We start from the raw sequence: 57,671 nt of genomic DNA on the forward strand, positions 1-57,671 counted from the left end.
GAGAAAAGATTCATTGCTCTGTATTTCCCATCTCCATGTCAACATACTTAGACAAAAGAAAAATAAAACCAAACAACCAACCATAAAAAATTGTCTCAAAATACTCATCCTTTCAAAATTTACATTTATAAAAATGCTAAATTATGGTACATTTGTTATAGATAAGGGGGAGAAAAACCGGAATTTCAACTTTGGTTTACAGACGCTAAGCATCCTGATAAGTTTCGCTTATGGTATGACAGGATTAAAAAACCGCCCTGATCACGACTCTTTTTATACCATTACTTATTCTTGAAGAGGTGCTCTGGCTCGCACAGTGGTCGGAAAAATAACGGAAGGTTTCAAAAAAAGTCCAAGGAATTGCGTTTCAATTTTTTATTATCTGAAGAACTTCATTCCTGTCTTAACATTATGTATTTAACAACATAATCACCACCAGTACTCATGTTGAATTTCCAGGTGCAGGGGTTATGAATGAAAGCGGCCCTCATCTAATCGCAGCTATTATTTTTATACAGTGTTTTAACATATCAATTACCATAATGGGCATTCGCTTTGCCTGATTTATTTTGAAAAGCTAGAGAGGGGATAAATTATGACATTTTCTTCAAAAATGAATGGATTAGGAACTGCATTAATATGTATATTAATAGCTTTGAACACGATTCGTGCTTCGGTCCATAATGGCACCATTATTTTTGTAGTATACTTCATTATTGTGATAATTCTGGGCATTTATCTAAATTATCGAGTTACGATTGATGAGCAGTTCATCCATTATACAGTTCTATTCGGCAACTTCACGATATATGCAAGAAAAATTTCTGCAGAACAAATAAAAGAAATAAAAGGTAAGCGTATTAATTGGTATCGAATGGGTGCTACTGTCAAAATGAAGCAAGGTGTGAATTACCGATTGAATGGATTTTCTCCAGAGAGTATTTTTTATTATCTGGAAGATTTCGCTGAGAAGAACAATGTAACATTGAATGGCTCTAAAGATTATCAGGTCTTAAGAAGAAGACAAGATAGACTAAATCGCCAAGAAATAAATAAAAGAAAATCAAATTAACAAAGTACATATTTGGGAAATGTAAGATTGAGAGATTCACTAAGAGGAAGTGATTAACTTGTTTAAAAGATTTTTAAAAAGTTATACAGCCTGGTCGTTTGTTGTTATTTTTATATGTGTATTATTAATAATATATGGCGCATATTCAGCAGATACGAATATCACAGAAACTGCCCCGCCCTATATCTTGTCACTGTTCAGTATGTTCGGTTTTATTCTAAGTATTCTTGCTTTAAATCGAGCGACAAAAAAATGGGAATTATTTCGGGCATGGTTAAGCCTCCTGTTATCAGTAACACTTGTCATTATATTAATCATATTCCTTCTCTTTTTATCAGTTGCAGAATCATTTGGATAATTGTGATTAATTCGCTATTTAACTGTAAAGATCGAGGTCATAATAAGAAATATTTTAACAAAATTTAATTGTTTTTGCAGGAAAAAGAAGACTTTTGGTGAATATAGTTTAAAAAGCTATTATTTTATTGGGCGTTCCTGCTGACTATTTATGGTGAACTCATATCATGATAATGTTTCTTTTCGTTAGCGATTTCATTTTCGTAATTGAAATAAGACCAGCAAAATAAGTAAGCGGGGGGCTCAAACGCTCACTGATCAAAGTACAGAATCTCGCACTGATAGCAAGAAAATATTTTATCAACAAACAAGGTAGTTTAGAGGTGATCATTTGGCAAAATGGCTGGGAATAACTGCAGGGTCTTTTAGTATCATTTTATGGATATATTTAAACAGCACCATATCTGAATTAGATAGTTTGATCCGGACACTCCTCACATTGCTTCTGCCGGCAAGTATGGCAATTTATGCATCTTTTACTGCAAAAAGAGTATTTCTCCTTATCTCATTTATATGGTCACTACCATTAAGCGGCTATCTTGTATTTACAGAAAGTATATTTTCCTTATTTGGTCTCACTTGCATATGCTATCTTGTTAGTTTTTTTCTCATGAAGAAAGGGGAGGAATAGATGGCTTTTCCTATCAGAGTTCGGGCAGGAGCATTGATTATTGAAAACAATTAAATTCTTCTGGTGGAGTTTCATGATCAAAATGGGCTGCATTACAACTTACCTGGTGGTGGTGTTGAGCAATTGGAAACCATTCATGATGCTGTAAAACGAGAAGCCAAGGAAGAAGCTGATGTAGAAGTAGAAGTAGGTGATCTTGCATTTGTCTATGAGTATGCGCCCCATCGTAATAACTATAAATATGGTGATATCCATTCTTTAAGTCTCTACTTTTCCTGTAAACGGCATCATGATACAAAAGCGCAATTACCTAAGAATCCTGATCCAAATCAGACAGGTATCAAATGGATCCCTCTAAAAGAGCTTGACACTATTGTGTTATACCCGAATATAAAGAAGGAGATTTTAAATTATTTACAAAAGCAGACGCATATAAAGCTGATCGAGGAAGAGCATTTGTTGTCTCAATAAGTAAAATGGATTTAAAATATTAGCAGAACTGACGATAAAAAAATCTTCCGTTCATTATACAGATAAACAACAGCAAATATGGTCCGAAAAATACACTGCAGAAATATTGTCTTCAACAAATGGCTTTTATTCCCGCATTTTAACCCAAAATCAATCCCCAATAGAAAAGCTGAAAAAAAGCATTTCCAAAATACAAATTCTTCTTCAGTCAGGCAGGCTTTAAGTCAGGGAAGCAGGTGATTTTATATGAAAAGAATAGTAAAAGTTTTAGCAGTCAGGAATGACGAAGTTTTACTAGTAAGACAGTGGCGACCCGCTCTTAACCAAACAACAGTTGAATTGCCTGGCGGGAAGACAGAACAAAATGAGCTCTCTTATGATACGGCAAAGCGGGAATTAAAAGAAGAGACGGGTGCAATCGCAGCTGAGTTTGTTGATTTAGGAATATACCAATATAAAAATCTGGAAGTTCAATTATTCTTCACCAATAAAATTACCGCAATGCAGCAGCAGTGTCTTGATGATGACGAGCAGATTACTGTGGAGTGGTATTCACTAGAAGAAGTGATGAAAAGGATATGGGAGTGGAATGACCTTAGAATAACCCTTGCTGTAAGTATTGCAGTGAATCGAAAATTACTGGGAGGTATTTTTAATGATTGTTGAATTAAAAAGGGAAGATTTTAAGCTGTGCAAAAACCTGCTAAACAGGCAGTCACATTTGGAACCGATTTCAGTTATCAATGGCACAAATCCTGGCAGAGTATTTGTTGATCATGAACAGAAACCTACCTCAGGAATTGTCTGGTTAGGTAATAATGATGGCTTTATCTTTATTGGTAATGCTCAAAATGATAAATTCAATCAAGCACTAAATCCATTTATCGATCAGTTTATTGTAGAAGAGGCGGGTAAAGTGAATTTACATTATATGGAGGCGATTGGTAATAAGCGAGCATGGAACGCAACATTAAAGCAGGTCTTTCATATGCGTGAGCACAGTAATTGGAACCAGAGGGTCTACACACTGAAAAACTATGAATATCTTGAGAAAAATGAACCAAATATTGATCCAGATTATAAAATAACGCAAATCAATAAAGATATTTTCAAAAGTCATATAGTGAATCTTGATTATCTCAAAGAGAAAATACTGGAATCATGGCAGTCTCTTGATGACTTTTGTGATAATGGGATTGGTTTTTGTATGATAGCAGATAAGGAAATTGCCAGTATGTGTTTTTCTAATTTTGTTGCGGGTAATGTGCACTGTATAGCAATTGAAACTTTAAAAAAATATGAAGGAAATAAGCTTGCACAAAAAGTTGCACATGCTTTTGTAAAAGAGTGTTTCAGGCAAAAGAAGCTTCCGTATTGGGACTGTATGGAAGAGAACGAGGCTTCCATTGCTGTTGCTGAGCGAGTGGGTTTTAAACCATATTTTCAGTACATCGGATTTGATATTTCTCTCTCTTCACAATAAGCACTTTCACTTCGTCTCTCTTTTAAGGTAAACAATCGGTTTGTTTATCATTGAAATTTACGGTCAGGAGGTGTTCCGGTGGACAGAATTATACAGCAATTTCATCAAGAAACAAAATTAGGTCGATATTTTCTCGTCCTTTTACTATCTTATCTAACATGTCGCAAGTTTGAAAAAATTGAACAAACACGTACCAAATTAAAAGAGGTATATCAAAGCAATGCAAATAAAATTTAGAAATGGTCATTAATTGATAATAAGAGGAGTGCGGGTTAAACAGTGGCAGTTCTTGGCCAACTCCCCACTTAATGTTCATCGGCCATTATCTTATTATGTCAACTTGTTTTCTCAATATGATTTTGTACTTGAAAATTTAGCTGAGCCAACTTTCCAGGAAAAAACCAACCCATACATATGATTGGATCGAAATTCCACCAGCATTGATTTTTAAATTTCGCAAACTAACCCGTTAAAGAGGATGTTCAAAATGTCACCAAATGATAAGCGGAACTCGGGACTCTCTTCGTTGGTTATCGAGTCCGCTTCTCGCGTATTCAAAGCCTCCGTTCTGCTTCTCCTCACTGCACCGCCTCGACTTTCTTGCTTCTAACATGCCGGCTTTATGAACACGTACATAAAGAACACTTCTTACCCCAAGGAAGTGTTTTTTTTCGATGAAGCGGCAGCGAACAGCCAGGTATATGCTGATTAAAACCATTATAAACTAAAAAAGATGCTAAAATGCCCATTTTTCGTTATTATTATAGTAGAGACATTTATCATAGCGCAAATCGTCTTTATAATCCTAAACGAAAAGATTCAAGGAACACGAAAAAAGTAAGTGAGGGATAAACAGACGCTAAGAATCATGATAAGTTTCACTATCCTGTGAGCGTAAAACCTCTACTGATAGAAGTCTCACGTTATAGGAGGAAACTGAATGTTTGAGGTTATACAAGAAGCGGACCAGTTTATACTGCTAGCTGCACTCATTCTGGTTATTAGTGTTGTTGTCACAAAATTCTCTAACCGATTAGGTGTACCATCACTTGTCCTTTTTATCTTACTTGGCATGCTTATTGGCAGTGATGGGCTTGGTTATATTTACTTTGATAGTGCCAAAATTGCTCAGCTAATTGGGATGGTGGCTTTAATAATCATTTTGTTTGAAGGTGGAATTCAAACAAAATGGGAGACTATTAAACCGGTAATGGCACCTGCTCTGACACTGGCAACCATTGGTGTGCTTATTACTTCAGGACTGGTTGGTCTAACTGCTAAGCTGCTTTTTGATATTTCATGGCTTGAAGCAATGCTGATTGGTTCTATTGTTGGATCAACGGATGCCGCAGCTGTTTTTGCAGTATTGAAGGGAAAGAATATTAAAGAAAACTTGCAATCTACACTGGAGGCCGAATCCGGAACGAACGATCCGATGGCTGTTTTCTTAACATTATCGATGATCCAGTTAATTACTTTAGATGATCTGTCAATAAGTGGACTTATCTTCAGCTTTTTCTGGCAAATGGGTGCTGGTTTAATTATCGGATTCCTCGTTGGGAAGTTAGCAACAATCTCCATTAATGGAATTAACCTCGATTCCAGTGGGCTTTATCCTTTATTTGCATTAGCCTTTGCATTTATCACGTACAGTACGGCAACACTTGTGAGCGCGAGCGGGTTTTTAGCTGTATATATTGCCGCAGTGGTTATTGGGAATTCGAATTTAACGTACAGGCATTCAATTCTTCGTTTTAACGAAGGATTTGGATGGATGGCACAGATTACGATGTTTATTCTGCTTGGATTGTTTGTTTTTCCGTCAACATTGTTCACCACTTCTGTTTTGTGGAATGGCCTGTTAATTTCCCTGGTGTTAATGTTTGTAGCAAGACCGATTGCTACATTTATTTCATTATATTTCTTCCGCTTTTCCATACGAGAGAATATCTTTTTATCATGGGCAGGGCTGAGAGGTGCAGTTCCGATCGTCTTAGCATTATTTCCCGTATTATTAGGGTTGGAAAACAGCCAATTATTTTTTAATGTCGTATTTTTTGTCGTATTACTTTCTGCTTTAGTACAGGGTTCCACTATAACGAAAGTAGCTGGCTATTTCAATTTACTAGGTCCTGAAAAAAGACAAGTCAATCATTCTCTTGAACTTGTGTCTTTGGGCAGATCGAACGTGGAAATGGTCGAATATGAAGTCACTCCATCGAGTAAGCTGATCGGCAAACAATTAAAAGACATTACCTTCCCTAACCGGGCTACAGTCAATGCGGTAATAATAAACGACCGCGTTGTAGCACCGTCAGGAGATACGGCGATAAACGTAGATGATGTATTATATATTCTTGTTCATAAAGGATCTGAACATCAACTAAAGCAAATGCTGAAATAGTACAATGGATTTATTTTACGAAAAAGGAGGGATTTCACCTTGTCAAAAGAAACGTCAAAAGATACAATTGCGGATATTGAAAGAGAATTGCGATACATTGCTAGAATAGTCAAACAAAAGGGACGGGAAATATTGCACAATTATCCGATTACCGCACCACAGTTTGTTGCAGTGCAATTTCTTTTAGAATATGGTGACTTAACATTAGGAGAGTTGTCACATAAAATTAACCTCGCATTTAGTACGACAACCGATTTAGTTGATCGAATGGAAAGAAATGATATAGTTGTACGAGTGAAAGATTCGAAAGATAGACGAGTTGTACGCATACATTTATTAGATAAGGGAAAAGAGATTATTAAAGAGGTTGTAGAAAAGCGGAGAGAGTATTTGGGGGAAGTATTAATGCATGTCAGTGATGACGACATCAGGGACTTATCTCGACTCTTGCATATTCTGCATTACGAAATGAGAGAGAACAAGAATTAAAGAGGCGATGAGATGAATCAACCGATTGGCGTAATTGATTCAGGGGTTGGCGGTTTGACAGTTGCAAGTGAACTGATGCGCCAACTGCCGAGAGAATCAATTATTTATTTAGGAGATACAGAAAGATGCCCCTATGGTCCAAGACCGAAGGATGAAGTAATTCAATACACTTTGGAAATGGTGCATTTTTTATTAGAGAAAAATATTAAAATGCTTGTTATCGCATGTAACACGGCGACTGCTTATACCTTGGATTTGTTAAAAGAAAAACTGGATATACCGGTAGTTGGCGTTATCCAGCCAGGTGCAAGAGCGGCTATCACCAATACGAGAACAGATAATATTGGTGTAATTGGAACAGAAGGAACGATCGCGAGTGAAGCCTATCCGGAATCCCTGAAACATATCAATGCAACTATTACTGTCCACGGTTTGGCCTGTCCAAGATTTGTTCCATTAGTGGAAAAAGGTGTGGTAACAGGGGAAGAAGCATATAGAGTTGTAGAGGAATCATTACAGCCATTAAAACAGTATGATAAAATGGACACCTTGATATTAGGCTGTACTCACTATCCAATGATCAAAAATCTCGTTCAGGAAGTAATGGGTTCCATGGTTTCCATTATTTCTTCTGGTGAAGAGACAGCAAGGGAAGTCAGTACCATTTTAGGTTTCAAAAAAAGGTTAGTTACTGCTGACAAAGCACCAGAGCATCAGTTTTACACAACAGGTGATCCAATAATCTTCGAACAAATAGCATCACGCTGGCTCGAGCAAAAAGTTGAAGCAGTGAACAAAATTCAATTAACCAAGGTCAAAAGCATGGAGAAATAATCTTCATGCTTATTTAATTTATTATTATTATCTCCAAGATGTCTATTCAAAATAAAAAGTTTTCCGTTTGTTCTATTTCTTCTGATAGCTCGTATACATAGTAGTACAAACCATCGTAGGAGGTATCGGTTATGAAAATCGATTTCACAAAAAAGATGACAGGAATACTTTTTGGAAGCATGTTATTACTGACAGGTTGTGGCGTTTTTCAAGGGGAACAGACCCTGGAGCAGTTAGATGCACCCCCAGAAGATAGTGCATTAACAGAAAATGCAGGTATTGATGAGGAAGAATTACCAACAACAGAAGGTGAAGATGAAAGTGAAGAAGGTGTAGAAGAAGGTGCAGAAGAAGATGGTACGAAGGATGGTTCCGAAGATGAGGGCACAAGCAGTACCTCAGAAACGGTATCGCGAGTTCTGTATCTCTTAGATGAAAATGGACTGGTAGTGCCACATGAAGTAGAATTACCAACACCAGCTTCTAAGGAAGTGGCAAAACAAGTTTTAGAATACTTAGTAAAAGATGGTCCAGTAACAGGTATGCTGCCAACAGGTTTCCAGGCAGTATTACCAGCAGGAACTGAGATTGTTGATTTGAACTTAGAACCAAGCGGTACATTAGTTGTAGATGTATCGGCAGAGTTTAAAACATATCAACCTGAACAAGAACAGCAAATTTTAGAGGCGATGACCTATACATTGACACAGTTTGAGAATGTTGATCGCATCAAGCTATGGATTGATGGTGTAGAACAAAATGAGATGCCTGTAAACGGTACACCTGTTTCTCAAGGTTACTCCAGAGAAAATGGGATTAATGTTCATCAATCAGATGCTGTTGATCTAATGGAAAGTGAAGCGACTACGCTTTACTTTCCAATGCAAAGTGAAGATGAGTCGATCTATTATGTTCCGATCACACAGCATATAGAGAAAGGTGCTAGTGAATATGAATCCATTGTCCAGGCATTATTAAATGGTCCAAGCTTAGAATTACCATTAGAAAATTACATCAATACTGGATCACAACTTGCACAGGCACCAGTAATCCAAGATGGTATTCTTTCCCTGACTTTTAATGAAAATATATTAACCAATAGTGAAAAAAGCATGATAGCAGATGAAGTAATGAGATCGCTTGTCATGACACTAACAGAACAAGAAGGAATTGAAGCAGTTAATGTGTCTGTTGAAAATCATGATCAAGTTGTCAATTAAAGTGGACAACCATATACTGAGCCTGTATCGAAGGAAATGTATGTACCAACTGACAGTATTTAAGTAACAAAAGCAAGTTTAAGCTAACACCCCAACCTGTTTGCGGTATGGGGTGATTTTTTTCTATGTATGAAACTTAAACAGTTATGCAAAATATGTTAAGATTAGATGGAATGTTAGGAGGAAGATTAATGCGAGAATCTGGGAGAGAAGTAAGTCAATTAAGAAACATTGAAATGGTAACAAACTTTACGAAACATGCAGAAGGATCTGTTTTAATTACAGTTGGTGATACAAAGGTAATTTGTAATGCAAGTGTTGAGGATAGAGTACCGCCATTTATGCGTGGTTCCGGGAAAGGGTGGATTACTGCAGAATATGCTATGCTGCCCCGAGCAACGGAAACGCGTAATATTCGAGAATCATCGAAAGGCAAGGTCTCCGGCCGCACAATGGAAATTCAGCGTCTGATCGGCCGTGCATTGCGAGCTGTCGTTGATTTAGATGCGATTGGTGAACGTACTGTCTGGATCGATTGTGATGTGATTCAGGCAGATGGAGGAACACGGACAGCATCTATTACTGGTGCTTTTGTAGCAATGGTATATGCCTTTGGGAAGCTTGTTGACAAGGGTGTGTTAAAGAAACTGCCGATTACGGATTATTTAGCCGCCATTTCTGTTGGTGTATTGCCAGACGGTACAGAAGTGCTTGATCTGGAATATGCAGAAGATGCCATTGCAGCTGTTGATATGAATGTTGTAATGACAGGAAAAGGCGAATTTGTAGAATTGCAGGGAACAGGTGAGGAAGCAACTTTCTCAAGACAGCAGTTGTTAAAGATGCTGGAACTTGCAGAAACTGGTTTAACGGAAATTGTAGAGAAACAAAAAGAAGCAATTGCCCCATATGCTGATAAATTAGAGATAAAATAGGGGGGAGTTTTAATGAAAGAGATCATTATTGCTACAAAGAATCGTGGCAAAGTAAAAGATTTTGACACACTATTCGCACCACTAAATATAAAAGTCACCTCCCTTCTGGACTTACCTGAAGAAATCGAAGACATTGAAGAAACAGGTACAACATTTGAAGAAAATGCGGCTATCAAAGCAGAAGCCATTTGTGAGAAATTCAGAGTTCCTGTGATTGCAGATGATTCCGGCTTGGTAGTAGATGCATTAAATGGAGCTCCCGGCGTATATTCGGCAAGGTATGCAGGTGAACAAAAGGATGATCAAGCGAATTTGCAAAAAGTGCTTAAAGGATTGGAAGATGTCGCTCAGGAAAAGCGAATCGCTCGATTTGTTTGTGTTTTAGCTGTTGCCAAGCCAGGAGAGGTGACAGTATTTAAACGCGGGGAATGCGAAGGAACGATTGGCAAGGAGCCAGCCGGAGAGTTTGGCTTTGGTTATGATCCGATTTTTTACCCGACAGGAAGTAAGCGTACGATGGCACAAATGACTCCAGAAGAAAAAAATCAAATCAGCCATCGCCGAAAAGCGTTAGATCAATTAATGAATTGGGTAAAAGAACAGTAGAAGGGAGCGTAGCCAAATGCCAAAAGTTTTGATTATGAGTGACAGCCACGGCTGGGAAAAAGAAGTAATTGAGATAAAAAATCGCCATCAAAACGAAGTGGATGCAATAATCCACTGTGGTGATTCAGAGTTACTACATACGAGTGAAGAATTAGCTGGCATGAGGGTTGTCAGGGGCAACATGGATATGGACGATAACTTACCGGAAGAAGCCGATTTTACTGTAGATCATTTGCATTTTTTTGTTGCCCATGGCCATATGCACCAAATCAAGTTCACTTTGCAGCCAATTTCCTACCGTGCTGATGAAGTGGGAGCGAATGTGATATGCTTTGGTCATTCCCATATTGCAGGTGCAGAAAAAGCAGAGAATAAGTTATTTATAAATCCCGGCAGTATTCGTTTGCCAAGATCCCAACATCCAGGATCTTATGCAATTTTAACAGCAAATCAGGATTTATCGGAAGTTGCTGTTGACTTCTACACAAAAGAAGGGCAGGAAATCAGTGCTCTTGCTTACAGGACCTCATTAAAAACACAGTAGGTAAATTACCTGCTGTGTTTTATAATTCTCACAGCGCTGATTATTTATATGTTATTGGTTTCCCTTCAAAAGAAACAATTTGTGCGATTCGGATATGGACAGCTCTATCTTCTGAAATATTTATTTGGATATGATCAACAGCAATCCCAGTTAATATACCTTCGACTTTGTCCATGATTGTAGTTACAGTAATTGGCTGGTTTTTATGGCGGCTCAGATGATCGACAAAAACGGGATCAATAAAAGTGACATATTGATTTGGCTGAGGCACTAAAGGGATGGGATATATCTCCGCAGCCTGCGGGGATACTTGGTTGATATAACCAGGCTGAACAATTGGATTCAGAGGCGCATACTGTTTTTCGGCTGGTGGAAATTTACCATTCATATTATGATGCTCCTTCCATTAAACTGCTTATATATACATTTTTATGATGGAAGTTTCTTTCTATGCTTACCTGTTTTTGTTTAGTTGGTAGTTGTTCAACAGCTGTTGGAATGAATAGAAGCCTATTCTATTCACTTCATCCTATTTAACAGCTGAAATGGTAAACTCCCATGGTATATTTTCGTTGTTCCAGCCTCTGTGTTCCTCGAACTTTTTTAAGAGAAATCCAGCTGATATTACAGCATTTATTATGTCACTGAGTGTATGTAATCTGATAGAAACAGGGGGAAAATCAGCACGCTCATTCTCGCGAAAATATTGTTTATAAGCAATGTCTGCATTTTGTAATTCTTCATTAAAGTAATTTGGTAAAACTTCATATTTTACTTCATCATAACGCTCGTTAACTAAGCACCTTCTTAAAGGATGGAAATCACTTAATATCATTTCCCCATCTTCCTTCAGAAGTGTATGGAGGATGGATATCAACTTCTGCAGATCCTCAAAGTAATGTAATATTCCTCCTTCCAGAAAAAGCATATCAAAGGAATTTCCGTATTTATATAAGTCTATATCATAAATATCTGTAACGATATAATCAATAGTGATATTAGCATTGTGAGCAAGTTCCACAGCATATCTTTTATTCTGTTCTGAAATATCGAATACAGTTACATTTGCACCTAGTAATGCTAGTGGAACTGCTTTTCTGCCATTGGAACCACACAGGTTGGCAATTCTCATTCCTGTAATGTTCTCAAAATACTTTTTGTGTTTTTTTAAATGGGCAGCAGGGTTTTCCAAGATTTGTTTAGCTTTGGTTTCCGGTGTCCCATCTCGTCTGTTCCAAAATTCATATGCCCTGTACTCCCATGCTTTCTTATTTTGTTTACTTTGCTTATTCATCTATTAATACCTCCATTAAAAGTAAGATTGTAATGCATGGAAGTTATTGAATTAACTGAAGCGTGTCTCTTAGGCAGCTTTTTATTCACCACCTCCACCGCCGCCATCTCCGTCACCTACACCACCGCCAACATTTCGTACGGGGCCCAGGAAAATACCAAGCAATACCACATAGAACCCTCCAACAACGATAATAGATACTAAATTTGCTGTTGTCTGGCTCTCCACTAAACCGCTATCTATAAGGAAATTGGAAAATTTATCAAACAACCAGAAAAATGCAATTAAAATGAATTCCATAATTTTGGAGGCAATAGCTTCTAAATATATCCATGATTCTTCCATTGCTTATTCTCTCCTTGTAAAAATAATAATGATACAAGTCCATCAAAAGTGTTAAAAGCGTAGCTACCCATTATTAGCCTTAATGAAATGTTATCATCCAATAATAAAACTCTTTCTAAATATTAACATAATTGCGGGTGGGAGGAAATGGACGGAAAACAAGATTGGCAGCAGTTAATGCAATAGGTGCTGCACCTGATCAAAATGCGGATTCAGACTATTTTAAGCCTAAGGATTGGAACAGCCGCAACAAGATTGTTCGACATGGCATTTAATAAAAGAGCAGGGTCAATAAACGATGCTGCGTGAAAGTGTAATAAGTAAAAAAAGGAGGATGGATCGTGGTAAGAATATATATTGATCCAGGACATGGAGGCACAGATCCAGGTGCAGTGGCTAACGGTTTGCAAGAAAAAGATGTAACGTTAGCTATATCGTTAAAAATCAGAGACTTACTTCAACAGTATCAAGCTGTACAAATACGTTTATCTCGCTCGATGGATAGAACGTTAACTTTAAATCAACGTACCCATGATGCCAATGTATGGGGAGCTGATTATTTAATATCTGTTCATCTTAATGCAGGTGGAGGAACAGGATATGAGGATTTTATATATGATCTATTATCTGATTCGTCTAGTACAGCCCAAAAACAGGACGTCATGCATGAAGAAATCATCAAGAAATCGAACATGAATGACCGTGGTAAGAAAAAAGCCAATTTTCATATGTTGCGAGAATCAAACATGTCAGCGATTTTAACAGAAAATGGTTTTATCGATGACCCTAATAATGCAGCTAGATTAAAAACAGATGTATTCCTGGAAGATATTGCTCAAGGCCATGTGAATGGTTTGGTAAGGATTTTTCACCTGCAGAAAGCAAATACAACACCAGAAGGAGGAATAGGTGTGAGTGAAGGCGGCGAGATTACAAAAACAAATTGATGACCTTAATAGATTGTGGGAACAGAAGCTGGATAAACCTAATAATCCAAATATACCAAGTGATTGGGCTGCAGATGTATGGAAAGAACAAGTGATGCAAGGTTATTTTGATAACACTAACCCGAAAATGCCACTAACGAGGGAACAAGCTGCTGAGATTTTAGACAGATTTGCTGATAAGATTAGGGAATATGAAGTGAATCCACTCAAAAAGCGTCTGGAAGAGGCAGAGAAGCAATTGGCAGAATTGTCTAACAAAATAAGTTAAGTATTCTGGGCAAGTTCTGATTAGTGAATAAAAAATCGCTCAAGGAAATACTAAGAATCAAAGGAGCGATTATGATGAAAAATATATTTGATATGTTTAACAGTATTTCCGAAAATCAATTTAAAGTGAATGAACACTGCGAAAAGTGTGATGGTACAGGTTTGGACAGTTCATTTGGCTTGTGTGAAGAATGCATGAATCATTACAATGAGAAAAATTCTTATTAGGGTGAAAATAAAAAGAACCTTGAAATGATGATCATTTCAAGGTTCTTAGGTACGTCCCAGGAGCGATTCGAACGCCCGACCTACAGATTAGAAGTCTGTTGCTCTATCCAGCTGAGCTACTGGGACATGGAGCGGGTGAAGAGAATCGAACTCTCGACATCAGCTTGGAAGGCTGAGGTTTTACCACTAAACTACACCCGCGTGTGTTTTATGTAATTTTTTAACGGACAAGTAATATTATATAAACTATTGTTAAGAAAGTCAACAGAAAATCATAAAAAATTTAAAATTTATTTTGAATTGCTTTTTTCGCTATTTTCTTTCCGTTTATAATAGCTGTCTCTAATTATGAAAAAGACCGCTAGCGCTATAATCAAGATCATAAGTACCAAGGTAAATCCATTAGTATTGTTCTGGTATATTCCTATTGAAAAACCAGCTAAAAGAACGAAAAGATAAGTTAGTTTGGAAAGCCTCATGAGAATCCCCCATTATTTGATCTGTTTATTATATCACAAGCAGATCATTTTACGTAATATAAAAAACCTTCGATCTATTAAAAGTTATGATATAATTCCATTTCGTTAGTCTATACAGAGAAAATAAAATACAGGGGGAAGATTTTTTTGAAAGGATCATTAAAAGCACGGTTATTTCTATTATTCCTTTTGTTAACTGTGGTTCCATCAATTGTTATTTGTTCGATAATCATGGCAAAAACAAATGAAAGCTTTAGCGATATTATGTCAGATAATCAGCAAAAGACAAAACAAATGATAGAGCAGCAACTGGAAACAAAAATGAATGAGTTATTGGAGTTAACAAATATTTATGCTGACAATGAGCAGCTAGTAGAAGCATTTGCTGAAAAAAACCGCAGTAATCTGGACCAGTTAGTCAGACCAATTTTTGAAAGGGTCCAAATCGAACATGACTTGGACGTATTTGAATTAGGTTCAGAAGATGGATCAGTTTTTTACAGAGGTCACAATCCTGAAAAATTTGGTGACGATAAAAGTGGTAAACAAGCGATCCAGGCTGCATTAAACCAGCAGGCAGTGGTTGGTTTTGAATCAGGAAATAGCGGAATAACGATACGAGCGTTCGTACCAGTTATCTCGAACAATCAAGTGATTGGAACATTACAGACAGGCTTGCAAACAGAAGCTGTAAATTCAATTGCTATATCATTAGAAGGGGTACATATAAAAAGATTAAATGAAAAAGGTGAAGTCATCACGGCGTCTGCCTCTGCAGAAAATGAAATTGTCAGCACCGAGGATCAGAAGAATATTTCTCGGGCATTTAACCAGGAAAATGTGATTAGTAAAAATGATGATAAATGGAAGTATTATTTACCACTTTTCGATCCTACGAATACAGATGTCGTTAGTGTGATTGAAATTTCAGAAGATGTCAGCTTTATTCAAGCTATTAATAACGATATATTGCAGAGCATTCTTTGGATTGGTCTCATAATGATCATGATTATTGGGATTGCCGCATGGCTTATCAGTGATAGTTTTACTAAGCCGATTAAGCAAGTGACTGCAATGATGCAAAGTATAACAGAAGGAAAATTAACAAATCAATGGACAGGCAGGAAGAGAACAGATGAAATTGGTGTGCTTATTAACGGGATGCTCCATACACAAGAAAGTTTACGAGTGATGATTGAGAAAGTTCAGCACTTGTCACATTTTGTCATAAATGAAACGGTCAAATTAAACGAGACATTTACGGAAATTGATCATAGCAGTGAGCAAATCGCCACAACGATGGACCAAATCGCAACCGGAACTCAAGTGCAGGCAGAAACCACAGCCGAAATTTCCGGCAAGATGGATCAGTTTACAAGTAAGGTAAAACAAGCCAATAAAAGTGGAGAATCTCTGTATCAATCTACAGAAAAACTTAAAAATATTACTGATAATGGAAATGATCTGATGCAGCAATCAATTACGCATATCAAACAAACGAATGAAAATATAAAGGAAAGTGTTTCAAAAGTAAAGGGATTAGAAAATCAAACAAAGGAAATTTCTATTATCATTCAAGTGATTCAAGGTATTGCGGAAAAAACAAATCTTTTGGCATTAAATGCTGCTATTGAGGCAGCAAGAGCAGGTGAAGAAGGAAGAGGTTTTGCGGTAGTAGCGGATGAAGTTAGAACATTATCCGAACAAGTTTCGCATTCGATTGTCGAAATTACGACCATTTTGGAAAATTTGCAATTCGAATCATCCAGTGTCGCGATGTCATTATCAGAAGGCTATGAAAAGCTGATGCAAGGTACTGATACAATAGGAGACACAGGAATAGCATTCGAACATATCCAGCATGCTGCAGTTTCAATGGTGGATCGGATTGAAACCATTTCTGATAGTCTGAGCCATATTGCGGACACAAGCAGTGAAATCTCCAGCTCCATTGGGAATGTTGCAGCAATCTCGGAACAATCAGCTGCAGGCATTGAAGAAACATCTGCCACTGCTTCCCAATCCAGTCACTCCATTCATGCTATTATGCCTATGCTCAACAGATTGGAAAATTTATCGAAAGAATTAGAAGCAATAGTGAAGAGATATCAGGTTTAAATTTAAAAGAGGAAGGGACGAATGAATTGCCCACCCTAATCCGAGCAATGATTGATCAGATTATTTGTTTTTCTGAAAATCGGACCTTTCATCCTCTATTTAATTTTAGCTTCCTACTTTGGAAGAGAGACTTTCAAGTGGAGTTGATGTTCATACCCAAAACTTAACTTAAATGATGATGTATTAACAGGATGACATTCGTTCCACTTATTAGTTTAGGAAACCCTTATAAGCTGGGGAAAATGCGAGACTCCTGTAGGAACAGCGCGAGCTGAAGATCCACTTGTTAAAGCGGGTTTCTTTAACAAGTTAGCTGAAGCCGTGCCTACGGAAAGCGAGTATTTTCCCCAGCGGTGTGCTATCAGTATCTAAATTAGTACATTAGTGAATGACACTTGAGTATTTTTTGTTCGGTTTTTAAATTAACTAGTTGTTATGTCCCTGTCCTCATTATTTTTTCAAAAAAGGATTATAAGAGTGAGATTAGGGTATAGAAATATAGTTTTGACTCAAGATAAAACTTCCACTGTTAATGGACTTGAGTCTTTTTACTATTAAATCTATAATAGTAATAATAAGATAAAATAAGGTAGGTGAAATAATGCAAGAAGAAAAAGAAAAGGTTATTATTTTTCCAAAATGGAAAAATAACTTAGAACATGAAGCCAAAAAAGCTATGGAGGGGCGTGACTTTCAAACAGCTTTTTCCTATTTTCAGAAACTGACGGAAAATGGTGTCGAGTCTCCAGAAGTATTAACAGGTAAATTAATTTGTATGATGGAGCTGAACATGGAGGAAGAAGCAGAAGAGTTATGTGAACAGCTCATCGCCAAGAAAGACAACCATTATTATTCTTACATACATATTTATGCGACATTACTTTTTCAAGCAAGTAAATACAATCAAGTCATGTACTTAATAGAAGATGTATTAGAAGAACAAGTCCCCTCACAAGTTAGTGGTCAATTACATCAAATGTATCAGCTCAGCAAGGAATTGCAGCAGCAAGTGGATATACAGACAAAACAGGAAGTGCTTCAGAAATTGACAGAAGCAATCAAAGAAAAGAATGACCGTCAGCAATGGTATATGGTGAAGCGGTTGCTGTATCTTGGAAGCCAAGAAGATATCTCTTTGTTAAAAGAAATGCTCGTCAATCGTGAAATTCATCCTGTTGTAAAGACGGCTATCCTGGAGTATTATATTGATAACAACTTAAATGGCAGGATACATATTGAAAAGTTTCATTTAGAGGAAGCGATCGATCTACATAATGCAGAAGTTATTCCTGAGAAATTTTTATCAGGTATTTATAAAAATCTGGAACACTTACAACAAAATGACCCGACAAGTTTTCAGATGATCCAGTTTATCTTACAAAGGTTCGCCTATGTCTACACACCCTTTTTACCCCAGGAAGATAATTATTCATTATTTGCCGAGACATTAGAATATTATGTTAGTCAAAGCTATCAATTCGAGGTTGATGAGGTTCATCATTTAACAAAAATAAAAGATCAATACATAAAGATGATCGGTGTGTCAGAAACATTGTATGGTTCCATTCTGGAAGTGTAAAAGTGGCTGTTGCTTGCCAATTGACTTGGGGCAAGCAGCACGCTTTATATAACTAAGCCTTTTTTCTTCGCATCTTGATCCAGTGAAGATCCGATCGCTATACCAACCCCAATTCCAATTGGTATTCCTAAGGCAATGTTATCAAATATAGATAAACCAAAGACAACACCAAGGCTTGTTCCAATTGCCATAAAGGTTCCCATATAATAACCGCTTGGTACACATTTATGTCTTTTCATTAAATGAGACTTCGCATTGGAAATGGTTTGCTGAAAATCTCTTACTTCCTCATCAGTTGGATCAATTTGCATAATTTTCAGTTGATTTTCAATATCTTCTAAGAATCTCTTGCATTCCTCACATTCTGTTTGAAACTGTTCTAATTTATCAATAATATTTTTTGTTTTATCAGAATTAATGCTGTCATTTAAAGCTTCCAATAAATGGTTAAGATGACTCATATCTATCCCCTCCGCTGTATTCTTACTTATTTATACGTATTAACAAACGTATTGGTTTCATCAATTACATTCCCGTAAATAACAAGAGGAGGTTTGAAATGGATCGAATCAGTGTGATACGTGAATCTGAAAAGCAATATCATGATTACTGTTACCAACAACATCAATTGTTTGAAGAAGGTTCATGGTTGCATAAGCCTGTGAAAACAGTGTTAGAATTACTCCCGCTTCTCGCACAGAAAAATAAGCCTGCTGTACTGGACTTGGGAGCAGGCGTTGGACGCAATAGTATTCCGCTTGCCAAGCAGTTAGGCAGTAGGGTTGTTTGTGTGGATTTATTAGACAGTGCTTTAGAAGGATTGAAAAACTATAGCAGAAAATACAAAGTTGAACACCTTATCGAACCGGTAAAAGCAGATTTAGATAATTACTTCATTACACCAAATCAATATGATCTGATTATAGCCATATCAAGTATAGAGCACACCAGCTCTGAAGCGAACTTTGATCAGCTGCTGAAAAGCATGATAAAAGGGACGAAATGTGGTGGCATGCATTGTCTTGTTGTCAATTCAGATATAGTTGAGTACGATATCGATTCTGAGGTAGAATTAGAACCAATGATGGAATTGAATTTCAGTGCAGAATATCTTCTGGATAAGTTCGATCATTTCTATCAAGGATGGCTTGTGCGAAAGAAAGACATAAAGCAGTTAGAATTCGAAATTGCCAGAGACAATAGAAAGATATTGTTAAGAACAAAGGCAATTACATATGTTGTCACAAACGCTAATTAAGTGAGGTCTTAATTTATTCAAAACTGTAAGAAGGAGTGAAGAAGATGACAACCGTTTGTTTTGTAAGACATGGAGAAACAGATTGGAATGCAGCAAAAAGAATCCAGGGTGTTACAGATATTCCCTTAAACGAAAAGGGAAAACGTCAGGCAAGAGAGTGCCGGGATTATTTACAAAGTGAAAATTGGGATGTTCTGATTTCAAGCCCGCTGCAAAGAGCCAAAAAAACGGCTGAAATTATTAATGAAGTATTACAATTACCATTATATGTGATGGATGATTTTATTGAACGTTCATTTGGTGATGCAGAAGGAATGACGGTGGCAGAAAGAGAAGAGAAATTTCCTGACGGGAATTATCCCAACCATGAAACGAAAGAAGCGTTGGAAGAGAGAGTTCATAAAGGAATGGCTAAACTGCTGGAAAATCACCCGGAGAAGCGAATACTGCTTGTGGCTCATGGTGCGGTTATTAATACTATTTTATCCATCTATTCTAACGGGGAGATCGGTTCTGGTAAGACATTATTAATGAATGCATGCCTTAACAATTTAGAATATGCCGAAGAACAATGGAAGATTCACAACTATAATGTAATTGACCATCTAACCGAAGGAAAAAAACGGGAACATGCAGAAAAATAATGAAGGAAGCGAAGGGTGCTTTTTTCCCTTCGCTCATTTGTTTTTATAAATTCTCGGCAGATAAAACCGTATGTTCTAATAATGTAGCAATTGTCACTGGGCCGACTCCTCCCGGGACTGGAGTAATAGCGCTGGCAATACCATAACATGATTTATAGTCAACATCACCAATATTCCCTTTATTATAACCAGCATCAAGAACGATTACACCTTTCTTCAGCCAATCCCCTTGAATGAATTCAGGTCTTCCAACAGCTCCGATAACAATATCGCCCATCTTCAATATCTCTGCTAAATTTTCTGTTTTTGAATGACATGTCGTTACAGTTGCATCTTCATTAAGTAATAGAGCAGATACAGGCTTCCCTAATATTGGGCTTCTTCCAACTACGACAGCGTGTTTTCCTTTGATTGGTATATTGTAATAATTTAAAATTTTTATAATGGCAGAAGGAGTGCATGAAGGGAAGTGTCCGATACCAAATGCTGTTTGTCCATAACCGCTGCTTGTCACACCATCTACATCTTTTTCTGTGTTTATTGCTTCAAATGCTTGTCGTTCGTTTATATGCTCTGGGACAGGGTGCTGAAGTAAAATACCGTGAATAGAAGGGTCAGCATTTAATCGCTCAATAGAGTTAATAAGCTCATTAGTGGTTAGTTCTATGGGCAAGTGGACACGGACAGACTTTATACCTATCTCTTCACATGCCTTTCCTTTCATTCTGACATAAGTTTCAGACGCTGGATTATCACCAACAAGAATTGTAGCAAGGCATGGGACGACATCTCTTTGCTTTAATAACTTCACACGACTCTTGAGATTTGCTTTCATTTCATTCGAAACAACAGTACCATCTAATATGATCGGCTTCATATAATCCCTCCTGAAAATATAAAAAAGAGATAAGAACGTAAATGTTCTTATCTCTGCCCAGACGACCCGACTTTAGAAAATATAGCTCCCTTGTGGTTGATTCCACAAATGTCGTCAGTTGCTATATCCTGGTTATTTAATCTCATATTAACACAACTAATTTACGTGTCAACCCAAATATTGGATGAAAAATATAGAATAAAATGTATATTATTTACACAACATCTGCTGAACTGTTATAATTACTTGCTTTTTCTTTCCCTATATAGTAAATTCCATGTAGTAATCAAATAAAATAAATCACAATCGCACCTGCATTATAATTATTGAATGCATCCACATTTATGTTATAATAAGATGGTTGCAATTTGCGTTCGGACTAGTACAAAGTGTTTATTGAATGAACGTCAAATATACAGATTTATTTATGTTGGAGGGAATTAAGAATGACAGCAAAATGGGAGAAACAAGAAGGTAATGTCGGCGTACTTACAGTTGAAGTAGACGCAGACAAATTTGATAAAGCACTAGATCAAGCTTTTAAGAAAGTGGTAAAACAAGTACAGGTACCTGGCTTCCGTAAAGGGAAAATGCCTCGTGGTATGTTTGAAAAACGCTTTGGTGTAGAATCACTTTATCAGGATGCAGTAGATATTATTCTGCCGTCAGAATATACAAATGCAATTGATGAAACTGGTATTGAACCAGTAGATCAGCCAGAAGTAGATATCGAACAAATCGAAAAAGGCAAAAACCTTATCTTCACTGCTAAAGTTACGGTTAAACCTGAAGTTAAACTAGGTGAATATAAAGGCCTGGAAGTGGAAGCTGAAAACACGGAAGTTACAGATGAAGATGTGGAAAATGAACTAAAACAACTGCAAGAACGCCAGGCGGAGCTAGTTGTCAAAGAAGAAGGCGAAGTAGAAAACGGTGATACTGCTGTTATCGATTTCGAAGGATTCGTTGATGATGTGGCATTCGAAGGTGGTAAAGGTGAAAACCACTCATTAGAAATTGGTTCAGGTTCTTTCATTCCAGGTTTTGAAGAACAATTAGTTGGTAAAAAAGCAGGAGAAGAATTAGACGTAAAAGTCACTTTCCCTGAAGAATACCATGCAGAGGATCTTTCTGGAAAAGAAGCAACATTTAAAGTGAAAATCCATGAAATTAAAGCAAAAGAATTACCGGAATTAGATGATGAATTTGCTAAAGATGTGGATGATGAAGTAGAATCTTTAGATGAGTTAAAAGAGAAAACGAAGAAACGTCTGCAGGAGCAAAAAGAAACAGAAGCAGATAACAATAAGCGTGAATCATTAATTCAGCAAGCTTCAGATAACGCTGAAGTTGACATTCCAGAAGCAATGGTACAATCTGAATTAGATCGTATGCTTCAGGAATTTGAACAAAGATTGCAAATGCAAGGTATGACGCTTGAAATGTACTTCCAATTCTCAGGTCAAGATGAAAATGCGTTAAAAGAGCAAATGAAAGAAGATGCTGGTAAACGTGTGAAAACAAACTTGACGTTAGAAGCAATTGCGAATGCAGAAAATGTAGAAGTTACAGATGAAGATGTCGAAAAAGAATTAGAATCAATGGCTTCTATGTATAAAATGGAACTAGATCAAATTAAGCAGGCACTTGGTGGAAATACTGCAGGCTTAAAAGATGATCTTAAGTTCAGAAAAGCAATTGATGTCCTTGTAGATAACAGCAAAACAAAATAAATCCACAATGAGAAAACAAGGTGCAATTATGTGCCTTGTTTTCTCTCACATTAACCTTTATTACATATACTAATCAAAATCATGACAGCGAAATTTTTGCGTTTTGAAATAGATTCGCCATATAATACATATACTACATATTATATTTACCTGTTTTATCTGAACTCAGGATCGAACCATTTGTGTTTTACATAAAAGGTTGGTAAGCTATAAAAACATAACAATCTGCTCTTAAAGGTTTTTGCTTTTGTATTTTGTTACAATTTGGTATGATTGGCTAAAGATAAGGAAATGCCACCATATCGAGAAATAATGATATTTTTGAACAAGGGGTGAATGGCATGTATAAGTTTAATGAGGAAAAAGGTCAATTAAAGTGTTCATTCTGTGGAAAAAGTCAAGACCAGGTCCGGAAATTAGTAGCAGGACCAGGCGTTTATATATGTGATGAATGTATCGAATTATGTACGGAAATTGTGGAAGAGGAACTTGGTACAGATGAAGAAGTAGAGTACAAAGATATTCCAAAGCCACAGGAAATCTGTGATATATTAGATGACTATGTAATCGGACAAGATAAGGCAAAGAAAAATCTGGCTGTTGCTGTATACAACCACTACAAACGAATTAACACACCGAAAGCGAAAGATGAAGTCGAATTATCCAAAAGTAATATTGCCATGATCGGGCCTACTGGTAGTGGGAAAACATTACTTGCACAAACATTGGCACGTATTTTGAATGTTCCATTTGCCATTGCTGATGCGACTTCTTTAACAGAAGCGGGTTATGTCGGTGAAGATGTAGAAAACATTTTATTAAAATTAATCCAGGCAGCTGACTATGATGTAGAAAAAGCAGAAAAGGGCATTATCTACATTGATGAGATTGACAAAGTTGCACGGAAGTCCGAGAATCCTTCCATTACACGTGATGTATCAGGTGAAGGGGTTCAGCAGGCGCTATTGAAAATTTTGGAAGGTACGGTAGCAAGTGTGCCTCCACAAGGTGGACGTAAGCATCCACATCAGGAATTCATTCAAATCGATACAACCAATATCCTGTTTATTTGTGGTGGAGCGTTTGATGGAATTGAACAAATTATTAAACGCCGACTTGGTAAGAAAGTGATTGGTTTCGGATCTGAATCTGATAATCAGGAATTAGATAAAGCAACACTATTATCGAAAGTGCTGCCAGAAGATTTATTACGCTTTGGCTTAATTCCAGAATTTATCGGTCGTCTTCCTGTAATCGGAAGCTTAGAGCCACTTGATGAGTCTGCATTGATTCAGATTTTAACAAAACCGAAAAATGCCTTAGTAAAACAATATAATAAATTGTTTGATATGGATAATGTGGAACTGGAATTTGAAGAAGAAGCATGGAGAGAAATTGCGAAAAAAGCAATCGAACGTAAGACAGGAGCGCGTGGTTTACGTTCAATCCTTGAAGGCCTTATGTTAGATGTAATGTTTGAACTTCCGTCTCGTGACGATATTCAAAAATGTATCGTGACGAAAGAAACAGTTATTAACGAAAATGGCCGGCCAAAATTAGTTCATCATGATGGTACAGTCCTTGAAGAAGGAAAGCAAACGCCAAGAGAAAGTGCATAATGATAAGAAATCAGGAATCCCTTGTGTACAACAAGGGATTCTTTTATACTATATTTCAAAAGCATGTGTTGAATATGGGAATTTGGTAAATATATAAATAAAGAAGCAATTTTTTAACCAAACATACTTAACGATTTACAAAAAACAGTATTTTCTTTAAACTTATTTAAAAAGCGATACAAATTTCCCACGAAATACGGAATTTTTGATTAGGATGAACTGTGCGCCTATTATTTTCTAATGGATGAAATATAGGATAAAATATGCATAGAATGGAACTGCTAGGAATATTGTTGGAGGTGCCAAATGACAGAAACAAACTTTATACATATACCTTTACTGCCACTGAGAGGTTTAATTGTCTTCCCTGGAATGGTGATTCATTTAGATGTTGGCCGGGAGAAGTCCATCCAGTCATTGGAGAAGGCGATGATGAATGATCAACAAATCTTCTTGGCAGCACAAAAAGAAAGTGCCATTGATGAACCAGATGTAAAGGATATCCATCATTTAGGGACAATTGCAAAAGTAAATCAAATGTTGAAATTGCCTAATGGTACGATGCGAGTATTAGTGGAAGGTATACAGCGTGCACAGATTAAAAAGTTTATCAATAAGAAAAAACAATTTTTTGTAGAGATTGAGCGGCTGGAAGATGAGCATGATGACCTGCAAGAAGAAGAAGCACTTATGCGGACATTACTTGCTCAATTTGAGAATTATTCACGTATTTCAAAAAAAGTAACAAAAGAAACATTAGCAAGTGTTATTGATATAGAGGATCCATCTCGCTTTTCTGATGTTATAGCTTCCCATGTGACACTGAAGATGTCTGATAAACAAAGTGTGTTGGAAACCGTTAATGTAAATGACCGATTGAATAAATTACTGGATATCCTTTCTAATGAAAAAGAAGTTTTGGAATTAGAACGAAAAATCGGGCAGCGTGTAAAGAAGTCAATGGAAGATACCCAAAAAGAATATTATTTAAGGGAACAAATGAAAGCAATCCAGAAAGAACTTGGAGACAAGGATGGCAGAACAGGTGAAATTGCTGAATTGAAGCAGCAATTAGTAGAAAAGGATTTACCTGAGCGGATTCAAGAAGTTGCATTGAAAGAATTAAGCCGTTATGAGCGAGTGCCGCAAAGTTCTGCGGAAAGTTCGGTTATTCGAAATTATCTTGACTGGATAATTGCACTGCCATGGAAGGAAGAAACAGAAGACAACCTGAATGTGCAGCATGCGGAAAAGGTTTTGAATGAAGACCATTATGGGTTAGAAAAGGTAAAAGAGCGTGTATTGGAATATTTAGCTGTTCAGCAGTTAACCAAATCGTTAAAAGGGCCTATTCTCTGTTTAGCAGGACCACCAGGTGTTGGGAAAACTTCATTAGCAAGATCAATTGCACGATCCATAAACCGTAACTTTGTCCGAATTTCACTCGGTGGTGTAAGAGATGAGGCTGAGATAAGAGGACACAGACGGACATATGTCGGTGCAATGCCTGGTCGGATTATGCAAGGGATGAAGAAAGCAAAAACAACTAACCCTGTCTTTTTATTAGATGAAATAGATAAAATGTCCAATGACTTCCGTGGTGATCCATCTGCAGCGATGTTAGAAGTGCTGGACCCTGAGCAGAACAATACATTCAGTGATCATTATTTAGAAGAAACATATGATTTATCTAATGTTATGTTTATTGCAACTGCCAATAACTTAGCAACAGTGCCGAGGCCGTTACTTGACCGAATGGAAATTATAAATATAGCTGGATATACAGAACACGAAAAAATGCATATTGCAAAAGAACACCTTTTACCAAAACAAATGAAAGAAAACGGTTTGAAAAAGGGTAACCTTCAAGTCCGTGATGAAGCATTATTAAAGTTAATCCGTTTATATACAAGAGAAGCGGGAGTGCGTGGACTGGAACGCCAATTAGCTTCTGTATGCAGGAAGGCTGCCAAAATTATTGTTTCACAAGAGAAGCAGCGTGTCGTTGTGACAGAAAAACAACTGGAAACAATATTAGGAAAACCAAAATTCCGCTATGGACTGATGGAAGAAGAAAATCAGGTTGGTGCAGCGACTGGATTAGCTTACACGTCAGCTGGCGGAGATATCTTATCTATTGAGGTAAGCCTGGCAAAAGGGAAAGGTAAGTTAACCTTGACTGGTAAACTTGGAGATGTAATGAAAGAATCTGCTCAAGCAGCATTCAGTTATATTCGCTCACGTGCAGACGAACTGAAAATCGATCCGAATTTCAATGAAAATTATGATATTCATATCCATGTTCCAGAAGGTGCAACACCAAAAGATGGTCCTTCTGCAGGAATAACAATGGCGACAGCATTAGTATCTGCACTAACTGGACGACCTGTTCGCAAAGAAGTTGGCATGACAGGAGAAATAACGTTAAGAGGCAGGGTATTGCCAATCGGCGGGTTAAAAGAAAAGTCACTAAGTGCCCATAGAGCAGGTATTACAACTATTATTATCCCGGCAGATAATGAAAAAGACCTTGAGGATATACCAGATACTGTTCGAGAGCAATTAACATTCATTCCAGTAGACCATTTAGACAAAGTGTTACAATATGCATTACTGGAGGGAAAAAATGAAGGTAAATAAAGCAGAGATAGTCATCAGTGCTGTCTCACAAAAACAATATCCAAACGACCAGTTACCGGAAATTGCGTTAGCTGGTCGTTCCAATGTAGGAAAATCATCGTTTATTAACAAACTAATCAACCGAAAAAACCTGGCAAGAACTTCTTCTAAACCTGGAAAGACCCAAACACTTAATTTTTATTTAATTAATGAGCTTTTTTATTTTGTCGACGTACCAGGTTATGGTTATGCGAAAGTATCGAAGAAGGAACGGGAAAAATGGGGAAAAATGATGGAAGAATATTTTTCTACAAGGGAAAATCTTAAGGTTACAGCACTTATAGTTGATATTAGACATAAACCATCGGAAGATGATGTAATGATGTATAATTTTCTTAAACATTATGAGTTACCTGTATTGGTCATCGCAACAAAGTTAGACAAAATTCCGAAGAACAAAAAAGGGACACATATCAAAAGAGTGATCGATACGTTAGAGATGGATCCTGATGATACATTAATTCCTTTCTCGTCTGAAACAAGTGAAGGAAAAGAAGATGTCTGGCATTTTATTGATCAAATAGTGAAATAATAAAAACCTGGCCGCAGCTTTTGCGGGCAGGTTTTTTTAATTAATCTGAGTGCCTTTATAATGTACTTGGATTAATTATTTCCGTTTTATTAATAAATAAGCTCCTAATCCAATCAAAACGACTGGCCAGAATTTTTCGATCCAGCTCATCAGCTCATGAATCCATACAAACCAGCCTGGCTGATTATCAACAAACATGGCAAATATGGAAATAGCCAGTAAAACAATTCCAGGAATGATGCCTTGTTTTGTTTTTGCAAAGCGAAGTAAGAAAGCAATGGAAATAATGAGTGTGTACATGCCCCAGTGATCAATCCAGAAAGAATAGTGATTTAAGCCATGAAAATGGATACCGAGCCCCAGTAAGACAACACCAGGAAAAATGCTCTTCTCTTCTTTACCAGAAAAAGAATTGATTAAAAATGCGGCACCAATTAATATTAATAAGGTAGGCCAAGAATAGAAATCAGTCAGTATCGGGAGCTGTAATTCACGCAGCAAAAAAAAGAGCCCGATACCTATAAGTAAATAGGCCAACAAACTGTTTTTTTTCATCCTGTATCTCCTCTAGATTAAAATAATTATTATGTTATATTGATTACTTGAATAAATAATGGGAATATGATAAAGTAACTATGTTATAAAAGAAATAAAGATAATTCTTCATTATTTTAACACAACTTTAGAACGACTGTTCATAAAATGATCACGATTTAACAAAGAAAACATGTTATAATATAGATACAAAGCGTGTTAGGCTTTTGTTTTTGGGGGTAGATATTGTGCATATCATAACAGCAGGGATAAATTATAGAACAGCGCCTGTTGAAGTGAGGGAAATGCTAGCTTTCCGTGAGGATACACTTGTAGAAGCAATGACAGAGTTGCAAGGCCGTAAAAGCGTTTTAGAAAATGTCATTCTTTCTACATGTAATCGTACAGAAATCTATGCAGTAGTTGATCAGCTTCATACAGGTCGTTATTTTTTAAAACAGTTTTTAGCAGATTGGTTTGGAATAGAGAAAGATGTGTTCGTACCACATTTAATTATTTATGAAAATGAAGCAGCTGTCGAGCATTTATTTCGAGTTAGTTGTGGCTTAGAGTCCATGATTATGGGTGAGACTCAGATATTGGGCCAAGTGAAAACGGCTTTTTTCGAAGCCCAATCAACTGGTGTTACTGGTACCATCTTAAACGAATTGTTTAAGCAAGCGATTACGATCGGAAAAAGAAGCCAAAGAGAAACAGATATAAATGAAAATGCTGTATCGGTAAGTTATGCTGCAGTAGAACTAGCCAGGAAAATCTTTGCAAATCTAAATGATAAGCATGTTGCCATCATTGGAGCAGGAAAAATGGGCGAATTAGCTGCAAAAAACTTGTTCGGATCTGGTGTTAATCAAGTAACAGTCGTAAACAGAACAATGGAAAAAGCTGTTCAGTTAGCAGCACAATTTAATGGTGTTGCGAAATCGACAGAAGAACTTGATGAAACATTAATCCATGCAGATATTGTGATAAGTTCAACCGGATCAGATAATTTCATTATTACAAAAGAAAAATATAAGCAAATTGAAAAGAAACGAAAAGGCAGACCATTGTTCTTAGTGGATATTGCGGTACCTCGAGATCTTGATCCAGGTTTGGCTGACCTGGATAATGTGTTCTTATACGATATTGATGACCTGCAAACAGTTGTTGATGCAAATCTGGAAGCTAGAAAAGAAGCAGCTGAAGAGATAGAAATCTGGATTGAAGCAGAGATCGTTTCATTTAACACATGGTTACAAACGTTAGGGGTTGTTCCAATAATTACTGCCTTAAGAGAACAGGCACTTTCCATTCAACAAGATACAATGAAAAGTATTGAGCGCAAAATGCCTAACTTAACAGAACGTGAACGAAAAGTACTCAATAAACACACGAAAAGTATTGTCAACCAGATGTTGAAACAGCCGATCCTGCAAGCAAAAGAATTGGCAGGCCAAAAAGATGCAGATGAGGCTCTAACGTTATTTAAAAAGATTTTTGATTTAGAAGATAAAGTGGAGAACAGTACAGATAAAATTGTTTCTTTTGAGAAATCAAATGAAAAAGCTTATCGTAAATTACAAAATGTTTCTACACGATAAAAGGATGATTCCTTTATGGTTCTGGAAAGATTGCTTCATGAGAGCATGCTCCTTTTGTATGCTGTAAGTGTTATTTTTTACTTTATAGATTTTCTATTTCACAACCGGAAAGCGAACAAAATCGCTTTCTGGTTCCTTGCTATGGTTTGGGTTCTTCAAACCATTTTTTTATTAATCGAAATTGTGGAGACATCTTCTTTACCAATACAGACATTTAATGACGGGTTATATACCTATGCCTGGATTGTTGTGACACTTTCATTAATGATTCACCGCTTTTTTAAACTGGAATTTTTCATGTTTTTTATGAGTGTTTTTGGATTTTTAGTGATGTTAATCCATTCACTTCATTCAGTAAAATTGACCGATTCTGCTCAGATTCCCAGAATGCTGAATGAATTGCTGTATGCTCATATTGTACTGGCTTTGGTTTCCTATGGGCTTTTTACAATCTCTTTTGTGCTTGCCTGTTTGTATTTTACCCAATATAAATTTTTGAAAGCGAAAAAAGGGTATAAATGGTTAAGGAGATTTCAGGATCTGGAAGGTTTGGAGAGAAGAGCATTCCACTTAATTGTTTTGGCTGAACCTACCTTATTGCTGTCGATTATATTAGGAGTGGTATGGGCATATATGACAAACGCCACCTTCTATTGGGGTGACAGTAAAACGGTCGGTTCCATTCTTGTTTTTATTATCTATGCAATGTATTTATACAATCGAACTCGAGGAAACTATAGAGGGAAACCAATTTTGTTATTAAATGTCATTGCATTTTGTTTCTTGCTAGTTAATTTTTTCTTATTTAATACATTGTCAAATTTCCATCTTTAGACACAGAAAGGGGCAAATATTGTGCGTAAAATTGTTGTAGGCTCTAGACGCAGTAATTTAGCTTTAACTCAGTCAGAGTGGGTGATTGAGCAGCTAAAGAAACATACAGGGGATAAATATTCATTCGAAATAAAGAAAATAGTGACAAAGGGTGATCAAATTCTCAATGTGACCTTGTCCAAGGTTGGCGGGAAAGGTCTGTTTGTAAAAGAAATAGAACAAGCAATGTATGAGAAGGAGATCGACTTTGCTGTGCATAGTATGAAAGATATGCCTGCAGTCATGCCAGATGGACTTATTATAGGTTCTATTCCCGTTCGTGAAGATCACCGTGATGCTTTTATTTCCAAGGATCACATCAAGTTAGCTGATTTACCAAGCGGTGCTGTTGTAGGAACAAGCAGCCTTCGTCGCGGTTCACAGATCCTGGCGGAACGACCTGATCTAGAAATTCAATGGATTCGTGGAAATATTGAAACACGTCTTAGAAAATTAAAAGAAGAGAATTATGATGCGATTATTCTAGCAGCTGCCGGAATGAAGCGGATGGGCTGGAGTGAAGACATTATCACACAATATTTAGAACCCGATATTTGTGTTCCTGCTGTAGGTCAAGGTGCACTCGCAATTGAATGCAGAGAAGATGATCATGAGTTAATCGAGCTTCTGCAGAAAATCAATCATCATTATACGGAACGTACGGTAACAGCGGAAAGAACTTTTTTACATCTGCTAAACGGTGGATGCCAAGTACCTATTGGCGGATATGCTTATTTAGAGGAAGATGAGATTGTGTTAACTGCTCTGGTGGCGAGTGGGGACGGCAAAACAGTTCTTAAAGAAATCGTGCGTGGAACAGATCCTGTTACAGTTGGCCGAGAAGCCGCGGAGAAAATGCAGGCTAAAGGAGCTCAAGAGTTAGTCGATAAAGCTCGTGAAGAGAATGAACAAGAATGATTGAACCGTTAAAAGGCCAGCGAATCCTGATTACAAGGGAAATACAACAGGCAAAACCGCTGGCAAAGCTTGTAGAGTTTTATGGCGGAACTGCCTGTATCGCTCCACTTCTCCGGTTTGAGCCAATCATAACAAATGATACAAATGATAAATTAAACCAACTGCAGGACAATTCCAAATGGCTTTTTTTCACAAGCAGCAATACGGTACGATTATTTGAAAACTACAGGGAAAAACTTGAAATTACCATCAACCTGAAAATCGCTTCCGTTGGGGAAAAAACTTCGCTTGCATTGAGAAACTATGGTTACTCTGTTGATTTTGAACCAACTGTTTACAGCGGGACCGCAATGGCGAAAGAATTTATTGCGGAATATGGCAAGGATCAGCAAGTAACCATCGTTTGCGGCGAAAGTGCCAGAGAGGAAATTCCGCAAATTTTATCAGAAAATAGTGTTTCTTTTGATAAATTAGTCATTTATCGTACAATAGAAAATGGAAAGTCAAAAGACATTTTGCATAATCATTTGGTGAAAGGTGTGGATGCCTGTTTATTTACAAGCCCATCTACTGTAAAAGCATTTGTTCATTTTTCCGGAATGGACCTGCTCAGAAAAGTGAAGGCTGGTACAGTTTGTGTGGCGATTGGGAAAACAACGGCCGATGCATTAAAAAAAGAACAATTTGCCCATGTGATTTATCCAGAAAAATACACAACAGAAGCAATGGTTGCTGCATTGATTGACTATAAAAAGGACGGTGAAGAAGATGACAGAGTTTAAGCGTCATCGAAGATTAAGAAACTCCGCTGGAATGCGTGCAATTGTGCGGGAGACAGAATTAAAAACAGCTGATTTAGTTTATCCGTTGTTTGTCGTTGAAGGAGATCATATTAAGAATGAAGTAAGCTCAATGCCAGGAGTTTACCAAATTTCATTAGATTACTTAGAGGAAGAAATAGACGAGTTGCTCAAGCTTGGTATTCCGTCTGTTCTCTTATTTGGTATCCCAGAAGAAAAAGATGAAGCAGGTTCGGGTGCATATGACCCAGAAGGAATTGTTCAAAAAGCAATACGCCAAATCAAACAGAAAACATCTGAATTGTTAGTAATTGCAGATACTTGTCTTTGTGAATACACTTCGCACGGCCACTGTGGTTTAATACATAATGGCGATGTGGACAATGATGCGTCATTACCACTTCATGTAAAAACGGCGGTAACACAAGCAGAGGCTGGTGCTGATATTATTGCGCCATCCAATATGATGGACGGCTTTGTTGCTGAAATTCGCCAGGGGTTGGATGAAGCAGGTTTTGCGCATATTCCTGTTATGTCTTATGCCGTAAAATATGCTTCAGCATTCTATGGCCCATTCCGTGATGCGGCGGACAGTACGCCACAATTTGGTGACAGAAAAACATACCAGATGGATCCTGCCAACCGATTAGAAGCAATGCGTGAAGCACAGTCAGATATCGAAGAAGGGGCTGATTTTCTGATTGTAAAACCAGCACTTTCCTATATGGACATCATTCGTGATGTGAAAAACAATCACCCTGTCCCTGTTGTTGCTTACAATGTCAGTGGAGAATATTCCATGGTAAAAGCAGCAAGTTTAAATGGCTGGATTGATGAAAGAGCCATCGTATTGGAAAAATTAACTAGTATGAAACGCGCTGGTGCAGATATTATTATCACATATTTTGCAAAAGATGCAGCGAAATGGCTGCAAGAAAATTAAGAGGAGGGAACATGAGGAATGGTAGCTAATCAAAAGTCAATTGATGCCTTTAAAGAATCAGTGAACTTACTGCCAGGTGGGGTTAATTCACCAGTCCGTGCTTTTAAATCGGTGGGGATGAATCCAATCTACATGGATCATGGCAAAGGTTCGAAGATATATGATATTGATGGAAATGAGTATATTGATTATGTCTTAAGCTGGGGTCCATTAATTTTAGGACATGCAGATGATCGAGTAGTAACAAAGCTGAAAGAAGTAGCGGAGAAAGGGACGAGCTTTGGAGCCCCCACGTTGCTGGAAAATGAATTAGCCCAACTTGTAATTGATCGTGTACCTTCCATTGAAATGGTCCGCATGGTGAACTCTGGAACAGAAGCCACGATGAGTGCACTAAGATTGGCGCGGGGCTATACAGGACGTAACAAAATTTTAAAATTTGAAGGGAATTACCATGGTCATGGTGACTCCTTATTAATCAAAGCAGGCTCTGGTGTGGCAACACTTGGTTTGCCTGACAGTCCCGGTGTACCAGAAAGTGTTGCCCGTCACACAATTACCGTTCCCTATAATGATATCGAAAGTGTACGATATGCATTTCGTGAATTTGGTGAAGATATTGCTGCCATTATTGTGGAACCTGTATCAGGGAATATGGGTGTTGTTCCGCCACAAGAAGGTTTTCTGCAGCAATTGCGTGAAATTACGAGCGAAAATGGTTCTTTGCTGATCTTTGATGAAGTAATGACAGGTTTTCGCGTTGGATATCATTGTGCTCAGGGACACTTCGAAGTAACACCTGACCTGACTTGTTTAGGAAAAGTAATCGGTGGTGGTCTTCCAGTAGGTGCATATGGCGGAAAACGGGAAATTATGGAGCGAATTGCCCCTGTCGGCGATATTTATCAAGCAGGTACTCTATCGGGAAATCCGCTTGCGATGACAGCAGGTTTAGAGACATTAAAAGCAATGACGATAGAGGCTTACGAGTCGATCAGCCAAAAAGTAGACCGATTAGTAGAAGGCTATAGAGATGCGGCAGATAAACATGGGATCTCTTTACAAATTAACCGTGCGGGTTCCATGGTGGGAGTATTCTTTGCTGATACAGATGTAGTGAACTACGAAACGGCTTCTTCCTCTAATGTGGAGCGATTTGCATTATATTACCGAACAATGATTGAAGAAGGTGTCTTCCTGCCGCCATCCCAGTTTGAAGGATTATTCTTATCAACTGCACATACAGATGAAGATATCGAGAAAACGATTCAGGCAGCTGACAATTCATTTGCAAAAATAGCAGAAAAATAATTCACAGCTTGTTGATCTTGAAAAAGGTCGGCAAGCTTTTTTTGTTATTGGTAAGCTGTGTTCTAACCTCCTGACTGTTATTGATTTTCCGTTTTTCATTGAAAAATTGAAACTAAATGACCAGGCTGTGGCTGCTTGGCTTTTTTTATACATATTCCCTACCTTTGCCTCATATATTTTAAAGAATGCTAGTTCGTTTGAACATAATGGAAGGGGGAACTATGTTGCAAGATGCTTACACTTTTACATTAAATGAAAACATAGCGTTTGATCATGACTATCCTATTAAGGAAATGCTGGGAATTGGTCTGGAACCTGTTCTTTCCATACAGGAGATGGGAGAAACATTATCCATCAGAGGAGTTATGGAATTAAAAGGGGAGTATATTATAAGTGAGGAAAGAGGTGGAGAGGAAGTAATCAATGGCCAGGATGTCGAGCGAATAGAAATGATGTCAGATGACCTGTGTGAATTTTTTCATAAATTCGTCATGGATATCTCTATTCCAATGGAGCGTGTTAACGAGGTAAATTCCGTTGTTGTAGATGTGGATCATTTTGATTATTCGATTGAGTCTGACCGCTGTTTATCAATTGAGGCGGTGTTGGCGATCAAAGGGTTAAGCCAAAATACAAGTGAAATAATTACAGCAGCAGAAGAAGAGCAGTTGCCACGATTCGAAACGGAAGAAAAAATTGACGAACCATTAATAGAGGAAGAAAGTTTTCAATTTGTAGTAAATGAAGAGCAGCAGCCTGAACCTGTCAATCAGGAAATTAATAATAATGTAACTCCATTATCAAATGAATTCAAGCAGGACAATGAACCAGCATTTGAGGAGCTACGAGAAGTATCAGATGATCAATCAGTAAGTGAAGAAATAGCAGAACAGACAGCAGAACAAGAAGCTGTAGAGGAAATAGAAGAAGTTGAGGAAGAAGTGAAGGAAGAGCGTTTACGTGTGCAAGCAAGAGCAGAAACGGAAGACACATCGTACTTATTAAATATTTTTGCAGAAGAAGAAGATACGGCATATACAAGACTTAAACTGTATATTGTCCAGCCGACAGACCAAATGACTTCCATTGCAGAAAAATATAATGTAACACCAAGACAGATTATGCGAACAAATCAGTTGGAAGACGAAGATTTGTCATCAGGTCAATTAATTTATATTCCGGTTACATCTGAGGAATAAATTTACAATCCCTTACTCAGGGATTTTTTTCTTTCTGATAATCGAATGAATGACAATATGGAGGAAACTTTCAGAAAAATGCCAAAAACAGGAGGTTCCGTATGGAATGGAAGGATATATTTGATACATACCGAATCCAGCCAAATTATATTGAACAGGTTTCTGAGAAAGTATATAAATTGAATACCAATTCACAAAATTACTGTCTTAAATTTACTTCTCTGACAGAAGATCAAATAGGTTACTGGAATGCGGTATACCGATATATTACTGAAAGGCAGGTATATGGTTTTGTTCCCGTAATATTAACCAAAGATAATCATCCATTATACTTAATGGATAGTCATGTAATGGTTATGTCCCCATGGGTAGATAACTTTCGTCATGATCGTCCTGCTGATGAATGGATTAATTTCTTTCACGGTCTAGGGAAATTGCACGGTTCCACTCTAGATCATACACCTGTCAGCTATACAGAAAATCAAATTTCAGAAATTCAGCAATTTTTCCGAAATGATAAAACTAGAAAGAAGGAAGAGTTACTTCAATATATCCGTTATTTTGAATCCAAACGGTATATGTCGCCATTTGAACTGCAAGCATGCATGCATTACCGAGATTTAGAATGGATGATGGAAGTTACTGAAAAATGGCAATCAGTCTATTTGGAATTATTAAAAGAAAAACAGAGCAGAAAAGCAGTATTGTGTCATGGTAATCTAGCTCCATCTCATTATACTTTATTACAAGATAATATTTACTTCTTCAATTGGGAATATGCCCGTATTGATTCCCCATCAAGTGATCTTGTCGTATATTTAAACAATTTATTTACCTATCATGATTGTGATATGAACAAAGTGTCAGATGGATTATCCATTTACTTTCAATATGTCCGTTTTCAAGATGATGATATATGTGAACTAATGTTTGATTTATTTAATTTAGAATCTTACTTTTCTTTACTAAATGAACATGTCAGCAATTCAAGTAAGGAAGAAATTCGCCAATCAATACAGCTTGAGAAAAGATATCGTCAGTTAGTATTTGCTAATCAGCTAGAACAGACACTATACGCTAAACTTCAAATGAATCAACAAGAATATTAGAACCATTCTAATTGGAAAGCGATAAAGATACCAATTAATATGCCAAGTAAAATAACATCGAATGTGGTAGGAATAAAGATGGTTCGGACACTTTGAAATATAACGATAGGCAAGGTGGATCTTTCACAGACAATGATACATTCTCGTGCCCATGGTGGTAAACGATAGCGATAATATCGACTCATCAAATCACCTCATTAAGTAATAGGTTAGGTAATATATGTTATGAGATAAGACCATGATTAGTGCAGAATAATTAGTTTTTGTAACAAAAAAGTAAAAAAAGTCCATGGAAAAGCAGGAAAATATAAAGAAATGTAGAAATTAAATATAGATGACAAAATATAGTAGACAATTTTCGCTTTTTTGGAGGTGTTTTGGCGATAATTCTATGTCTGGTTTTTTAAGGAGAGGCTATGCAGAAGTAGTTCTAGGCATAACAAGATTATTAATTATAACTAGAGAGAGAATATACAGTGTTCATTATAATTTCAGACAAATGGCAAACCTATTGTAAAGTAGGGACGCAAAGTTACAGATCCGGTATGCAGACGGATGGCTGAACTGCCTGGAATACAAACTACATGTATTTTAGGGAGGAATAAACAAATGGGAGAAGTTTTACAACTGGATTATGAATGGATCTACTTGCTATTGGAAGCAAAAGAAGCTGGCCTTACAGTAGACGAAGTAAAAGAATTTATAGAAAAAGAAAAATTAAAGGTACAGGAAATCGTCTAGCTGTACTTCTTATATATATTAATCGTTAAAAATCACTCCGTTTCGTTTTGGTCAATCTATTTGATTAGTGCGAATGGAGTGTTTTTATCTGATCATTGCAGGGTATATCTATAGAAGGCTTGATTGGAAGTTTTGCCATATAATTGTTATACTGAATAGAAAGCTTACATATTGACAACTAAAATGGCAGAAACTATTATCGAATTTCTATGAAATAATCTTAATCTTATGAAAGAAAGGATGACTGATTTTGACAACTAATATTCCGCGTATTGTTGTCCTTGGAGCAGGATATGCAGGTATGATGACAACCAAACGGTTAACACAGCAGTTTGCTCCTGAGGAAGCTGAAATAACACTTGTCAACAAACATAATTACCATTACCAGACAACTTGGTTACACGAAGTTGCTGCTGGGACGATCGATGTCAATCGTTCCCGTATTATGATTTCTGATGTAATAAATACAAGACGAGTAAACTTTGTACAGGATATGGTAAAGAAGATTCATCCTGACAAAAAACAGGTAGAGTTAGAGAGCGGCACGCTGGATTATGATTACTTAGTTATCGGTTTAGGATTTGAGAAAGCAACCTTTGGAATTCCGGGAATGGACGAGCATGCATTTTCGATTCAGACAGTAGATAAGAGCCGAATGATCCGTGATCATATAGAATATCAATTTTCCCGGTATAAAACAGAGGAAAATCCTTCTGATGATATGCTGACAATTATAGTAGGCGGCGCCGGATTTACAGGAATTGAATTTGTTGGAGAACTGGCAGAACGCATACCAGTGCTTTGTAAAAAATATGATATTCCACGTAACCGTGTAAAAATCATTAACATCGAGGCAGCGCCTTCCATCTTGCCAGGGTTCGATCAGGAACTGTTAGAGTATGCAAAAGATTCATTATCAAGAAGAGGGATCGATTTCCTTACGTCCACGATGATCAAAGAAGTGAAGAAAGATGCGGTTATCGTTGGAGATGAAAAAGAAGAAATTAAATGTGGCACGTTTGTCTGGACAGGTGGCGTGCAGGCAAACAGAATAGTTGGCGAATCTGGTTTTGAGTTAACAAAAGGCAAAGTAAATGTTGATCAGACATTAAGGGCTCCTGGTTATGAGGATGTATTTGTGCTTGGTGACTGTGCATGGGTAATGAATAAAGATACAGAAACACCTTATCCACCAACAGCACAAATCGCGATTCAGGAAGCGGATGTCTGTGCACATAATATTCGAACATTAATATTTGGCGGCACATTACAGGAATTCTTCTTCGATAATAAAGGGACTGTTGCATCATTAGGCGGCGGTGAAGCAATGGGGACTATTTTTGATGGCCATCAATTGTATGGTTTACAAGCAAAAATGATGAAACATGTTATTGATGACAGGTATCTATTTATGCTAGGCGGACCAGCACTAGTGTTGAAGAAAGGTAAATTCCGCCCATTTTAATCACGGCGCCAACCGTCTGTCATACTCCTCTCTCAAGGTTCAAGTAACACGAAGAAAAGTAAGTGGGGGATAAAGAGACGCTAAGCATCCTGATAAGTTTCGCTAATGATCAGTGTGGGTACAAAAAAACATTGATCAAAGTCTCACTTTATAAGGGGGTTTTTTGATGAAGAACACATTGTTTTACACATTAGTAACTGCAGCTGCAACAATTGCATATGTACTTATATCAAGAAAGTTAGAAGATAAGCGGGATTTTCGCTAAGTACTTTTAGGGCAGATACATTTATCGTATCTGCTTTTTGTATTATACCGAGAATATTGCTGTATAATAATCTTAGTAAGGAGGCAGACAATGTTTACATTCTCTAATGTACAATACAAGGATATCTTAAAGATAGAAAAATTAACGTTTCAGGACAAGCAGATTATTTGTCTGTTCGGTGAAAGTGGCAGTGGAAAATCTACATTATTAAAAATGTTAAATGGAATGTTAACACAAGATAGTGGCAAGATTTTTTATAAAGAACGATTAATAGATGATTATGACCCGGTAGAGTTACGAAAAAAAGTAGTGATGCTCGGACAAGATCCTGTTATGTTTCAAGGTACAGTGCGCGAGAACCTTCTGTTTGGTTTAAAGTTTACCGGAAAAAGCGAAGCAGATGATAGCAAACTGAAAGAGTTATTAAAAGACCTGCGTTTAGAAAAGAACTTAGAAGATGATGCAGATCAATTATCTGGCGGGGAGAAACAGCGTGTTGCATTTGGCAGGGTGTTGTTAATGGAGGCAGCAGAGGTATATTTATTAGATGAACCAACCTCTGCTCTTGACGAAGAAACGGAAACAAAAGTGATGAGTGTATTTACCCAACATATCAAAAGGGAAGGAAAATCAGCTATTTTTGTTACCCATTCGAAAGAAGTGGCAGAAAAATATGCAGATCAAATCATCTATATGAATGAAGTACTTGCCAATGAGGAGATATCGGAATGAATAATATGTTAGATATTACTTTGTTGCAGCTTATCTCAGCATATATTTTTATTATCATACTCCTTGCAATAGTAAGGTGGCGCAAAATTCCGCGTGAAAAAGAAATAATTATCGCAACACTCAGAATGACCATTCAATTGGTTCTCGTAGGCTATTTGTTAGTGTACATATTCGAGAATGAGAACTGGATTTATTCTGTACTTGTTATCACCGTAATGGAAACTTTCGCTGTCTATAATATTTTTAAACGAACCAAAAAAGAAATGAATGCAGATTTGAAAAAAATTATTGCTGTTGCCATGGTTTCTGGTACACTGGCTGCTTTTCTGTATTTTAATTTTATTGTTGTCCAATTTTCACCATGGTATGATCCGCGCTATTTTATCCCGATTGCAGGAATGTTGATCGGAAATTCGATGACAGGTATTACACTTGGTGTCAGTGCTTTGATCGAAGGCTTCTCTTCAAGAAAAAAAGAGGTAGAAGCTGCTTTAATGCTTGGTGCCACCCCTAATCAGGCATCACAGGGAATTGTCAATCATGCATTTGATTCAGCAATACTGCCTACTATAAACAGTATGGTCGGGATGGGGATCGTTTTCTTACCTGGTATGATGACAGGGGTTATTTTGTCAGGAGCAGGTCCGCTTGATGCGATTAAATATCAAATTGCGATCATGTTAGGGATAACAGGGAGTGTTTCTCTATCAGTCATTATCTTCCTTTATTATGGGTACAAAACATTTTTCAACAAAAGGGCACAATTAAAACTATAATTTTTCTTGACGTTTCCCTATGTTTTTGGATAAAATAACATATAATCAAATGGCAAGATGCAATGACGAGGAAGAGTACTGCACACTTATCGTAAGAGAAGAGAACCCGAGGCTGAAAGGTTTTCCCGAAAAAGATGCAGGAAGGTAGCCTTTGAAGCAGCTTTACTGAATACGAAAAAGTAGGTAAAGCCGGTTGAACCGTTATCTCATCAATGAGTGTATAAGTAGCAGTACTTATAAACAAAGGTGGTACCACGGAAATCCAATCCTTTTCGTCCTTTACAACAGTAAGGGCGGGAAGGATTTTTTTGTTTAGGATCATTTGCTCCAGCTACTATGTTGTTAGCAAATTATTTTATCACTTTGATTGGAGTGGAGTACAGTCGACTCCAGCGGGGAAAGCATCGGCTGAAGGGATGTCCGCGGAAAGCGACTGTCTGGAACGGAAATCAACATTGCTTGAGCGCTTAATATTTTTAATTATTTCCTAAAGGAGGAATTTAGATATGTCAGAACAACATGAAGTAAATTTACCACCCAAATATGACCCGACAGCAGTTGAGAAAGGCCGTTATGATTATTGGGTAAATGGAAAGTTTTTTGAGGCAGAAAGAAATCCGGACAAAGAGCCATTTACCATTGTGATCCCGCCGCCAAACGTAACAGGAAAGCTTCACATCGGCCATGCATGGGATACGACACTGCAAGACATTGTAACAAGAATTAAGAGAATGCAAGGTTATGACGTACTGTACTTACCTGGTATGGATCATGCGGGAATTGCGACACAGGCAAAAGTCGAGGAAAAACTCCGTGAACAAGGCATCAGCCGTTATGACTTGGGCCGCGAGAAATTTTTAGAAAAAGCATGGGACTGGAAGGAAGAGTATGCCGGATTTATCCGTGAACAATGGGCGAAGATGGGTCTTGGCCTCGACTATTCGCGGGAACGGTTTACGTTAGATGAAGGCTTATCAGAAGCGGTAAAAGAAGTTTTCGTAAAATTATATGAGAAAGGGCTTATTTACCGTGGGGAGTATATTATTAACTGGGACCCTGCAACAAAAACAGCACTTTCAGACATTGAAGTAATCTATCAAGATGTTCAAGGCCATTTTTACCATATGAGATATCCACTCGCTGACGGAAGTGGACATATTGAAATTGCTACAACACGTCCAGAAACAATGCTTGGAGATACAGCTGTAGCTGTTCACCCGGAAGATGAGCGTTACAAGCATCTAATCGGTAAAAAAGTCAAATTGCCAATTGTAGGCCGTGAGATCGAAATTGTAGCAGACGATTATGTTGATATGGAATTTGGTTCAGGTGCCGTGAAAATTACCCCAGCACATGATCCGAATGACTTTGAAATTGGAAACCGCCACAATTTAGAGCGTGTGCTTGTGATGAATGAAGATGGCACAATGAATGAAAATGCTGGCAAATATCAAGGATTAGACCGATTTGAATGCCGTAAACAGATTGTGAAGGATTTACAGGCAGAAGGAATTTTGTTTGAAATTGAAGACCACATGCACTCTGTGGGTCACTCTGAGCGAAGCGGGGCAGTTGTAGAACCATACTTATCCACTCAATGGTTTGTCAAAATGCAGCCACTTGCAGATAATGCAGTTGCAATGCAAAATGGCTCAGATGAGGAAAAAGTCCACTTTGTACCAGACCGTTTTGAGAAAACGTATTTACGCTGGATGGAAAACATCCGTGATTGGTGTATTTCCCGTCAATTATGGTGGGGTCACAGAATTCCAGCATGGTATCACAAAGAAACTGGTGAGGTATATGTAGGAAAAGAAGCACCAGAAGATGCGGAAAACTGGGAGCAAGATACAGATGTCCTTGATACATGGTTCTCGTCTGCATTGTGGCCATTTTCTACATTAAATTGGCCTGATACAGAAGATGAAGATTTTAAACACTTCTTCCCAACAAATGCACTCGTAACAGGCTATGATATTATCTTTTTCTGGGTAGCTCGGATGATTTTCCAATCAAAAGAATTTAATGGTGAACGACCATTTAAAGATGTGTTAATTCACGGACTTGTTCGTGATGCGGAAGGCCGCAAAATGAGTAAATCACTTGGTAATGGGGTAGACCCAATGGAAGTAATCGAGAAATACGGAGCTGACTCGTTACGTTATTTTCTTTCCACAGGTTCAAGCCCAGGCCAGGATTTACGTTTTCAATGGGAAAAAGTCGAATCAACCTGGAACTTTGTCAATAAAATCTGGAATGCTTCACGCTTTGCTTTAATGAACATGAATGGCTTAAAGTATGAGGAAATTGATTTAACTGGCAAAAAATCTGTGGCTGATCACTGGATCTTAACCCGTCTTAATGAAACAATTGAGCAAGTGACTCGTAATGTAGATAAATACGATTTTGGTGAAGCTGGACGTTACTTGTACAATTTCATCTGGGATGATTTCTGTGACTGGTATATTGAAATGGCCAAACTTCCATTATATGGAGAAGACGAAGCAGCAAAACTAACAACACGATCTGTTTTGGCTTATGTTCTAGATAATACAATGCGTATGCTTCATCCGTTTATGCCATTTGTGACAGAGGAAATCTGGCAACAGCTTCCACACGAAGGAGAATCCATTGTGCTGGCAAGCTGGCCAACCGTAAACCAGGAATTATCGAATAAAGATGCATCTCAAGTGATGCAGCAATTAGTAGCAATTATCCGCTCTGTTCGTAATATACGTGCAGAAGTAGATACACCATTATCAAAAGAGATTCCAATCATGATTCAGGCAAGTGATGAAAACGGAAAAGCTCAATTAGAAGAAAACCGCGAATATATCGATCGTTTCTGTAACCCAAGTGAGCTGACAATTGATACAAACATTCAGGCACCAGGAAAAGCCATGTCAGCAGTTGTGACAGGTGCAGAGATCTTTTTACCACTTGAAGGGCTGATAGACATTGACAAAGAACTGGCAAGACTGGAAGCAGAAGTAGAGAAATTAAACAAAGAAGTAGAGCGTGTTGATAAAAAATTATCGAATGAAGGTTTTGTGAAAAAAGCACCCGAGCAAGTAGTGGAAGCTGAAAAAGCAAAGCAGCAGGACTATATCGATAAACGTGAAAAAGTCCAGGCACGTATTGCCGAATTAAAAGGCTAAAACACGATCATAAACAGGAGCAGAACTCTTAATAGAGCTGTTCCTGTTTTTTTGGTATTTCGCCTATGTTAAAATATAATTGATAACTTTTTTATAGAATAAAATTACAAATGGTGTATTATATAAATAGAAATCCACGTGATTCACGCGGTTTTCTGGAACTCTATAATTGCGTGATGATGTGATCCAAAATCGGCTCTGCAACATTTACACCAGTGTGTTTAAGAATATTGGCAACATGAGCATTTGTATTTACCTCACAAATGATCGGTTCTCCATTTTTTCCAATTAATAAGTCGACACCACAATAAGTGGCACCAACAGCCTTGGCAGCCGCAACTGCTAACTCTTTTTCTGCCGGAGAAGCGTGATATCCCTCTACTTTGCTGCCTAGATAAACATTTGCCCGAAAGTCAATGTCGGAGCTTCGTTTTAATCCTGCTACAACTTTATCTCCAACAACGAAAATCCGTATATCCCTGCCATAACTAGAATCAACGAATTCCTGCAATACAAAAGGTTTATCATAAATTGCTTTAATCCTGGCAATATATTCTTCTTCGTTATGAATAAGATAGACTTGCTCTCCGAATGATCCATAGCCTTCCTTCATAATAAAAGGGTAAGAAAATTCTTTTGCCAATGTTAAGAAAGACTCCAATTCTATTGTCGTTGTATTGGAAAAGATTTTTGGAGCTATCACTGTTTTTGGAATATTTACGTTTTTTTTGGCTAAATGTTGATACATTAGTACTTTATTATCACATATTTCGATACTTTGAGCATTGTTGTATACAGGAATATCAAGTAACTCTAATTGACGAGCAAGAGCGATATCTTTATCATGGAAGATAACAAATGAAGGTAGCTCCCATCCTTCGGCATGTTTAAGATAAACCCCATTTTTTGTTGCTTGATAACACAAATGATTATTTGCTACTACATTAATTTCTATATTTTTCTCGCTTCCTGTTTTTTTTATTTGTTTAGGAAACTGGAGAAAGGCCTCTGCTGCCAGATGACCATTGTAAATAACCCAACCGTTCAAAATGATCGCTCCTTTTTTTATTAGGAAAGTAAACTTATAGCACTGAACTATTTTCTAAATTGTATCACACAATGATAATGCAAAAATTTAAATAAAGAAAGTGTGAAGAAAGTGAATACATTCGATGAAGTGGAAGCCTTCTTTGCCTCAAGAAGGAAGTTAGGCATTAAACAGGGATTAGAGAGACTGGATTATCTGTTGGAAAAGACCAATCATCCCGAAATGCAATTAAAGGCAGTTCACCTGGCTGGGACCAACGGAAAAGGGTCCACTCTTACTTATATGAAAGAAGTACTGATAGAAAGCGGCTATAAAGTTGGGTCATTTGTTTCCCCAGGGCTGCCAACAATCCGGGACCATATGATGATTAATCATCAGACAATATCAGAGGAGGAATTTATCGCTGTTTTAAATGATCTTCTGCCATTGATAGTAGAAATGGACCAGATGGATAAGGCACCATCTGAATATGAAATATTGATGGTGATGACTTTTTTATATTTTTCCGGACAGACAGACATTGTATTAATTGAGACATGTATGGGTGGGAAAGAGGATGTGACAAACCGAATAAAGCCTATGATAACGATCATTACAACCGTTGATTATGATCATATGGGCTTTTTAGGAAGCAGTCTTGCGGAGATTGCGGTACATAAAGCAGGCATTATAAAAAAACAGGTACCCGTAGTGGTTGGCGACCTTCCGCAAGAGGCGCTGGAAGTTGTTTTGCAAAAAGCAAACTCAGTAAATGCACCAGTCTATCAGTATAAAAAAGATTATCTTGTGAAGGATTGGCAATGGAAAGCAAAGACCCAGCAGTTTACATTTGTACATCACAAAGAGATTCCCGTTGAGATTTCTATGTTAGGATCTCACCAGGCAGACAATGCTGCAAATGCGTTGATGGCAATGCAATTATTAATAGACGATGGATGGGCCATTGAACAGCATGCATTACAAAAAGGAATGAAACAGGCTAAGATACATAACCGCCTGGAAATGATCAGGGAAGAACCGGCCATTTTGATTGATGGTGCTCATAACACTTCCAGTATAAAGAAATTAACAGATACGATACAAACATATTGGAAAGACAAGCGAATCTTTATCCTGTTTAGTGCATTTAAAGATAAAGAAATAGCGAAAATGACAGAATTGCTTAGCCGAAATTGTGACAGGTTAGTTGTGACTACCTTTGACCATCCGCGAGCATTATCAGCAGATAATATAGCAGATAGTTTTGAATTCTATTCCAATTACAAAGATGCTTTAAAAGAAATAACAGAACGGATGAGACAAGATGATTGCCTGATAATCACAGGGTCCCTGCATTTTGTGGAAGAAGTAAAAAAACATATTCAAAATTAACAGCATTTATTGAAAGGAGGTGATTTTTGTTGCAGTTATATCAATTCAGATATAAATAAGTAATATCCCCTCGACGTGCTAATTGATTTATCCCTTTATTTTCCCTATTTTTCACTGCTTATATAGTGAACCTATCATACATTCGCTGCTTGTTTGAATCTATCAGATACTATGGCGAAATGTATTGATCTTAATCCCTCCTTTCTGACAAAAAAGTCAATTATCCTAAGCCCGCTTCTTTATGATTTTAAAGATCGTGCCATTATTTATCAGTTCCTAGCGAAAGTTTTTATTCCCTGTATGACAAAACTCGTCTTACATCTTATTTAGAATATGATAGGGTAATAGAAAAGAACTGAAATGAGGGATCCGTGTGAAAAACAATAACAGTAGAATTTCTGTTCAGATCAATAAGCAGAAGGAAGAGCGGGGGAAAGATCCAATCGAACAACTGCTGCAAAAAGAGAAGAAGCCACCTTTTGAGGATAACTCTCCTCCTGTTTACCAGCCAATTCACAAAAAGACTAAATCGAATTTTTGGACAACCTATCGTTCCTTTATTTATTCTGCCTTAACTGCCATTATCATTGGTACCTTTTTAGGGTTTCTTATGTTAAAGATCTTTGTTGATATGGACCCTGAGGAAGTTAGTTTTAACAGCAACAATCAGCAGGTATCCAGCACGGTAACAGCATCAGCAGATGGGGAAAAGGATGAGCAAACAAATGAAGCCACTGCCACTGCTTTTAAAAGCAATGCTCATCAAGCGTACGTTGTGCAGGCTGGTGTTTTCAGTGCAGAGTCTGCTGCAACTCAGCTGCAGAATGAGTTAAAGGCATCCAATCTGCCTGCAGTCATTTGGGAAAGAGATAATCAATTTCATTTGTTTATCTCTGTTCATTCTACGAGCGATGCATCTAAAAATCATCTCCAATCTATCTCAACAGATATGGAGATGTATGGCGGAAAGGCATGGACCACCGTACCGGTAGAAGTAAGTGTATCAGAAAGTGAGAAGACGTGGTTAGCATCCTTTGACAAACTTCTTCCAGGCTTGTTCGAAAGTAAAGATATCAGTGCTTTAAAACAATGGATCGGCCAAAAGCCTGCTAATATCACACCAGCTTTAGCATCATTTGTGGAGAAAGCAGAACAGATTAGTAAGAATGAACAGCTGGATAATCAATCTAAGCTGGAGTTATGGTACCAATATTCCCAATTAGCAGACAAGTAGAATTTTTTCTTGTACCCTGAAGACTTTGAATGAAATCAAGGGGATTATGTTTTAATTCTTATATGTGGCTTCTTCATAAGCTTTGTAGAATAGACAGATGCAAGAATATGAAGGAGGAATTTTATGGAAACAACAGAAATGGTAAGGATGAAAGAAGTACCGAAACGTGACAGGCCGCGGGAAAGATTAGTGGAGTTTGGCCCCAATCACTTATCAAACCAGGAATTGCTGGCAATATTATTTGGTACGGGCAACAGACAGGAAAATGTCTATCAACTGGCAGAGCGTGTGCTAAGGCACTTTGAAGGATTAGGCCAGTTGAGAGAGGTTACAATTGAAGAGTTAACAGGTCTAAAAGGAATCGGTCAGGCAAAAGGCGTTATTTTATTAGCAGCTATCGAACTTGGCAAACGTATCCATATGTATCAAGAGAAAGACCGCTATATTATCAGAAGCCCTGATGATGGAGCAAATTTTTTAATGGAAGAAATGTGTCAGCTGAAACAGGAGCATTTTGTCGTGATTTTCCTCAATACTAAGAATCAAGTGATTCATCGCCAGACGATTTTTATTGGCAGCCTGAATGCATCCATTGTCCATCCGCGTGAGGTATTCAGAGAAGCTGTCAAAAGATCTGCAGCCTCTATTATTTGTGCACATAATCACCCCTCAGGCGACCCCTCTCCATCACAGGAAGACATCCATGTAACAAAACGCTTAGTAGAAAGCGGCAAAGTAATCGGGATAGATTTGCTTGATCATCTGATTATCGGTGACCATCGATTTATATCATTAAAAGAAAAAGGGTACTTGTGACACTATCTATTTTGTGAAAAATTAAGTATAATTAGGTTACAAGCTTAAAACAGACGCCTTTTACAAGATTTTGCTTGTATAAAGGCGTTTGTTATTGAAATGATAAAGAAAGATCCAGTAGGCATCAGATATCCATAATAATCCATTCTACTCGCATGGAATGTACATTTTTGCTTATACTAGGATACATATACCATTAATCCTTACATATAAAAAAGGTAAATTCTTGATTCAATGACGATTAAAGCATAAAATTAAGCTTGACTGAACATTAATAAATTAGCTTGAGAGGAAGAAATAGATTGGCATTTTTAAATTTTTCACAAGACTTGGGGATAGATCTGGGAACTGCGAATACACTCGTTTTTATAAAAGGCAAAGGTGTTGTTGTAAGAGAACCTTCTGTTGTAGCGATTAATAAAGCAACAGGAGATATTGAGGCTGTAGGTAGTGATGCGAAAATGATGATTGGGCGTACTCCGGGAAATATTGCGGTAATCCGTCCAATGAAAGATGGCGTCATTGCCGATTATGATACAACTGCTGCAATGATGAAATATTATATAAAATTAGCACAGAAAAACCGTTCTTCGTTTGCAAAAAAACCGAATGTAATGGTGTGTGTTCCATCAGGTATAACAATGGTGGAAGAGAGAGCGGTAATTGACGCAACAAAACAGGCTGGAGCAAAGGATGCTTTTCCGATTGCAGAACCATTTGCAGCTGCTATTGGAGCAGGATTGCCAGTATGGGAGCCGACCGGCAGCATGATTGTTGATATTGGTGGGGGAACAACAGAAGTTGCTGTCATCTCATTAGGCGGTATTGTGACAAGTAAGTCTATCCGTACAGCTGGTGATGATATGGATGATGCCATTATTCAATATGTAAAACGTAAATATAACCTGATGATTGGAGAAAGATCTGCAGAATCGATTAAAATGGATATAGGTTCAGCAAAAGTACCTGCACAGGTAGATGAAATGGATATTAGAGGAAGAGATTTATTAACAGGTTTACCAAAAACCATTACTATCACATCAGAAGAAATTGCATATGCATTAAAAGATACAGTGGACGCCATTGTCGAATCGGTCAAAAATACACTGGAATTAACTCCACCGGAACTGTCTGCTGATGTAATGGACAGAGGAATTGTATTATCAGGTGGCGGTGCATTGTTAAAAGGGCTTGACGAGGTAATCAGTGATGAAACGAAGATGCCTACATTTGTTGCGGAGGAGCCATTGGATTGTGTGGCAATCGGAACAGGAAAGTCACTTGAATATATTGAACAGTTCCGCTCCCAATCTAAAAACTCTAATCACCGATTTACAGATTAAGCAGGTGTTACCATGTTTTTATTCAAGAAAAAGCATATGTTTATTTTTCTTATCGTTCTCATGATTCTAGTGGGAATTATAGGATTCTAATTGAGTAAGCGAAGTAACCTGACATTAGTGGAAGACTTCGTCCATGACAGTGTTGGCTGGTTACAGCAGATCGTAAATGAGCCGATTCATTTTACGACAACATTCTTTTCCAATATTAATGAAATTAAAAATGTCTACTCAGAGAACCAGAAACTGAAGTCACAACTGGAAGAGATTCGTCAAGTAGAATATGCAAACCAGGAGTTAACGAAAGAGATTGAAGAATTAGAATCCATTTTAGGAAAAACGGAAACTGACTTTTTGCAGAACTTCAATGAAATTCAGGCATCTGTTGTAGCAAGAAGCAAGGATCAGTGGTTTAAACAAATTACGATTAATAAAGGAACCCAAGATGGAGTCGAGCCGAACATGGCAGTGATTTCAGGGGAAGGAATGATTGGGAAAGTCCAAACAAGCTCCCCATTTACTTCTACTGTATTGTTATTAAATGGATTTGACCGTTCCAATCGAATATCTGTTAATGTCGATGCAGAAGAGACCCAGACAGATATGTCCGGTTTTATCGTTGGTTATGATGAAGAAACTAATTTACTCTTATTGGAATTAAACGAAAACAATGACAGTTTAAAGGCAGGACAACTCGTCTTTTCATCAGGACTTGGCGGTGTTTTTCCGAAAGGGTTGGAAATTGGCAAAGTGACGGAGGTAACCGAAGGCCGTTATTCTTTAACGAAAGTCGCCTATGTGGAACCTTCCGCGAACTTTGAGTCTCTTCATCATGTTATTGTTATTGATCGCGGGATGATTACAACAGAAGAAGCTGAAACATTGGCAGAAGAAGCTCGTCTGGCGGAAGAGGCACGAAAAGCAGAAGAAGAACAGCAAAATGCCGAGAACACGGAAGAGGCTGATGAGTCATGAGCAGGACTATCCCTTTTCTATTGGCATTTATCTGCTTATTTCTTATCATGCTGGAAGGTACTTTAGCTAATGTATTGACAGATATTTCATTTCTGCCTTCAGACTGGCAAGTTACTTCTCATTTTCTATTAATCTTTGTTATCTTTATAACAATCTTTTTTGATCAGCGAAATACGTATTACAGCTTTCTATTTGCCGTACTGTTCGGGCTTTTTATCGACATATTATATACACCTGTTATCGGCATCTACTTGTTTGTATATGCCGTAGCAATATACATTGTCCGCAACTTGATGAAATGGCTGCATGCCAATTTTTATGTTACGGTATTAATGATGATACTGGGAGTTTTTACAGCAGACATCTTAGCGTATTTTCTATATAATATAATACAAATTCACAATATGGGATGGAATGATTATTTCTTTCACCGGTTATTACCAACAACAGGATGGAATGTGGGAATCGGGATTGTTTTTTACCCACTGATATACAAACTATTACGAAAATGGCAATATATTAAGTTCGAGCAGAAGGATTGAGTACACACCAAGAAGTAATTAAGGGGTTGAAGTATGGTGGCAGGTAATCGTTGTATCACTATAAAAGGAACGCGCGATGGCTTAACACTTTTTATGGATGATACATGTGCATTCAATGATCTATTAAAATGAATTATATTGCCGAAAATGAACAGCCGATCCGAATACGAGTGGAGCTGGGAAATCGATACATATCGACTCAACAAGAAGAGAAATTAAAGGAAATGTTTGCTAATCAACAGAATTTCATTGTTGATCATATTATTTCGAATGTGATTCTAAAACAAACTGCACTAGATTGGAAAGATGATACAGCGATTAAGCTCTATAATAAAATCATACGATCAGGTCAAGTGCTTAACGTAATTGGCGATTTACTGCTGATTGGTGATGTCAATCCTGGCGGAAAAGTCGTCGCAACAGGAAATATATATATATTGGGTCATCTCAGAGGTGTTGCTCATGCTGGCAGTGATGGCAATAAGTCTTCTGTCATTGCTGCATCTTATATGAGCCCGACTCAGCTGAGAATAAGCGATATAATTAGCCGTTCTCCTGATGAGAATGCTGGAGGGATGATGGAATGCGGATTTATTGATCCCTCCAGTGATCAGATTATCATGGATCGTATAAGTCATTTGGCAAGAACACGTTCTGATTTGAGTGTTTTTGAGAGGAGGATTATTAATGGGTGAAGCGATTGTTATCACGTCAGGAAAAGGTGGAGTAGGTAAAACGACAACCACCGCGAATTTAGGTACATCTTTAGCATTATTAGAAAAGAAGGTTTGTTTAATAGATACAGATATTGGTTTACGCAATTTAGATGTGGTACTAGGTTTAGAGAATCGAATTATTTATGATATTATTGATGTGGTGGAAGAACGTTGTAAAGCATCCCAAGCCATGATTAAGGATAAGCGTTTTGATTGTTTATATCTGTTACCTGCTGCCCAAACGAATGATAAGTCTGCTTTAACACCAGAAGGAATGATTGAGATTATTTCTGAGTTGAAATCAGATTTTGATTATATATTAATAGATTGTCCAGCTGGTATTGAACAAGGATTCAAGAATGCTGTTGCTGGGGCTGATAAAGCTTTAGTTGTAACAACACCGGAGAAATCCAGTGTGCGAGATGCTGATCGGATTATTGGTCTTTTAGAACAGGAAGATATCGAACCACCGAATCTGATTATTAATCGTATAAGAAATCATATGATGAAAAGTGGCGATATGTTAGACATTGACGAAATTATGCAGATCTTGTCAATTGATCTAATTGGAATTGTAGCAGATGATGATGAGGTAATTAAAGCAACCAATCATGGTGAGCCAATTGCTTTCCAGCCAAATACAAAAGCATCCATTGCTTACCGTAATATTGCAAGAAGAATCCTCGGCGAATCTGTCCCATTGCAAAATCTTGATCAAAAAGTAACCTTTATTGATAAATTAAAGAAAGTCTTTGGGAAAAATTAATTGATAAATAACATTTAATATTGAGCAGTACAAACTATAACCATGGTTTGTGCTGCTTTTTTTATAAGTAAAGAAAGTATATAATCCGCGGTTTCAAGGCATTTGTTATCAAAATAGTCCTATTGAATTGAAGTGTAGATGGAAACCACCGCTACGGCTGCCCGCTTCCCTTTCCGTGGGGTTTTCCCTTCAGCTAACTTTTCCAAGCAAAAACCGCATGAAAAAGTGGATCTTCAGGTAAAACGATTCCCACAGGAGTTGAAGCGGTCGGCCTCCGCTATAAAGTTGGTCGACACTTTTTGTGACAGCTAACTTTCCGAGCATCTTTATCGGTGGAATAAAATCGACATGTCAGTGAGTACATTCATTGTAGCGCATTATTTATGCGTAGGTGTCCACTTCGACTCCTGTGGGATCAGCGTGTTCTGAAGATCCACTTTTGTAAAGCGATCTTCTTTACAAAAGTTAGCTGAAGACACGCCCCACGGAAAGCGAAGTGGGCAAGCCGGAGCGGGTGTTACGCCTATTACCCATGTCAAAATAATACTTTCTATTATTTTTGTCAATGGATAGGACCGAGTGGGGTTTCCCGATTTTTCTTATACAAAGAAAAAAGGTATGTATCATATCATATTCACAAACTGCTTGTCATAAACTAAATACAAATTGGATAAAGGGTTGTGAGGAGATATGAAGAAAAATGACTTATCATCAATTCGGAACAATATCAATCGCCGTAAACAAGAGAAGAGGAAAATAACGACGAACTACCAGAAAAGTTCTGCCGATTTTTCGAAAAGAGTAAACATTGAGGATGAAGAGAGACATGGATTTTATCCTTCCATCCCTAGTAGTTACAACGGGAACTCAAATAATCCTCCATTAATTTTCCGGACATTTTTGTTGAGAAGCATCATTGCCGCATTCCTTTTCTTCTTTTGTGCTATTTCGATCACATCGGAAGCGAAATGGCTTGAGAAACCAAAAGAATGGACAAGCTATGCACTGCAGGAAGAGTTTCCTTTTGCTTCGGTAAATGCATGGTATCAAGCCAAATTTGGTGCACCATTTGCATTGGAAACGAACGTATCAGAAGGAGAGCAGCTTGCGGCCTTACCTGTTTTTGGGCAAATTGATCAATCTTTTCAGGATAATGGACAAGGTATTATGATTACAGCAGATGAAGAAACAGAAGTAGTTGCCGTTAATACAGGAACCGTTTTGTTTGCTGGCAATGACCAGAAGACAGGGAAGACGGTTATTATTCAACATGCAGATCAGAGCAAAACAATTTATGGCTACTTATCCAATATCGAAGTGCATTCCTATCAATCTGTCAGAGCCAATCAGGTAATCGGCTCCTATCAGCCGACGGAAACAAATCAGGCGATTTATTTTGCTGTAGAGAAAAACCAGCAATACATTGATCCGATTCAGGTGATTCAGGTTAATGAACAGCCATAAAATCTTGCCGCCTATTCATGTTCATCCAATTGTATTCTTTTTCATAACTGTAGCTGTATTGACGGGGATGCTTGTTGATCTTGTTATCATATTTTTTATCGTATTCGTTCATGAAATGGGTCACTATTATTTTGCCCGGAAATTCAATTGGAAAGTAAAACGGATCTATTTGTGGATATTTGGGGGAGTAATGGAAACAGAAGATGATGCGAGGAGATCATGGAAAGAAGAATGGATCGTAACAATTGCTGGACCCATGCAGCATTTGTTTTTATTCTTCTTTTTTTATTTACTTGCAGCAAGTGGTTTGGTTCCTGATTCTACTATTAATATCGCAATGCAGTATAATACGTTTATCCTGCTGGGAAATTTATTACCAATCCTGCCTTTAGATGGGGGGCGGATGTTGCAGCTTGTCTGTGACGACCTGTTTCCGTTTCAGACAGCTGTTTCCTTAGCCATTCTTCTGTCATGTGTATCAATTGTGACAGTTCTATTCATTGCATTTTTTATTGGTCATCTATCCTTAAGTTTAGGGTTGCTTTTTGTTTTTTTATTTTGGGAAAATCGTTTAGAATGGAAGCGAAGGCATTATAAGTGGTGGAAATTTATCCTTTACCGCAAAAGTGATGCGAAAATATATAAGAAAAAGTCTGTTCTGCATGTAGAACGAGAGCGGCGGCTTGTCGATATCTTTCAACAATTTTACCGCAATCGCTACAATGTCATTCGGATAAATGATGTTCCAATCTGTTTATCAGAAGCTGATTGTATTCACGCTTTTTTATCCAATAAGCTTCATCATTTGACCATTGGCGATATTGCAGATACTAAAGAAGAGGTAAACTATGTGTAAGTTATTATTTCAAACAAGACTAACAGAAAAAATAGGGATCTATCAAGCAGAGAATCAGGTCAGAGATATTCAGTTAGATCGCGATACCAACCATGCCCGCGTTGGATCAATTTTTTTAGGCAAGGTCAGGAATATCGATCGATCAATTGAGGCTGCTTTTATTGAAATAGAGAAAGATATTGTTGGATTTTTACCTAAAAGTGAATATCCGTTTAAAGATAAGTTCGGTTCTGCTTTAACAGACGGTGCTTCTGTAATCGTCCAGGTGATCAAAGAGGCATATCAGGATAAAGGGCCGCGACTTACTGCGAATATTACATTCCCGGGCGCTAGCATGGTTTATTTGCCATATAGCGCATTTCTTGCATGTTCCAAAAAACTCTCCGAACAACAACGTGAGAAAATGGAAGGGTTACTCAAACCTCTCTTGGAAGATCAAGAAGGACTTATCATCCGAACGCAAAGTGTTGATCTGGCAGATGAGGTTATCATTAGTCAATTAGAGCAACTGAGAAAACAGTTTGCAACACTAGTGCACAACGCGAAATCAAAGAAAGCTCCATTTCCATTACTCACAACAAGCCAAGTGCCTGATCAGATGATTAACCAATATCAGAGCAAGAAGCTGACTGAGATCATTTTTGATCAAATGGAAGTGATGAGGCAAATGCAGCAGAAATACCCGGATCTTGCAGAGGTCATGAGCTATAGTCAGATGCCTGTGCCGGATAATCAGAAAACAGTTGATCAATTATTAGAGGAAGCTGTCCATCCCACTGTACGAACAAAAGAGGGGATCGCTATAACAATTGAACAAACAGAAGGCTTAACCGTAATAGATGTGGACAGCAGCCAGTTTCAAAGCAGGCAAAATAAACGGATTACATTGTATCAAATCAATCAGAAAGCAGTCCGGCCAATAGCAGCCGAAATTCAGAAACGCAACTTGTCAGGGATTATTTTAATCGATTTTTTGAAAATGAAAAAAAAGGAAGAACACCAGCATATCCTGCAGTTATTGCGTAAAGAGTTGTTAAAAGATCCTATCAGAACAGAAGTATATGGATTCACAAAGCTAGGATTGGTTGAAATGACAAGAAAAAGAGAACATGTCGGCTTGTTGCAGCTAATGACAGAGAGAGCAACAACAGCCAGTGCTGAGAGAACGATGGAATCCTATGCTTATCAGTTCGAAAGAGAACTAGACAGATGGAACCATACAAAAACAGAAGCCATCATTGTTGCATGTTCACAAGAATTCGATAAGTTATTGCAAGAAAAAGTTTACCCTAATGTCAGGGAGCAGGTAACATTGGATGTTTACAAAATGATCGATCACAGCATTTCCAACTACCAGATTGTCAGGAGCGGGAGTTGGGAATTAATCCATGAATATATGGAACAGCATTCTGCACTTGTTATTGACAAAGTCCTATAAAATATGGTATGATCGATTCGTTGTTTATGTAGCACCCGTTGCTGCTGCAACCGCGCAGAACAGGTTATGAAAGCTTTGAATAAGCTTGCCTGTATGGCGAGTCTGAGTATTAGAGGAGGTGCATATTGTGTACGCGATTATTGAAACTGGTGGAAAACAAGTGAAAGTAGAAGAAGGTCAAGTGATCTACGTAGAGAAGCTAGCTGCTGAAGCTGGTGAATCAGTAACATTTGACAAAGTACTTATAGTTGGTGGAGATGAGGCTAAGTTCGGTGCTCCATACGTAGACGGAGCTACTGTTACTGCGAAAGTAGAAAAACAAGGCCGTCAGAAAAAAATCACTGTATTCAAGTACAAGCCAAAGAAAAACTATTCACGCAAACAAGGTCACCGTCAGCCATACACGAAACTGACGATTGAAAAAATCAATGCATAAGGGTTTCTCTTATGATTGAAGTGACTATTGAGCGTAAACAAAGTGCAATAAAATCCTTTACCGTTACAGGGCATGCAGGAAGTGGTCCATACGGGCATGATTTAGTTTGTGCTGCAGTATCCGCTGTTTCCTTCGGTGCTGTAAATGCGGTATTACAATTATGTGAAATTGATCTATCCATTGATCAGGCCGGTGATGAAGGTGGCTTTCTGAAAATTGCTCTTCCTGATGATAACGAGGATGAAAAAGCATCCATTCTGTTAGAAGGAATGGTGGTTTCCTTACAAACCATTGAGCGGGATTATGGTCAGTTTATATCAATCACTGATGCTATGAAATAAGGAGGTGCAACGATATGTTACGTCTAGATTTACAATTCTTCGCGTCTAAAAAGGGTGTAGGTAGTACAAAAAACGGTCGTGACTCTGAGTCCAAACGTTTAGGTGCTAAACGTGCAGACGGTCAGTTCGTTTCTGGTGGTTCTATCCTTTACCGTCAACGCGGAACGAAAATTTACCCAGGTGAAAACGTAGGTCGTGGTGGAGATGACACACTATATGCTAAAACAGATGGTGTTGTTAAATTCGAACGCTACGGAC

Annotated in this window: 60 protein-coding genes, 2 tRNA genes, 2 riboswitches and 2 other annotated features (1 of these 66 cut by a window edge); of the genes, 52 read left to right on the plus strand and 10 right to left on the minus strand. The window is 37.6% G+C overall.

What is annotated here, in order from left to right; translation table 11 throughout:
• The 14 genes from F9U64_RS22995 to F9U64_RS11130 form a co-directional block, all read left to right on the plus strand.
• A partial coding sequence (locus F9U64_RS22995) for a hypothetical protein (protein ID WP_228275674.1) occupies positions 1 to 295 on the plus strand: 295 nt, incomplete at its 5' end.
• Between the two features lie 300 nt (positions 296 to 595).
• Positions 596 to 1,072: a hypothetical protein gene (locus tag F9U64_RS11070; RefSeq protein ID WP_153403371.1), complete on the plus strand. Its 477-nt coding sequence runs from the start codon at positions 596 to 598 to the stop codon at positions 1,070 to 1,072.
• Positions 1,073 to 1,130: 58 nt separating this feature from the next.
• Entirely contained in the window at positions 1,131 to 1,430 is a 300-nt protein-coding gene (locus F9U64_RS11075; protein WP_153403372.1) for a hypothetical protein, read from the plus strand.
• 693 nt (positions 1,431 to 2,123) lie between these two features.
• A complete protein-coding gene (locus F9U64_RS11080) occupies positions 2,124 to 2,531 on the plus strand; it encodes an NUDIX domain-containing protein (protein WP_323125839.1) in 408 nt (135 codons plus the stop codon).
• A 246-nt stretch (positions 2,532 to 2,777) separates the two neighbouring features.
• Positions 2,778 to 3,197, plus strand: coding sequence for an NUDIX hydrolase (locus F9U64_RS11085; protein ID WP_153403374.1), 420 nt, complete (start codon positions 2,778 to 2,780; stop codon positions 3,195 to 3,197).
• A complete protein-coding gene (locus tag F9U64_RS11090) occupies positions 3,187 to 4,014 on the plus strand; it encodes a GNAT family N-acetyltransferase (protein ID WP_153403376.1) in 828 nt (275 codons plus the stop codon). Before F9U64_RS11085 ends, F9U64_RS11090 begins: the two co-directional genes overlap by 11 nt.
• A 78-nt stretch (positions 4,015 to 4,092) precedes the next feature.
• The gene (locus F9U64_RS11095) at positions 4,093 to 4,251 is read left to right on the plus strand and encodes a hypothetical protein (protein ID WP_153403378.1); all 159 of its coding nucleotides are present in this window, start codon (positions 4,093 to 4,095) and stop codon (positions 4,249 to 4,251) included.
• 703 nt (positions 4,252 to 4,954) lie between these two features.
• Entirely contained in the window at positions 4,955 to 6,418 is a 1,464-nt protein-coding gene (locus F9U64_RS11100) for a potassium/proton antiporter (RefSeq protein ID WP_153403380.1), read from the plus strand.
• A gap of 39 nt (positions 6,419 to 6,457) precedes the next feature.
• On the plus strand, positions 6,458 to 6,907 hold the full coding sequence (locus F9U64_RS11105) for a MarR family winged helix-turn-helix transcriptional regulator (RefSeq protein ID WP_153403382.1): 450 nt from the start codon (positions 6,458 to 6,460) through the stop codon (positions 6,905 to 6,907).
• Positions 6,908 to 6,919: 12 nt separating this feature from the next.
• Positions 6,920 to 7,741, plus strand: coding sequence for a glutamate racemase (gene racE, locus F9U64_RS11110; RefSeq protein ID WP_153403384.1), 822 nt, complete (start codon positions 6,920 to 6,922; stop codon positions 7,739 to 7,741).
• Positions 7,742 to 7,872: 131 nt separating this feature from the next.
• On the plus strand, positions 7,873 to 8,961 hold the full coding sequence (locus F9U64_RS11115) for a GerMN domain-containing protein (protein ID WP_323125840.1): 1,089 nt from the start codon (positions 7,873 to 7,875) through the stop codon (positions 8,959 to 8,961).
• 191 nt (positions 8,962 to 9,152) lie between these two features.
• Positions 9,153 to 9,896 (plus strand): ribonuclease PH, encoded by a 744-nt coding sequence (rph, locus tag F9U64_RS11120; protein WP_153403386.1) that lies wholly within the window; start codon positions 9,153 to 9,155, stop codon positions 9,894 to 9,896.
• A 12-nt stretch (positions 9,897 to 9,908) separates the two neighbouring features.
• On the plus strand, positions 9,909 to 10,502 hold the full coding sequence (locus F9U64_RS11125) for an XTP/dITP diphosphatase (protein ID WP_153403388.1): 594 nt from the start codon (positions 9,909 to 9,911) through the stop codon (positions 10,500 to 10,502).
• A gap of 16 nt (positions 10,503 to 10,518) precedes the next feature.
• A complete protein-coding gene (locus F9U64_RS11130) occupies positions 10,519 to 11,046 on the plus strand; it encodes a metallophosphoesterase family protein (RefSeq protein ID WP_153403390.1) in 528 nt (175 codons plus the stop codon).
• Between the two features lie 40 nt (positions 11,047 to 11,086).
• Here the strand turns inward: F9U64_RS11130 and F9U64_RS11135 are convergent, their stop codons facing one another.
• The 3 genes from F9U64_RS11135 to F9U64_RS11145 form a co-directional block, all read right to left on the minus strand.
• Entirely contained in the window at positions 11,087 to 11,434 is a 348-nt protein-coding gene (locus F9U64_RS11135; protein WP_153403392.1) for a DUF2642 domain-containing protein, read from the minus strand.
• A 141-nt stretch (positions 11,435 to 11,575) separates the two neighbouring features.
• The gene (locus tag F9U64_RS11140; RefSeq protein ID WP_153403394.1) at positions 11,576 to 12,340 is read right to left on the minus strand and encodes a class I SAM-dependent methyltransferase; all 765 of its coding nucleotides are present in this window, start codon (positions 12,338 to 12,340) and stop codon (positions 11,576 to 11,578) included.
• Positions 12,341 to 12,421: 81 nt separating this feature from the next.
• A complete protein-coding gene (locus F9U64_RS11145; protein ID WP_153403396.1) occupies positions 12,422 to 12,685 on the minus strand; it encodes a hypothetical protein in 264 nt (87 codons plus the stop codon).
• 341 nt (positions 12,686 to 13,026) lie between these two features.
• Between F9U64_RS11145 and F9U64_RS11150 the strand changes: the two genes are divergently transcribed.
• Positions 13,027 to 13,632 carry an N-acetylmuramoyl-L-alanine amidase family protein gene (locus F9U64_RS11150; RefSeq protein WP_153403398.1) on the plus strand — a complete coding sequence of 202 codons (606 nt, stop codon included), beginning with the start codon at positions 13,027 to 13,029 and terminating at the stop codon, positions 13,630 to 13,632.
• On the plus strand, positions 13,601 to 13,900 hold the full coding sequence (locus F9U64_RS11155; protein WP_153403400.1) for a hypothetical protein: 300 nt from the start codon (positions 13,601 to 13,603) through the stop codon (positions 13,898 to 13,900). The genes F9U64_RS11150 and F9U64_RS11155 overlap by 32 nt, the downstream gene beginning before the upstream one ends.
• A gap of 279 nt (positions 13,901 to 14,179) precedes the next feature.
• Here F9U64_RS11155 and F9U64_RS11160 read toward each other — a convergent pair.
• Together F9U64_RS11160 and F9U64_RS11165 are read right to left on the minus strand one after the other, a co-directional pair.
• A tRNA-Arg gene (locus tag F9U64_RS11160) sits at positions 14,180 to 14,253 on the minus strand.
• Between the two features lies 1 nt (position 14,254).
• A tRNA-Gly gene (locus F9U64_RS11165) sits at positions 14,255 to 14,328 on the minus strand.
• A 425-nt stretch (positions 14,329 to 14,753) separates the two neighbouring features.
• On the opposite strand from F9U64_RS11165, the gene F9U64_RS11170 reads away from it, so the two are divergent.
• Together F9U64_RS11170 and F9U64_RS11175 are read left to right on the plus strand one after the other, a co-directional pair.
• Positions 14,754 to 16,724 (plus strand): methyl-accepting chemotaxis protein, encoded by a 1,971-nt coding sequence (locus tag F9U64_RS11170; RefSeq protein ID WP_153403402.1) that lies wholly within the window; start codon positions 14,754 to 14,756, stop codon positions 16,722 to 16,724.
• A 601-nt stretch (positions 16,725 to 17,325) separates the two neighbouring features.
• Entirely contained in the window at positions 17,326 to 18,303 is a 978-nt protein-coding gene (locus F9U64_RS11175) for a hypothetical protein (protein ID WP_153403404.1), read from the plus strand.
• Between the two features lie 44 nt (positions 18,304 to 18,347).
• Here F9U64_RS11175 and F9U64_RS23000 read toward each other — a convergent pair whose 3' ends face one another.
• Positions 18,348 to 18,764, minus strand: a complete 417-nt coding sequence (locus F9U64_RS23000) for a hypothetical protein (RefSeq protein ID WP_228275675.1) — start codon at positions 18,762 to 18,764, stop codon at positions 18,348 to 18,350.
• Positions 18,765 to 18,862: 98 nt separating this feature from the next.
• On the opposite strand from F9U64_RS23000, the gene F9U64_RS11185 reads away from it, so the two are divergent.
• Complete coding sequence (locus tag F9U64_RS11185) at positions 18,863 to 19,561, plus strand: class I SAM-dependent methyltransferase (RefSeq protein ID WP_153403406.1); 699 nt, start codon at positions 18,863 to 18,865, stop codon at positions 19,559 to 19,561.
• Positions 19,562 to 19,605: 44 nt separating this feature from the next.
• Positions 19,606 to 20,205 (plus strand): histidine phosphatase family protein, encoded by a 600-nt coding sequence (locus F9U64_RS11190; protein ID WP_153403408.1) that lies wholly within the window; start codon positions 19,606 to 19,608, stop codon positions 20,203 to 20,205.
• A 43-nt stretch (positions 20,206 to 20,248) separates the two neighbouring features.
• Here the strand turns inward: F9U64_RS11190 and F9U64_RS11195 are convergent, their stop codons facing one another.
• Entirely contained in the window at positions 20,249 to 21,082 is an 834-nt protein-coding gene (locus F9U64_RS11195) for a bifunctional 5,10-methylenetetrahydrofolate dehydrogenase/5,10-methenyltetrahydrofolate cyclohydrolase (protein ID WP_153403410.1), read from the minus strand.
• A 48-nt stretch (positions 21,083 to 21,130) separates the two neighbouring features.
• A riboswitch (ZMP/ZTP riboswitch) is annotated at positions 21,131 to 21,214 on the minus strand.
• A gap of 314 nt (positions 21,215 to 21,528) precedes the next feature.
• Here F9U64_RS11195 and tig point away from each other — a divergent pair.
• From tig to yihA, 4 genes are all read left to right on the plus strand, one after another.
• Positions 21,529 to 22,815 carry a trigger factor gene (gene tig / locus F9U64_RS11200; RefSeq protein ID WP_153403412.1) on the plus strand — a complete coding sequence of 429 codons (1,287 nt, stop codon included), beginning with the start codon at positions 21,529 to 21,531 and terminating at the stop codon, positions 22,813 to 22,815.
• 341 nt (positions 22,816 to 23,156) lie between these two features.
• Positions 23,157 to 24,434 (plus strand): ATP-dependent protease ATP-binding subunit ClpX, encoded by a 1,278-nt coding sequence (gene clpX, locus F9U64_RS11205; protein ID WP_153403414.1) that lies wholly within the window; start codon positions 23,157 to 23,159, stop codon positions 24,432 to 24,434.
• 306 nt (positions 24,435 to 24,740) lie between these two features.
• A complete protein-coding gene (gene lon, locus F9U64_RS11210; protein WP_153403416.1) occupies positions 24,741 to 27,074 on the plus strand; it encodes an endopeptidase La in 2,334 nt (777 codons plus the stop codon).
• Complete coding sequence (yihA, locus tag F9U64_RS11215; RefSeq protein ID WP_153403418.1) at positions 27,061 to 27,645, plus strand: ribosome biogenesis GTP-binding protein YihA/YsxC; 585 nt, start codon at positions 27,061 to 27,063, stop codon at positions 27,643 to 27,645. The genes lon and yihA overlap by 14 nt, the downstream gene beginning before the upstream one ends.
• Before the next feature lie 75 nt (positions 27,646 to 27,720).
• Here the strand turns inward: yihA and F9U64_RS11220 are convergent, their stop codons facing one another.
• On the minus strand, positions 27,721 to 28,200 hold the full coding sequence (locus F9U64_RS11220) for a LiaI-LiaF-like domain-containing protein (RefSeq protein WP_153403420.1): 480 nt from the start codon (positions 28,198 to 28,200) through the stop codon (positions 27,721 to 27,723).
• Between the two features lie 227 nt (positions 28,201 to 28,427).
• Between F9U64_RS11220 and hemA the strand changes: the two genes are divergently transcribed.
• From hemA to F9U64_RS11260, 8 genes are all read left to right on the plus strand, one after another.
• Positions 28,428 to 29,780, plus strand: coding sequence for a glutamyl-tRNA reductase (gene hemA / locus F9U64_RS11225; RefSeq protein WP_153403422.1), 1,353 nt, complete (start codon positions 28,428 to 28,430; stop codon positions 29,778 to 29,780).
• Between the two features lie 15 nt (positions 29,781 to 29,795).
• Complete coding sequence (locus F9U64_RS11230) at positions 29,796 to 30,614, plus strand: cytochrome C assembly family protein (RefSeq protein ID WP_153403424.1); 819 nt, start codon at positions 29,796 to 29,798, stop codon at positions 30,612 to 30,614.
• A 21-nt stretch (positions 30,615 to 30,635) separates the two neighbouring features.
• Complete coding sequence (gene hemC / locus F9U64_RS11235; RefSeq protein ID WP_153403426.1) at positions 30,636 to 31,571, plus strand: hydroxymethylbilane synthase; 936 nt, start codon at positions 30,636 to 30,638, stop codon at positions 31,569 to 31,571.
• A complete protein-coding gene (locus F9U64_RS11240; protein ID WP_153403428.1) occupies positions 31,568 to 32,353 on the plus strand; it encodes a uroporphyrinogen-III synthase in 786 nt (261 codons plus the stop codon). The genes hemC and F9U64_RS11240 overlap by 4 nt, the downstream gene beginning before the upstream one ends.
• Positions 32,340 to 33,314, plus strand: a complete 975-nt coding sequence (gene hemB, locus F9U64_RS11245; protein WP_194287342.1) for a porphobilinogen synthase — start codon at positions 32,340 to 32,342, stop codon at positions 33,312 to 33,314. Before F9U64_RS11240 ends, hemB begins: the two co-directional genes overlap by 14 nt.
• Positions 33,315 to 33,332: 18 nt before the next feature.
• The gene (gene hemL / locus F9U64_RS11250; protein WP_153403430.1) at positions 33,333 to 34,625 is read left to right on the plus strand and encodes a glutamate-1-semialdehyde 2,1-aminomutase; all 1,293 of its coding nucleotides are present in this window, start codon (positions 33,333 to 33,335) and stop codon (positions 34,623 to 34,625) included.
• Between the two features lie 224 nt (positions 34,626 to 34,849).
• Entirely contained in the window at positions 34,850 to 35,824 is a 975-nt protein-coding gene (locus F9U64_RS11255) for a LysM peptidoglycan-binding domain-containing protein (RefSeq protein WP_194287343.1), read from the plus strand.
• 101 nt (positions 35,825 to 35,925) lie between these two features.
• On the plus strand, positions 35,926 to 36,933 hold the full coding sequence (locus F9U64_RS11260; protein ID WP_153403433.1) for a phosphotransferase: 1,008 nt from the start codon (positions 35,926 to 35,928) through the stop codon (positions 36,931 to 36,933).
• On the opposite strand, the gene F9U64_RS11265 is transcribed toward F9U64_RS11260, so the two are convergent.
• Positions 36,930 to 37,118 (minus strand): hypothetical protein, encoded by a 189-nt coding sequence (locus F9U64_RS11265; protein WP_153403435.1) that lies wholly within the window; start codon positions 37,116 to 37,118, stop codon positions 36,930 to 36,932. The genes F9U64_RS11260 and F9U64_RS11265 overlap by 4 nt on opposite strands.
• Positions 37,119 to 37,424: 306 nt before the next feature.
• Positions 37,425 to 37,505, plus strand: a riboswitch (cyclic di-GMP riboswitch).
• Between the two features lie 37 nt (positions 37,506 to 37,542).
• On the opposite strand from F9U64_RS11265, the gene F9U64_RS11270 reads away from it, so the two are divergent.
• The 5 genes from F9U64_RS11270 to F9U64_RS11290 all read left to right on the plus strand — a co-directional run bounded on the left by F9U64_RS11270 (position 37,543) and on the right by F9U64_RS11290 (position 44,070).
• Positions 37,543 to 37,674 carry an anti-repressor SinI family protein gene (locus tag F9U64_RS11270; protein WP_153403437.1) on the plus strand — a complete coding sequence of 44 codons (132 nt, stop codon included), beginning with the start codon at positions 37,543 to 37,545 and terminating at the stop codon, positions 37,672 to 37,674.
• Between the two features lie 250 nt (positions 37,675 to 37,924).
• Entirely contained in the window at positions 37,925 to 39,139 is a 1,215-nt protein-coding gene (locus tag F9U64_RS11275; protein WP_153403438.1) for an NAD(P)/FAD-dependent oxidoreductase, read from the plus strand.
• A gap of 355 nt (positions 39,140 to 39,494) precedes the next feature.
• Complete coding sequence (locus tag F9U64_RS11280; RefSeq protein WP_153403440.1) at positions 39,495 to 40,136, plus strand: ABC transporter ATP-binding protein; 642 nt, start codon at positions 39,495 to 39,497, stop codon at positions 40,134 to 40,136.
• The gene (locus F9U64_RS11285; RefSeq protein WP_153403442.1) at positions 40,133 to 40,912 is read left to right on the plus strand and encodes an ABC transporter permease; all 780 of its coding nucleotides are present in this window, start codon (positions 40,133 to 40,135) and stop codon (positions 40,910 to 40,912) included. The genes F9U64_RS11280 and F9U64_RS11285 overlap by 4 nt, the downstream gene beginning before the upstream one ends.
• Before the next feature lie 53 nt (positions 40,913 to 40,965).
• Positions 40,966 to 41,195 (plus strand) — a binding site (T-box leader).
• 223 nt (positions 41,196 to 41,418) lie between these two features.
• Positions 41,419 to 44,070: a valine--tRNA ligase gene (locus F9U64_RS11290; RefSeq protein WP_153403444.1), complete on the plus strand. Its 2,652-nt coding sequence runs from the start codon at positions 41,419 to 41,421 to the stop codon at positions 44,068 to 44,070.
• Positions 44,071 to 44,233: 163 nt separating this feature from the next.
• Here F9U64_RS11290 and F9U64_RS11295 read toward each other — a convergent pair whose 3' ends face one another.
• On the minus strand, positions 44,234 to 45,118 hold the full coding sequence (locus tag F9U64_RS11295; RefSeq protein ID WP_194287344.1) for an ATP-grasp domain-containing protein: 885 nt from the start codon (positions 45,116 to 45,118) through the stop codon (positions 44,234 to 44,236).
• 111 nt (positions 45,119 to 45,229) lie between these two features.
• Here F9U64_RS11295 and F9U64_RS11300 point away from each other — a divergent pair, with 111 nt between their 5' ends.
• From F9U64_RS11300 to rpmA, 15 genes are all read left to right on the plus strand, one after another.
• A complete protein-coding gene (locus tag F9U64_RS11300; RefSeq protein WP_153403448.1) occupies positions 45,230 to 46,489 on the plus strand; it encodes a bifunctional folylpolyglutamate synthase/dihydrofolate synthase in 1,260 nt (419 codons plus the stop codon).
• 373 nt (positions 46,490 to 46,862) lie between these two features.
• Positions 46,863 to 47,723 carry an SPOR domain-containing protein gene (locus F9U64_RS11305; RefSeq protein ID WP_153403450.1) on the plus strand — a complete coding sequence of 287 codons (861 nt, stop codon included), beginning with the start codon at positions 46,863 to 46,865 and terminating at the stop codon, positions 47,721 to 47,723.
• A 123-nt stretch (positions 47,724 to 47,846) separates the two neighbouring features.
• Entirely contained in the window at positions 47,847 to 48,539 is a 693-nt protein-coding gene (gene radC, locus F9U64_RS11310; protein WP_323125841.1) for a RadC family protein, read from the plus strand.
• 302 nt (positions 48,540 to 48,841) lie between these two features.
• Entirely contained in the window at positions 48,842 to 49,882 is a 1,041-nt protein-coding gene (locus tag F9U64_RS11315; protein ID WP_153403452.1) for a rod shape-determining protein, read from the plus strand.
• Between the two features lie 90 nt (positions 49,883 to 49,972).
• Positions 49,973 to 50,854: a rod shape-determining protein MreC gene (gene mreC / locus F9U64_RS11320; RefSeq protein ID WP_228275676.1), complete on the plus strand. Its 882-nt coding sequence runs from the start codon at positions 49,973 to 49,975 to the stop codon at positions 50,852 to 50,854.
• Positions 50,851 to 51,396, plus strand: coding sequence for a rod shape-determining protein MreD (gene mreD, locus F9U64_RS11325; protein ID WP_153403454.1), 546 nt, complete (start codon positions 50,851 to 50,853; stop codon positions 51,394 to 51,396). The genes mreC and mreD overlap by 4 nt, the downstream gene beginning before the upstream one ends.
• Before the next feature lie 33 nt (positions 51,397 to 51,429).
• Positions 51,430 to 51,528, plus strand: coding sequence for a hypothetical protein (locus F9U64_RS23590; RefSeq protein WP_407647317.1), 99 nt, complete (start codon positions 51,430 to 51,432; stop codon positions 51,526 to 51,528).
• The gene (minC, locus tag F9U64_RS11330; RefSeq protein ID WP_323125842.1) at positions 51,525 to 52,091 is read left to right on the plus strand and encodes a septum site-determining protein MinC; all 567 of its coding nucleotides are present in this window, start codon (positions 51,525 to 51,527) and stop codon (positions 52,089 to 52,091) included. Before F9U64_RS23590 ends, minC begins: the two co-directional genes overlap by 4 nt.
• Entirely contained in the window at positions 52,084 to 52,878 is a 795-nt protein-coding gene (gene minD, locus F9U64_RS11335; protein ID WP_153403455.1) for a septum site-determining protein MinD, read from the plus strand. The genes minC and minD overlap by 8 nt, the downstream gene beginning before the upstream one ends.
• 690 nt (positions 52,879 to 53,568) lie before the next feature.
• Positions 53,569 to 54,342 (plus strand): M23 family metallopeptidase, encoded by a 774-nt coding sequence (locus F9U64_RS11340; RefSeq protein ID WP_153403457.1) that lies wholly within the window; start codon positions 53,569 to 53,571, stop codon positions 54,340 to 54,342.
• On the plus strand, positions 54,329 to 55,198 hold the full coding sequence (locus F9U64_RS11345; RefSeq protein ID WP_153403459.1) for a site-2 protease family protein: 870 nt from the start codon (positions 54,329 to 54,331) through the stop codon (positions 55,196 to 55,198). Before F9U64_RS11340 ends, F9U64_RS11345 begins: the two co-directional genes overlap by 14 nt.
• Positions 55,191 to 56,636: a ribonuclease E/G gene (locus F9U64_RS11350; protein ID WP_153403460.1), complete on the plus strand. Its 1,446-nt coding sequence runs from the start codon at positions 55,191 to 55,193 to the stop codon at positions 56,634 to 56,636. Before F9U64_RS11345 ends, F9U64_RS11350 begins: the two co-directional genes overlap by 8 nt.
• Before the next feature lie 38 nt (positions 56,637 to 56,674).
• Positions 56,675 to 56,750, plus strand: a sequence feature (ribosomal protein L21 leader region).
• A 13-nt stretch (positions 56,751 to 56,763) separates the two neighbouring features.
• Positions 56,764 to 57,072 (plus strand): 50S ribosomal protein L21, encoded by a 309-nt coding sequence (gene rplU, locus F9U64_RS11355; protein ID WP_153403462.1) that lies wholly within the window; start codon positions 56,764 to 56,766, stop codon positions 57,070 to 57,072.
• 11 nt (positions 57,073 to 57,083) lie between these two features.
• Positions 57,084 to 57,413: a ribosomal-processing cysteine protease Prp gene (locus F9U64_RS11360; RefSeq protein WP_153403464.1), complete on the plus strand. Its 330-nt coding sequence runs from the start codon at positions 57,084 to 57,086 to the stop codon at positions 57,411 to 57,413.
• 14 nt (positions 57,414 to 57,427) lie between these two features.
• Positions 57,428 to 57,671, plus strand: partial view of a 50S ribosomal protein L27 gene (rpmA, locus tag F9U64_RS11365; RefSeq protein ID WP_089740762.1) — the 5' portion only. 35 nt of this gene lie beyond the right edge of the window; only the first 244 of its 279 coding nucleotides appear in the window; the start codon lies at positions 57,428 to 57,430; its stop codon lies beyond the right edge, outside the window.

Source organism: Gracilibacillus oryzae (genome assembly GCF_009498735.1).
In the GTDB taxonomy this organism is placed as follows: domain Bacteria; phylum Bacillota; class Bacilli; order Bacillales; family Amphibacillaceae; genus Gracilibacillus; species Gracilibacillus oryzae.

What these genes read in the sequence shown, in the direction of transcription:
- F9U64_RS11070 (WP_153403371.1), top strand. Translation starts at nt 596, where the DNA reads ATGACATTTTCTTCAAAAATGAATGGATTAGGAACTGCATTAATATGT.
- F9U64_RS11085 (WP_153403374.1), top strand. Translation starts at nt 2,778, where the DNA reads ATGAAAAGAATAGTAAAAGTTTTAGCAGTCAGGAATGACGAAGTTTTA.
- F9U64_RS11090 (WP_153403376.1), top strand. Translation starts at nt 3,187, where the DNA reads ATGATTGTTGAATTAAAAAGGGAAGATTTTAAGCTGTGCAAAAACCTG.
- F9U64_RS11100 (WP_153403380.1), top strand. Translation starts at nt 4,955, where the DNA reads ATGTTTGAGGTTATACAAGAAGCGGACCAGTTTATACTGCTAGCTGCA.
- racE (WP_153403384.1), top strand. Translation starts at nt 6,920, where the DNA reads ATGAATCAACCGATTGGCGTAATTGATTCAGGGGTTGGCGGTTTGACA.
- F9U64_RS11115 (WP_323125840.1), top strand. Translation starts at nt 7,873, where the DNA reads ATGAAAATCGATTTCACAAAAAAGATGACAGGAATACTTTTTGGAAGC.
- rph (WP_153403386.1), top strand. Translation starts at nt 9,153, where the DNA reads ATGCGAGAATCTGGGAGAGAAGTAAGTCAATTAAGAAACATTGAAATG.
- F9U64_RS11125 (WP_153403388.1), top strand. Translation starts at nt 9,909, where the DNA reads ATGAAAGAGATCATTATTGCTACAAAGAATCGTGGCAAAGTAAAAGAT.
- F9U64_RS11130 (WP_153403390.1), top strand. Translation starts at nt 10,519, where the DNA reads ATGCCAAAAGTTTTGATTATGAGTGACAGCCACGGCTGGGAAAAAGAA.
- F9U64_RS11135 (WP_153403392.1), bottom strand. Translation starts at nt 11,434, where the DNA reads ATGAATGGTAAATTTCCACCAGCCGAAAAACAGTATGCGCCTCTGAAT.
- F9U64_RS11140 (WP_153403394.1), bottom strand. Translation starts at nt 12,340, where the DNA reads ATGAATAAGCAAAGTAAACAAAATAAGAAAGCATGGGAGTACAGGGCA.
- F9U64_RS11145 (WP_153403396.1), bottom strand. Translation starts at nt 12,685, where the DNA reads ATGGAAGAATCATGGATATATTTAGAAGCTATTGCCTCCAAAATTATG.
- F9U64_RS11175 (WP_153403404.1), top strand. Translation starts at nt 17,326, where the DNA reads ATGCAAGAAGAAAAAGAAAAGGTTATTATTTTTCCAAAATGGAAAAAT.
- F9U64_RS23000 (WP_228275675.1), bottom strand. Translation starts at nt 18,764, where the DNA reads ATGAGTCATCTTAACCATTTATTGGAAGCTTTAAATGACAGCATTAAT.
- F9U64_RS11185 (WP_153403406.1), top strand. Translation starts at nt 18,863, where the DNA reads ATGGATCGAATCAGTGTGATACGTGAATCTGAAAAGCAATATCATGAT.
- F9U64_RS11190 (WP_153403408.1), top strand. Translation starts at nt 19,606, where the DNA reads ATGACAACCGTTTGTTTTGTAAGACATGGAGAAACAGATTGGAATGCA.
- F9U64_RS11195 (WP_153403410.1), bottom strand. Translation starts at nt 21,082, where the DNA reads ATGAAGCCGATCATATTAGATGGTACTGTTGTTTCGAATGAAATGAAA.
- tig (WP_153403412.1), top strand. Translation starts at nt 21,529, where the DNA reads ATGACAGCAAAATGGGAGAAACAAGAAGGTAATGTCGGCGTACTTACA.
- clpX (WP_153403414.1), top strand. Translation starts at nt 23,157, where the DNA reads ATGTATAAGTTTAATGAGGAAAAAGGTCAATTAAAGTGTTCATTCTGT.
- lon (WP_153403416.1), top strand. Translation starts at nt 24,741, where the DNA reads ATGACAGAAACAAACTTTATACATATACCTTTACTGCCACTGAGAGGT.
- yihA (WP_153403418.1), top strand. Translation starts at nt 27,061, where the DNA reads ATGAAGGTAAATAAAGCAGAGATAGTCATCAGTGCTGTCTCACAAAAA.
- F9U64_RS11220 (WP_153403420.1), bottom strand. Translation starts at nt 28,200, where the DNA reads ATGAAAAAAAACAGTTTGTTGGCCTATTTACTTATAGGTATCGGGCTC.
- F9U64_RS11230 (WP_153403424.1), top strand. Translation starts at nt 29,796, where the DNA reads ATGGTTCTGGAAAGATTGCTTCATGAGAGCATGCTCCTTTTGTATGCT.
- F9U64_RS11240 (WP_153403428.1), top strand. Translation starts at nt 31,568, where the DNA reads ATGATTGAACCGTTAAAAGGCCAGCGAATCCTGATTACAAGGGAAATA.
- hemB (WP_194287342.1), top strand. Translation starts at nt 32,340, where the DNA reads ATGACAGAGTTTAAGCGTCATCGAAGATTAAGAAACTCCGCTGGAATG.
- hemL (WP_153403430.1), top strand. Translation starts at nt 33,333, where the DNA reads ATGGTAGCTAATCAAAAGTCAATTGATGCCTTTAAAGAATCAGTGAAC.
- F9U64_RS11260 (WP_153403433.1), top strand. Translation starts at nt 35,926, where the DNA reads ATGGAATGGAAGGATATATTTGATACATACCGAATCCAGCCAAATTAT.
- F9U64_RS11265 (WP_153403435.1), bottom strand. Translation starts at nt 37,118, where the DNA reads ATGAGTCGATATTATCGCTATCGTTTACCACCATGGGCACGAGAATGT.
- F9U64_RS11270 (WP_153403437.1), top strand. Translation starts at nt 37,543, where the DNA reads ATGGGAGAAGTTTTACAACTGGATTATGAATGGATCTACTTGCTATTG.
- F9U64_RS11280 (WP_153403440.1), top strand. Translation starts at nt 39,495, where the DNA reads ATGTTTACATTCTCTAATGTACAATACAAGGATATCTTAAAGATAGAA.
- F9U64_RS11285 (WP_153403442.1), top strand. Translation starts at nt 40,133, where the DNA reads ATGAATAATATGTTAGATATTACTTTGTTGCAGCTTATCTCAGCATAT.
- F9U64_RS11290 (WP_153403444.1), top strand. Translation starts at nt 41,419, where the DNA reads ATGTCAGAACAACATGAAGTAAATTTACCACCCAAATATGACCCGACA.
- radC (WP_323125841.1), top strand. Translation starts at nt 47,847, where the DNA reads ATGGAAACAACAGAAATGGTAAGGATGAAAGAAGTACCGAAACGTGAC.
- mreD (WP_153403454.1), top strand. Translation starts at nt 50,851, where the DNA reads ATGAGCAGGACTATCCCTTTTCTATTGGCATTTATCTGCTTATTTCTT.
- F9U64_RS23590 (WP_407647317.1), top strand. Translation starts at nt 51,430, where the DNA reads ATGGTGGCAGGTAATCGTTGTATCACTATAAAAGGAACGCGCGATGGC.
- minC (WP_323125842.1), top strand. Translation starts at nt 51,525, where the DNA reads ATGAATTATATTGCCGAAAATGAACAGCCGATCCGAATACGAGTGGAG.
- minD (WP_153403455.1), top strand. Translation starts at nt 52,084, where the DNA reads ATGGGTGAAGCGATTGTTATCACGTCAGGAAAAGGTGGAGTAGGTAAA.
- F9U64_RS11340 (WP_153403457.1), top strand. Translation starts at nt 53,569, where the DNA reads ATGAAGAAAAATGACTTATCATCAATTCGGAACAATATCAATCGCCGT.
- F9U64_RS11345 (WP_153403459.1), top strand. Translation starts at nt 54,329, where the DNA reads ATGAACAGCCATAAAATCTTGCCGCCTATTCATGTTCATCCAATTGTA.
- F9U64_RS11350 (WP_153403460.1), top strand. Translation starts at nt 55,191, where the DNA reads ATGTGTAAGTTATTATTTCAAACAAGACTAACAGAAAAAATAGGGATC.
- F9U64_RS11360 (WP_153403464.1), top strand. Translation starts at nt 57,084, where the DNA reads ATGATTGAAGTGACTATTGAGCGTAAACAAAGTGCAATAAAATCCTTT.